The sequence below is a fragment of the Ensifer sp. genome, from assembly GCF_035999135.1.
Taxonomy (GTDB): domain Bacteria; phylum Pseudomonadota; class Alphaproteobacteria; order Rhizobiales; family Rhizobiaceae; genus Ensifer.
Genome location: NZ_DASYGZ010000114.1, coordinates 57,672 through 109,010, shown reverse-complemented (window position 1 = coordinate 109,010; position 51,339 = coordinate 57,672). Strand labels below are relative to the sequence as shown.

Annotated in this window: 50 protein-coding genes (1 of these 50 cut by a window edge); 16 read left to right on the top strand and 34 right to left on the bottom strand. The window is 63.0% G+C overall.

The genetic code is table 11. The features are described from left to right. From VGO12_RS13630 to VGO12_RS13620, 3 genes are all read right to left on the bottom strand, one after another. Window positions 1-546, bottom strand: a 546-nt coding sequence (locus tag VGO12_RS13630; protein ID WP_327495820.1) for an aldo/keto reductase, incomplete at its 3' end; no start/stop codon positions are given. Between the two features lie 59 nt (window positions 547-605). Further along, complete coding sequence (locus VGO12_RS13625) at window positions 606-2,102, bottom strand: aldehyde dehydrogenase family protein (protein WP_327513285.1); 1,497 nt, start codon at window positions 2,100-2,102, stop codon at window positions 606-608. A gap of 43 nt (window positions 2,103-2,145) precedes the next feature. Beyond that, a complete protein-coding gene (locus VGO12_RS13620) occupies window positions 2,146-3,519 on the bottom strand; it encodes a lyase family protein (protein WP_327513284.1) in 1,374 nt (457 codons plus the stop codon). A gap of 124 nt (window positions 3,520-3,643) precedes the next feature. Between VGO12_RS13620 and VGO12_RS13615 the strand changes: the two genes are divergently transcribed. Further along, window positions 3,644-3,769 carry a hypothetical protein gene (locus VGO12_RS13615; protein WP_327513283.1) on the top strand — a complete coding sequence of 42 codons (126 nt, stop codon included), beginning with the start codon at window positions 3,644-3,646 and terminating at the stop codon, window positions 3,767-3,769. A gap of 138 nt (window positions 3,770-3,907) precedes the next feature. Here VGO12_RS13615 and VGO12_RS13610 read toward each other — a convergent pair whose 3' ends face one another. The 6 genes from VGO12_RS13610 to VGO12_RS13585 form a co-directional block, all read right to left on the bottom strand. Then, window positions 3,908-4,954 carry a sn-glycerol-3-phosphate ABC transporter ATP-binding protein UgpC gene (locus VGO12_RS13610; protein ID WP_327513282.1) on the bottom strand — a complete coding sequence of 349 codons (1,047 nt, stop codon included), beginning with the start codon at window positions 4,952-4,954 and terminating at the stop codon, window positions 3,908-3,910. Window positions 4,955-4,967: 13 nt separating this feature from the next. Further along, window positions 4,968-6,674, bottom strand: coding sequence for a GH32 C-terminal domain-containing protein (locus tag VGO12_RS13605; protein ID WP_327513281.1), 1,707 nt, complete (start codon window positions 6,672-6,674; stop codon window positions 4,968-4,970). Between the two features lie 2 nt (window positions 6,675-6,676). After that, on the bottom strand, window positions 6,677-7,570 hold the full coding sequence (locus VGO12_RS13600; protein WP_327513280.1) for a carbohydrate ABC transporter permease: 894 nt from the start codon (window positions 7,568-7,570) through the stop codon (window positions 6,677-6,679). Beyond that, a complete protein-coding gene (locus VGO12_RS13595) occupies window positions 7,563-8,495 on the bottom strand; it encodes a sugar ABC transporter permease (RefSeq protein ID WP_327513279.1) in 933 nt (310 codons plus the stop codon). Before VGO12_RS13595 ends, VGO12_RS13600 begins: the two co-directional genes overlap by 8 nt. Before the next feature lie 70 nt (window positions 8,496-8,565). Continuing rightward, on the bottom strand, window positions 8,566-9,870 hold the full coding sequence (locus VGO12_RS13590; RefSeq protein ID WP_327513278.1) for a sugar ABC transporter substrate-binding protein: 1,305 nt from the start codon (window positions 9,868-9,870) through the stop codon (window positions 8,566-8,568). Between the two features lie 41 nt (window positions 9,871-9,911). Then, on the bottom strand, window positions 9,912-10,910 hold the full coding sequence (locus VGO12_RS13585; RefSeq protein WP_327513277.1) for a LacI family DNA-binding transcriptional regulator: 999 nt from the start codon (window positions 10,908-10,910) through the stop codon (window positions 9,912-9,914). Between the two features lie 434 nt (window positions 10,911-11,344). Here VGO12_RS13585 and VGO12_RS13580 point away from each other — a divergent pair, with 434 nt between their 5' ends. Together VGO12_RS13580 and VGO12_RS13575 are read left to right on the top strand one after the other, a co-directional pair. Then, window positions 11,345-12,034 carry a hydrolase gene (locus VGO12_RS13580; RefSeq protein ID WP_327513276.1) on the top strand — a complete coding sequence of 230 codons (690 nt, stop codon included), beginning with the start codon at window positions 11,345-11,347 and terminating at the stop codon, window positions 12,032-12,034. A gap of 215 nt (window positions 12,035-12,249) precedes the next feature. Further along, entirely contained in the window at window positions 12,250-12,891 is a 642-nt protein-coding gene (locus tag VGO12_RS13575; RefSeq protein WP_327513275.1) for a YoaK family protein, read from the top strand. A gap of 39 nt (window positions 12,892-12,930) precedes the next feature. Here the strand turns inward: VGO12_RS13575 and VGO12_RS13570 are convergent, their stop codons facing one another. Next, window positions 12,931-13,881, bottom strand: coding sequence for a LysR family transcriptional regulator (locus VGO12_RS13570; RefSeq protein WP_327513274.1), 951 nt, complete (start codon window positions 13,879-13,881; stop codon window positions 12,931-12,933). An 89-nt stretch (window positions 13,882-13,970) separates the two neighbouring features. Between VGO12_RS13570 and VGO12_RS13565 the strand changes: the two genes are divergently transcribed. From VGO12_RS13565 to VGO12_RS13525, 9 genes are read left to right on the top strand one after another with little or no spacing between them, the layout of a single operon-like run. Then, on the top strand, window positions 13,971-14,846 hold the full coding sequence (locus VGO12_RS13565; RefSeq protein ID WP_414650719.1) for a dioxygenase: 876 nt from the start codon (window positions 13,971-13,973) through the stop codon (window positions 14,844-14,846). After that, window positions 14,843-15,904, top strand: coding sequence for a maleylacetate reductase (locus VGO12_RS13560; protein ID WP_327513272.1), 1,062 nt, complete (start codon window positions 14,843-14,845; stop codon window positions 15,902-15,904). Before VGO12_RS13565 ends, VGO12_RS13560 begins: the two co-directional genes overlap by 4 nt. 40 nt (window positions 15,905-15,944) lie before the next feature. Next, complete coding sequence (locus tag VGO12_RS13555; RefSeq protein WP_327513271.1) at window positions 15,945-17,228, top strand: ABC transporter substrate-binding protein; 1,284 nt, start codon at window positions 15,945-15,947, stop codon at window positions 17,226-17,228. 40 nt (window positions 17,229-17,268) lie between these two features. Beyond that, the gene (locus VGO12_RS13550; RefSeq protein ID WP_327513270.1) at window positions 17,269-17,988 is read left to right on the top strand and encodes an ABC transporter ATP-binding protein; all 720 of its coding nucleotides are present in this window, start codon (window positions 17,269-17,271) and stop codon (window positions 17,986-17,988) included. Next, entirely contained in the window at window positions 17,985-18,707 is a 723-nt protein-coding gene (locus VGO12_RS13545) for an ABC transporter ATP-binding protein (protein ID WP_327513269.1), read from the top strand. The genes VGO12_RS13550 and VGO12_RS13545 overlap by 4 nt, the downstream gene beginning before the upstream one ends. Continuing rightward, window positions 18,694-19,557, top strand: a complete 864-nt coding sequence (locus tag VGO12_RS13540; protein WP_327513268.1) for a branched-chain amino acid ABC transporter permease — start codon at window positions 18,694-18,696, stop codon at window positions 19,555-19,557. The genes VGO12_RS13545 and VGO12_RS13540 overlap by 14 nt, the downstream gene beginning before the upstream one ends. A gap of 10 nt (window positions 19,558-19,567) precedes the next feature. After that, window positions 19,568-20,653, top strand: coding sequence for a branched-chain amino acid ABC transporter permease (locus VGO12_RS13535; RefSeq protein WP_327513267.1), 1,086 nt, complete (start codon window positions 19,568-19,570; stop codon window positions 20,651-20,653). Further along, window positions 20,646-22,400, top strand: coding sequence for an FAD-dependent monooxygenase (locus tag VGO12_RS13530; RefSeq protein ID WP_327513266.1), 1,755 nt, complete (start codon window positions 20,646-20,648; stop codon window positions 22,398-22,400). Before VGO12_RS13535 ends, VGO12_RS13530 begins: the two co-directional genes overlap by 8 nt. A 3-nt stretch (window positions 22,401-22,403) precedes the next feature. Further along, complete coding sequence (locus tag VGO12_RS13525) at window positions 22,404-23,297, top strand: intradiol ring-cleavage dioxygenase (protein WP_327513265.1); 894 nt, start codon at window positions 22,404-22,406, stop codon at window positions 23,295-23,297. 48 nt (window positions 23,298-23,345) lie between these two features. Here VGO12_RS13525 and VGO12_RS13520 read toward each other — a convergent pair whose 3' ends face one another. The 3 genes from VGO12_RS13520 to VGO12_RS13510 form a co-directional block, all read right to left on the bottom strand. Continuing rightward, a complete protein-coding gene (locus VGO12_RS13520; RefSeq protein WP_327513264.1) occupies window positions 23,346-23,552 on the bottom strand; it encodes a hypothetical protein in 207 nt (68 codons plus the stop codon). 79 nt (window positions 23,553-23,631) lie between these two features. Continuing rightward, a complete protein-coding gene (locus VGO12_RS13515; protein ID WP_327513263.1) occupies window positions 23,632-23,919 on the bottom strand; it encodes a XapX domain-containing protein in 288 nt (95 codons plus the stop codon). Between the two features lie 109 nt (window positions 23,920-24,028). Next, window positions 24,029-24,961, bottom strand: a complete 933-nt coding sequence (locus VGO12_RS13510) for a VOC family protein (RefSeq protein ID WP_327513262.1) — start codon at window positions 24,959-24,961, stop codon at window positions 24,029-24,031. 118 nt (window positions 24,962-25,079) lie between these two features. Between VGO12_RS13510 and VGO12_RS13505 the strand changes: the two genes are divergently transcribed. Continuing rightward, window positions 25,080-25,979 (top strand): LysR family transcriptional regulator, encoded by a 900-nt coding sequence (locus VGO12_RS13505; protein WP_327513261.1) that lies wholly within the window; start codon window positions 25,080-25,082, stop codon window positions 25,977-25,979. A gap of 350 nt (window positions 25,980-26,329) precedes the next feature. After that, window positions 26,330-28,000, top strand: coding sequence for a diguanylate cyclase (locus VGO12_RS13500; RefSeq protein WP_327513260.1), 1,671 nt, complete (start codon window positions 26,330-26,332; stop codon window positions 27,998-28,000). Window positions 28,001-28,505: 505 nt separating this feature from the next. Here the strand turns inward: VGO12_RS13500 and betA are convergent. The 5 genes from betA to speB form a co-directional block, all read right to left on the bottom strand. Continuing rightward, window positions 28,506-30,194, bottom strand: coding sequence for a choline dehydrogenase (gene betA / locus VGO12_RS13495; RefSeq protein ID WP_327513259.1), 1,689 nt, complete (start codon window positions 30,192-30,194; stop codon window positions 28,506-28,508). A 16-nt stretch (window positions 30,195-30,210) separates the two neighbouring features. After that, a complete protein-coding gene (locus VGO12_RS13490; RefSeq protein WP_327513258.1) occupies window positions 30,211-31,674 on the bottom strand; it encodes a cytosine permease in 1,464 nt (487 codons plus the stop codon). 1 nt (window position 31,675) lies between these two features. Next, a complete protein-coding gene (locus VGO12_RS13485; RefSeq protein ID WP_327513257.1) occupies window positions 31,676-31,843 on the bottom strand; it encodes a hypothetical protein in 168 nt (55 codons plus the stop codon). 131 nt (window positions 31,844-31,974) lie between these two features. Continuing rightward, on the bottom strand, window positions 31,975-33,483 hold the full coding sequence (locus VGO12_RS13480) for an aldehyde dehydrogenase family protein (protein WP_327513256.1): 1,509 nt from the start codon (window positions 33,481-33,483) through the stop codon (window positions 31,975-31,977). 56 nt (window positions 33,484-33,539) lie between these two features. Further along, window positions 33,540-34,517 carry an agmatinase gene (gene speB / locus VGO12_RS13475; RefSeq protein ID WP_327513255.1) on the bottom strand — a complete coding sequence of 326 codons (978 nt, stop codon included), beginning with the start codon at window positions 34,515-34,517 and terminating at the stop codon, window positions 33,540-33,542. A 92-nt stretch (window positions 34,518-34,609) separates the two neighbouring features. On the opposite strand from speB, the gene VGO12_RS13470 reads away from it, so the two are divergent. Beyond that, the gene (locus tag VGO12_RS13470) at window positions 34,610-35,542 is read left to right on the top strand and encodes a LysR family transcriptional regulator (RefSeq protein WP_327513254.1); all 933 of its coding nucleotides are present in this window, start codon (window positions 34,610-34,612) and stop codon (window positions 35,540-35,542) included. A gap of 64 nt (window positions 35,543-35,606) precedes the next feature. Here VGO12_RS13470 and VGO12_RS13465 read toward each other — a convergent pair whose 3' ends face one another. From VGO12_RS13465 to VGO12_RS13420, 10 genes are all read right to left on the bottom strand, one after another. Further along, window positions 35,607-36,653 carry an AbrB family transcriptional regulator gene (locus tag VGO12_RS13465; protein WP_327513253.1) on the bottom strand — a complete coding sequence of 349 codons (1,047 nt, stop codon included), beginning with the start codon at window positions 36,651-36,653 and terminating at the stop codon, window positions 35,607-35,609. Between the two features lie 11 nt (window positions 36,654-36,664). After that, window positions 36,665-36,970 (bottom strand): antibiotic biosynthesis monooxygenase family protein, encoded by a 306-nt coding sequence (locus VGO12_RS13460; protein ID WP_327513252.1) that lies wholly within the window; start codon window positions 36,968-36,970, stop codon window positions 36,665-36,667. Between the two features lie 7 nt (window positions 36,971-36,977). Continuing rightward, window positions 36,978-37,385: a cupin domain-containing protein gene (locus tag VGO12_RS13455; RefSeq protein ID WP_327513251.1), complete on the bottom strand. Its 408-nt coding sequence runs from the start codon at window positions 37,383-37,385 to the stop codon at window positions 36,978-36,980. Between the two features lie 11 nt (window positions 37,386-37,396). Next, entirely contained in the window at window positions 37,397-38,776 is a 1,380-nt protein-coding gene (locus VGO12_RS13450; RefSeq protein WP_327513250.1) for an NAD-dependent succinate-semialdehyde dehydrogenase, read from the bottom strand. After that, the gene (locus VGO12_RS13445) at window positions 38,773-39,597 is read right to left on the bottom strand and encodes a hydroxypyruvate isomerase family protein (RefSeq protein WP_327513249.1); all 825 of its coding nucleotides are present in this window, start codon (window positions 39,595-39,597) and stop codon (window positions 38,773-38,775) included. The genes VGO12_RS13450 and VGO12_RS13445 overlap by 4 nt, the downstream gene beginning before the upstream one ends. Then, complete coding sequence (locus VGO12_RS13440) at window positions 39,597-40,673, bottom strand: Ldh family oxidoreductase (protein WP_327513248.1); 1,077 nt, start codon at window positions 40,671-40,673, stop codon at window positions 39,597-39,599. The genes VGO12_RS13445 and VGO12_RS13440 overlap by 1 nt, the downstream gene beginning before the upstream one ends. Before the next feature lie 38 nt (window positions 40,674-40,711). Further along, complete coding sequence (locus tag VGO12_RS13435) at window positions 40,712-42,223, bottom strand: tripartite tricarboxylate transporter permease (RefSeq protein ID WP_327513247.1); 1,512 nt, start codon at window positions 42,221-42,223, stop codon at window positions 40,712-40,714. A 64-nt stretch (window positions 42,224-42,287) separates the two neighbouring features. Further along, window positions 42,288-42,785 (bottom strand): tripartite tricarboxylate transporter TctB family protein, encoded by a 498-nt coding sequence (locus VGO12_RS13430; RefSeq protein WP_327513246.1) that lies wholly within the window; start codon window positions 42,783-42,785, stop codon window positions 42,288-42,290. Window positions 42,786-42,811: 26 nt separating this feature from the next. After that, window positions 42,812-43,795: a Bug family tripartite tricarboxylate transporter substrate binding protein gene (locus tag VGO12_RS13425; RefSeq protein WP_327513245.1), complete on the bottom strand. Its 984-nt coding sequence runs from the start codon at window positions 43,793-43,795 to the stop codon at window positions 42,812-42,814. A gap of 128 nt (window positions 43,796-43,923) precedes the next feature. Then, window positions 43,924-45,015, bottom strand: a complete 1,092-nt coding sequence (locus tag VGO12_RS13420) for an isocitrate/isopropylmalate dehydrogenase family protein (protein ID WP_414650718.1) — start codon at window positions 45,013-45,015, stop codon at window positions 43,924-43,926. Between the two features lie 235 nt (window positions 45,016-45,250). Between VGO12_RS13420 and VGO12_RS13415 the strand changes: the two genes are divergently transcribed. Then, window positions 45,251-46,141 (top strand): GntR family transcriptional regulator, encoded by an 891-nt coding sequence (locus tag VGO12_RS13415; protein ID WP_327513244.1) that lies wholly within the window; start codon window positions 45,251-45,253, stop codon window positions 46,139-46,141. A 167-nt stretch (window positions 46,142-46,308) separates the two neighbouring features. Here VGO12_RS13415 and otnC read toward each other — a convergent pair whose 3' ends face one another. The 6 genes from otnC to VGO12_RS13385 all read right to left on the bottom strand — a co-directional run. Continuing rightward, complete coding sequence (otnC, locus tag VGO12_RS13410; protein ID WP_327513243.1) at window positions 46,309-46,947, bottom strand: 3-oxo-tetronate 4-phosphate decarboxylase; 639 nt, start codon at window positions 46,945-46,947, stop codon at window positions 46,309-46,311. Then, entirely contained in the window at window positions 46,940-48,217 is a 1,278-nt protein-coding gene (otnK, locus tag VGO12_RS13405) for a 3-oxo-tetronate kinase (protein WP_327513242.1), read from the bottom strand. Before otnK ends, otnC begins: the two co-directional genes overlap by 8 nt. Continuing rightward, window positions 48,217-48,888, bottom strand: a complete 672-nt coding sequence (locus VGO12_RS13400) for an aspartate/glutamate racemase family protein (RefSeq protein WP_327513241.1) — start codon at window positions 48,886-48,888, stop codon at window positions 48,217-48,219. Before VGO12_RS13400 ends, otnK begins: the two co-directional genes overlap by 1 nt. Next, the gene (locus VGO12_RS13395) at window positions 48,885-49,832 is read right to left on the bottom strand and encodes a sugar phosphate isomerase/epimerase family protein (protein ID WP_327513240.1); all 948 of its coding nucleotides are present in this window, start codon (window positions 49,830-49,832) and stop codon (window positions 48,885-48,887) included. The genes VGO12_RS13400 and VGO12_RS13395 overlap by 4 nt, the downstream gene beginning before the upstream one ends. A 3-nt stretch (window positions 49,833-49,835) precedes the next feature. Then, window positions 49,836-50,840, bottom strand: a complete 1,005-nt coding sequence (locus VGO12_RS13390; protein WP_327513239.1) for a PdxA family dehydrogenase — start codon at window positions 50,838-50,840, stop codon at window positions 49,836-49,838. Between the two features lie 141 nt (window positions 50,841-50,981). After that, window positions 50,982-51,339, bottom strand: partial view of a GntR family transcriptional regulator gene (locus VGO12_RS13385; protein WP_327513238.1) — the 3' portion only. 356 nt of this gene lie beyond the right edge of the window; the window shows 358 of its 714 coding nt (coding positions 357-714); the start codon falls outside the window, past its right edge — the gene reads right to left on this strand; its stop codon occupies window positions 50,982-50,984.

Below are 51,339 nucleotides of genomic sequence, written 5' to 3'. Positions count from 1 at the left end.
CATGTTGATCGGGCGGGCCCAGCCGTTCTTTTCGCAGACCTTCAGGATCTTGGCGAACTGCCAGGTGAACATGGTCGAGACGCCGATGTAGCGCGCCTTGCCCGCCCGCACGAGATCGTTCATCGCCTCCATGGTCTCTTCAACAGGCGTTTCCGTGTCGAAATAATGCAGCATGTAGATGTCGACATAGTCGCTCTTCATGCGGGTGAGCGAACCGTCCATGGCCTGGAAGACGTGCTTGCGCGAGTGGCCGCCATTGTTGACGCCCTTGCCGATCGCGTAGCCGAGCTTGGTGGTGATGATCAGCTCTTCGCGACGCGTCAGGCGACGCAGCACGTTGCACACCACTTCTTCGCCCGCGCCGGCCGAATAGAAGTCGGCGAGGTCGATGAAGTTCACGCCGTTGTCGAGCGCGTGGCCGATGATCGGCTCGCTTTCGCTCTCGTCGTAGATCCAGGGCTTCCAGTTCTTGGAGCCCATGTTCATCGTGCCAAGGCAGAGGCGCGAGACCTTGAGGCCGGATTGGCCGAGACGGGTATATTGCATCAGATCAGGCTTTCGGATTGAGCGTTGGGAGGATGTGTTTCTTGAAGGGACCGAGCAGTTCAGTCGCCGAAATAGACCCAGACACCCTTGGTGCGGGTGTAGGATGAGAGCGAATGCACGGCCATTTCCTTGCCCCAGCCGCTTTCCTTGAAGCCGCCAAAGGGGCTTGAAAGCCCATAGCAACCGTAGCGGTTGACGAAGACCATGCCGGCGTCCAGCCGCTCGGCCATGCGGTGCGCCAGCGTCACGTTGCCGGTATAGACCCCGGCGGCAAGGCCGTAGGCCGTGTCGTTGGCAAGCGCCACCGCCTCTTCCGCCGTCGAGAAGGGCGTGCAGGAGAGCACGGGCCCGAAAATCTCCTCCTGAACGATGCGGGCGGTCTGCGGCACGTTCGAGAAGATGGTGGGTCGGATGAAGAGGCCGTCAGCGTTTTCACCTGCGCGGTCATCCCGGCCGCCGGCGACCAGTTCGGCCTCGGTCTTGCCAATCTCGATGTAGTTCATGATGCGGCGGAACTGCGCTTCGTTGCACTGCGGGCCCTGCTGCGTCTCCGCCGCCAGCGGATCGCCGCAGCGCACGGCCTCCGCCTTGGCGATCAGCCGTTCCATCACGTAATCGTAGATGCCCTTCTGGATAAGAAAGCGCGTCGGCTCCGAGCATTTCTCGCCCTTGTGCGAGAACATCACGGTGAAGGCGCGGTCGATCGCTGCATCGAGGTTCTGGGTATCATCGAAGAATATGCAGGGCGACTTGCCGCCAAGTTCCAGCGTCACGGCCTTGAGGTTGGAGACGCCCGAATTCTGCACGATCTTGCGGCCGACCACGGTCGATCCGGTGAAGGAGACCTTGTGCACATTGCGGCTGAGCGTGAGTTGATTGGCCGCCTCGCCATCGGTCAGCACGAGGTTCAGGAGACCTTTCGGCAGGTCGAGATGGCGGTCGATCAGTTCAAACAGATAGAGCGTGGCGAGCGGCGTGAACTCCGACGGCTTCATCACCACGGTGTTGCCCATGGCGAGTGCGGGCGCGATCTTGAGGCTTGCCTGGTAGAGCGGAAAGTTCCACGGCGCGATCAGCCCGCAGACGCCGACCGGATCCTTCGTGGTAAAGTTCAGGAAACCGTCCTCGACGGGGGAAACCTCGCCGTAATATTTGTCCGTCCAGCCAGCGTAGTACTCGAAGATGTCGGCACAGGTCGGAATGTCGTCAACCAGCGCTTCGGCATAGGTCTTGCCATTGGCAAGCGATTCCAGCAGCGAGAGTTTTTCGACGTTTTCGCGGATCAGCCGGGCGATGGCGTTGAGCAGCTCGGCCCGCGCCTTTCGCGACGTCTTGCGGCTCCAGACCTCGCTGCGGTGGCAGCGATTGGCCGCGGCAGCGGCGGTCTCAACCTGGTCCTTGTCGGCGAACGCGATGGCGCAAAGCGACTTTCCAGTCGCCGGGTTCGTCACCGTCCATTCGGCGCCCGCGCCCCGGACCCATTGACCGTCGATATACTGTTTCTTCTCAGTGGCCAGCCAGCGCTGCGCCCAGGCGCGTTCGGTTTCCTGCAACATGTCTTGATGCCTTGCTTTGGGAGAGGGTGATTTTGAGAACGGATCAGCCGGCTTCGGCCTCGGCGACCCTGCGGCGCACGAAGGCGAGGTCGCCCGCGGCCTCCTTCGCAACGGCGGAGGCATGGCTGTAGCCCTTCAATTGCTTCAGCCGGATCAGCGAAGGCAGCAGGCTCGTGGCATTGTCGGCGTTGCGCGCCACATCGGGCCGCATGCCCTCGACGCAATTGCGCCGCAGGGTGGAAACCCCCGCTTCAAGGATCGCGATCATGTCGAGCAGGCCGGTGATGACAACGGCTTGCCACGGGTTGTAGTCCATTTCGCCATGATCTGCGGTCATGATCACGCGGGCCGCGAGGCCGCAGGCGATCATGCCGGCTTGCACCATGAATTCCGGGATCGTCGGGTTGACCTTGCCGGGTATGGCCGACGATCCGGGCTGCACCGCCGGCAGGCGGATTTCACCAAACCCGCCATGGGGGCCGGACGCCATCAACCGCAGGTCCTTGGCAAAACGGATCAGCGTACGCGCGGTCTGCTCGAGCGATCCGGCCAGCGCCAGGAGACGGTCATGCGCCTGCGAGGCGGCAAAGAGGTTGTCGGCGCGAGCGAACCCTGAGGTGAAGCCGGCTTCCGCGAGTTGCTCGTTCAAGACGGCAATGATGCGTGCGAAGAAGGCCGGATCGCAATCGGAGGAACGGCCGATGATGTTGCCGCCGAGACTGATGCGGCCCAGTCCATCGACATCCCTCGACGCCCGCGCCAGGTCGAACCGCAGGCAGGCGGCGACACCACCGAGATAGTCGTCAAAACCGATGTCGACCGCGTCCTGGAGGCAGGTGCGGGCAAGCTTGCGCAGCGGAGCCCATTCGGCACCGAGCCGGTCGAGATCGGCCGCAAGTCCTTCGATTTCCTCCGAAAAACTCTCGAAAGCGGCAAGCGCGGCGATGTGGCATCCAGTCGAAAGGCAATCGGCCGTGGAATGGTTGAGGTTGACGTGGTCGTTCGGATGGATCGGCGCGTAGCTGCCGTAAGTGGAACCGAAAGCCTCGGCATTGGCGAGGTTCGCCACGACCTCGTTGATGTTCATGTTGAACGAAATGCCGCCGCCGCCATGGCAGGCATGGACAGGAAAGGCCTCGGGCCGGGGCGCGGCGAGCAGGCCGTCGATCGCGCGGATGATCGCTTCACCCAGGACCGGCTCAATCGCGCCAGTCTCGATGTTGGTGCGTGCCGCCGCCTTCTTGACCCGGAGCATGGCGTCGAGCAGCCGGGGATAATCGGAGAATCGCCCAGCACCGCCGAGCGGATAGAGTTCGACCGCCCGTTGCGTCTGGATACCGTACAGCGCCGACGCTGGAACCGCATGTGCGCCGATGCTATCGACCTCCTGACGGGTCGCGGGGTGGTCTGGGATCATGAATGCTGTTCTCCTCTCCAGCTGCGCGCATAGATCGAGGATTCTGCACCGCCTGACAAACGACTATCGCGCAGAGGTCATTCCTAAAACTCATGGGATTTGCGCCTCCAGACGGGAGGTGCGAATGCACTGCTCCAAGCCCCTGGCCGTCTTCCAGGCCGACGCGCCGCCGTTTCGCACGGGCAGTGAATTTCGGTTTGAGAGCAATCCGACTATTGAGGTTTTAGGTGCCAAGGTGCTGACGGATTGATCCCTGGCCGGACCGCAAAGCCGCGGTCGCGCGTACCGCACGATCGGTTGAAGCCGTCTTTGCGAATGACGATCCGGCATTGACGTTCCGCATTAGCGAAGGCACGGCGATCGCCCCGGCGCACCGCCTGCCGGAACGTCAGTTGATCCGAGCGCCCCCGGCAGAGAACAGATGGATTTTTTCCGTCTTCGGCGCGAGGTGCACCACTTGGTCGGGGTGCAAGTCTACGCGCCGGTGCAGCACGATCCCCGCCGTCTGCGTGCCGACGCGGACGGAAAGATGCGTTTCGGCCCCCGTTGGCTCGACGGTCAGGACGGTCGCCGGGATACCCGTCTCGGCCAGATCCAGGTCCTCCGGGCGGATGCCATAGGTGCGTGCTTCACCGTGACCCGGCGATGCCGGCAGCGGCAAGGAAACCCCGCCGTCAATGAGAAAGCCGCCATCACCGACGCTGCCTTCAAAGAGGTTCATCGACGGCGAGCCGATGAAAGTGGCGACGAAGGTGTTGTCAGGGCGATCGTAGAGGTCGAGCGGCTTGCCGATCTGTTCGATACGCCCGGCGCGCATGACCACGATCTTGTCGGCCATGGTCATCGCCTCGATCTGGTCGTGGGTGACATAGACGATCGTGGTGCCGAGCCGCTGGTGCAGTTCCTTGATCTCGCTGCGCATGGTCACGCGCAGCTTGGCATCGAGATTGGACAGCGGCTCGTCGAACAGGAACACCTTCGGGTGGCGCACAATGGCGCGCCCCATGGCGACACGCTGGCGCTGGCCGCCGGAGAGCTGTTTCGGCAGGCGGTCGAGAAGCGGCTCAAGGGCGAGAATACCGGCCGCCTCCTTCACCAGCTTGTCGATCGTCGCCTTGTCGCGGCCCTGGAGTTTGAGGGCAAAACCCATGTTCTCGGCGACCGTCATGTGCGGATAGAGCGCATAGCTCTGGAACACCATGGCGATGTCGCGCTCCTTTGGCGCCACCTCGTTGACGACCCGGCCGTCGATCCGGATTTCGCCGCCGCTGATGTCCTCGAGCCCTGCCAGCATGCGCAGGAGCGTGGACTTGCCGCAGCCGGAGGGCCCGACGAGCGTGACGAATTCTCCGTCCTCGATATCCACGGAAACGCCGTGGATGACGGAGGCCGCGCCGTACTGTTTCAGAACGCGATCGATCGCTACCGATGCCATTTTTGTTCCTCCCTCAAAGCTTGAGTTGCCAGATTTTCGCGCCCGTAGCGGCGCCGGTCAGCCTTGCCGAACGCGCAGCGGCAAACCCCGGAATGCGCTTGGTGCCTGTCCAGCGGCCATTGTCGGCGAAGACCTCGATCGAGCCGGCATCGAGGAAGATGCGCAGTTGCGAAGGTCTGGCGCCGGCTGCCAGATATCGCGGCGGCGACTTGCCGGTACCGGCATCGAAGACGATGGCAAGGCCGTCGCCATCGAGCCTGACGCCAAGCGCGGCATCCGGGTGATCGAGGACAAGCTCGAACGCCGCGCCGGGTTCGGGCAACGAGAGCACGATCTCGACAGCGCCGTTGCCGAGCGGCACCGTCTCGCCGGCGGCGAGCGCCGTTTCGTCGAGCAGACTATGGCGCAGGCTTTCGACGGCAGCGACCGGCGGCGTCAGCACCGCATCACCGTCTAGAAGCACGCGACGCGGCAGGGTCATCGCCGTCGGGAAGTCGTCTTTCTTGGAAAAATCCGTCCAGTTGGCAAGCCAGGCAATGCCGACCGGCTCGTCGCCGTCGACGAAGGCCTGGAAGGCGTAAGCGTCCGAGCCGAAATCCAGTTCCTGTTCGAACTCGGATGTGAACGCCCGGCCGTCAAAGCGGCCGACGGTGACGGATGTGAGGTTGCGGCGGCCCGTTGCCGGATCCCGGCTCGTCAGCAGGCCAAAGATCAGAGCCCAGCGGGTCTTCGGATCATCCGCCTTGCCGCCGACGGGCACCATGCAGGGGCATTCCGCCGCAGTCATGCCGAAACGGTCCTCGCGGTGGATGATTCCAAGGAAGGTCCAGCCGGTTGAGCCGTCAGGATCGGCGCTCTCATAGAGCAGCACCACGCCACCTTCACGGTCACGACTGCCGAGCAGCATCTTCCAGCGCCCGTCGGGACCCTTGAAGACATAGGGATCACGGAAGTCGGTGGTCAGATTCAAGCCTTCGGGGCGGACCGGCAGAACCACCTCCGACGGGCCTGCGACAATGCCGTCGCGGCTGAGGGCCGAAAGCTGGATCTGTTCCTCCGGCTGCCGATCACGCACATGTTCGGTGTAGAAGACCCGGATCTCCTCGCCGTCCAGACCTGACATGGGGATGGCCGAACCGGAGAAGGCACCCCCACGGCCATCGTCATTTTCCGAAAGGTGATCCGCCGGAAACAGGAACATCGGCAGATGCGTCCAGCGGATGAGATCCCTTGAGACGGCATGACCCCAGTGCATGGTGTTCCACCGCAGGCCATGCGGATAGTGCTGATAGAAGAGATGTCCGAGGCCCTTGAACCGGCCGAAGCCGTTCGGGTCGTTCATCCAGCCGAAGGGCGGGCGGAAATGATACCCCGCCGGCACCTCGGGCGGCGCCGTGCGGGTATCGTGATGAAGCACGCGGATCCCCTCCTCCAGCACGGTCTGCGGATGGAATGCATAGGCGACGGAGAGCGCCGTTGTGTCGGCATCATAGGCAAGCACCGCGCGGCCACCCGTCCCGTGCGTCACCGCGAAGAATTCGAACTCCCCGTCGCGGCGGCTGGACGGACCGGCAATGTCCACGTCGTCCACGCTGACGAAGAGTTTCGCCGCGCTGCCGCCCGTTCGCGCCTTCAGCCAGAGATGCAGCACCGTGCCGGCTGGGAGCTCGGCCTCGATGACGTCAAGGGCGGAGCTCACGGATCTTGTTTGGACAGTCATAGTCAACCTTTCACGGCGGAGCCGACGAACGAACTTACGAACCAGCGCTGGAAGGCGAGGTAGAGAATGAGGACGGGGATCATCATCAGGACGGACGCGGCCATGGCGCGGTCCCAATAGATGCTGTCCTGTCCGAAGAAGGTGGCGATCGCGACCGAGATTGGCCGGGCATAGTCGGTCTGGGTGACGAGCGTCGGCCAGAGGTATTGGTTCCAGCTCTCGATCCCCATCAGGATCGAGACCGTTGCGAGCGCCGGCAGGCTGAGCGGCATGTAGATCGACCGGTAGATGCGAAACGCCGAGGCCCCGTCCATCTCTGCGGCTTCGTAGAGCTCCTTCGGCAGTTGCGCGAAGAACTGGTAGAACAGGAAGACATAAAGCGGGCTTGCCACCCAGGGCAGGATCTGCACGGCAAACGTATCCGTCAATCCCGCCCGCGACATCATCACGACGAGCGGCATGATGATGCTTTCCTGCGGGATGACGTAGAGCGCGACAACGACCGCAAGGAGAACGGCCTTGCCGCGCAGCGACCCCCAGGCGAGCACGAAACCGGCCATGGAATTGATGATCAGCCCGGACACGACGGTAACGACAAGGATCACCAGTGAGTTGACGAGGTAGCGACCGTAAGCAAGTTCGCCGGAGAAATTGGCGATCTCGCGGTAGTTCGACAGGGTCGGGTCGGCGACCCAGAAGGCGCGAAAACTGCCCATGTCGGCAAGGATGCGGAAGCGATCATCCTTGAGGCTGGCGATAAACAGCATGAAGAGCGGCGAAATCATCACAAGAGCGATGATGAAGATGCAGGCGGTCTGGACGATACGCAGGCCCGTCTTGCTGTTGCCCCGGGGGATGGCCAGCGGGGCCGGCTGGCTGAGCACGAGATCAGACATCGAAGCGCCTCAGGAGTTTGCGCTGGAGAAGCGCGATCAGAAGAACGATGACGAAGAGAATGACGGAGACCGCCGACGCGTATCCGAGCTTCTGTTCCTCGAAGCCTGCGCGCACCATGTAGTGCACCACGGTCTCCGTGCTTTCCTTCGGCCCGCCCTGGGTGAGGATCGCAACCTGCGTGTAGAGCTTGAAGGCCTGGATCGTGGTGATGACCAGGACAAAGACGTGGGTCGGACGCAGGCCCGGCATGGTGACGTGCCAGAAGCGACGCAGCGCGCTCGCGCCATCGATGCGGGCCGCATCGTAAAGCTCTTCCGGAATGCCCTGCAGGCCGGCAAGGTAGATGATCATCTGGAAGCCATAGGCCTGCCAGGCCGACAGCAACACGATGGAGAACATCGCCCAATTGGGATCGCCGAGCCAGTCGATCGGCTGGACCATGCCGCCGGACAGGAAACCGACGATCTGGTTGAGCGGGCCGCTCGGATACTGGAAGAGCGTGCCCCAGATCACGCAGACGACAACCATGGAGGTGATCGCCGGCAGGAAGAACATGCCGCGCAAAAGGTTCTGCATCGGCAGTTTCTGGTGCAGCAGCAGCGCCGTCAGGAACGCGAGGCCGCACTGGACCGGCAGCACCCAGGCGGTGAAGCGGGTAACATTCCAGAGCGAGGTCCAGAACAGCGGGTCGGTGAACACCCGCTGGAAATTCAAGAGGCCGACGAAACGCACCGGCGTCGGGCGCGGTACGAGCGGCTGATTGGTCATCGCCGTCCAGAAGGACAGAAGAAACGGCGTGATCAGGAAGATGGCAAGCAGCAGCACGGCCGGTGCGATCATCGCAACCTCCTGCCAGAACCGCTGCCGGTCGCGCCGCCTGGCGGGGCGCGGCAGCGCGGCCGCGGACGTTTGTTGCAAGGTCATGATCTCCTCCTCATTGCACATCCTCCCGAGACGCAGGGCCGGCCAGAGGGACGGCCCTGCCAAAATCGCCCTATTGCTGCTCGTCGAACGGCGGGTAGCCGGCGTTGTCCTCGATATCCTGGTCGATCTTCTTCGCGGCAGCCGTCAGCGCCTCCTGCGCATCACCGCCGTTGAAGATCTTGTCGACCGCCTGCATGAAGGCAGACGTGATCGTCGGATAGGCCGGGTGCGGCGGACGGGCGACGGCGGTCTTCGAGGCCTGCTCGAAGGCGACGGCGAGCGGCCCACCTTCGGCGTAGAGCGGGGATTCCGCGGCAAAGCTCTTCAGGCCCGGATAGGCCGACTGGGTCTTGGCATAGTCGCGGTAGTCCTTGTCCTTCAGAAGGAAGCTCAGGAATTTTCCGGCAGCTTCAGGGTTTTCGGAACTCGCGGAGATCCCCCAGATCCAGGTGCCGTTCGGGCTGACGCCTTTGTCGCCGATCTTCGGCAGCGGCATGACGACGATACTGTCCTTCATCGCCGCGGCGGCTTCCGCGTAGAACCAGTGCCCACCCATCGCGAGTGCTGCCGGCTGGCCCTCGGCATAGAACTGATTGGTGCCGGACGAGGTGGGAACGACCCAGCCGTTCTTCACCCAGGTCTGCATCATCGTCAGCGCCTTGACGCAGGCCTCGCTGTCGAGCGTGCCGCTCGCCTTCCACGCCTTGCGATCGATCAGGTCGCAACCGGCGCTTTCGAGCAGCGGACCGTAGGCATAGGTGATCCACTCGGTCTTGATGCCGTAGCCGCGGAACGTATCGATCGGCCATTTCACGCCCTCCAGCTTGGAGAGCTTTTCGAGGTAGCCTTCGAATTCCTCGCGCGTCCAGGCATCGTCGACGGATTTCGGAATGCGCGCGCCGATCGCTTCGAGATACTTCTTGTTGCCGTAGAGCACGACCGAGGAATCGGTCAGGCCGATCGCATAAAGGTCCTTGTCGATCGGGTAGGTGCCCTGGGCGATGTTCGAGCCGGTCATGTCGTCGAGCACATCCTTGTCGACGAGTGGCTTGATGGGCTGCAGGTAGCCCGACCAGACGTAGTTGGCGAGAAACGGCGCGTCGAGTTCCATCACGTCCGGCAACTGCTTGGCCATGACGGCGGCGCTGAACTTCTCGTTATAGGCGTCGTGCGGCGCGTAGATCATCTCGACGTCGATGTCGGGATTGGCTTCCTCGAAGCGCTTGGCGACATCACCATAGGCTTTCACCCAACCGGGATCGCCCTGGTGCATGACATGGATGACGGATTTTGCCTCGACGAAACCGGCGCTCCACAAGAGCGCAGAAGACGCGAAAAGCGCACTAAGTAAACGATTACCCAGGTAAGTTGTCATTGATCTTCTCCTCCTATTCAATTCCACAAGAATGCTGGTTGTTAAACCGATGCCCGCTCGACAAGGTGAAACGGCAGCTTTCGCAGATGCGGTGGCTGGGGTTCTCCGGCGAGCAGGATCTCCATGGCGAGGCGGCCCATCGCACGATGCGGCAGGGCCATCGTCGTCAACGGCGGATCGAGCCGCGAGGCCAGCTCGACCTGGTTGTCGAAACTGGCGACCGCGATATCGTCCGGAATTTTCAGGCCGGCGCGCGCAAGCGCTGCATAGACTTCCATCGCGACACGGTCGTTGCCGCACAGAATCGCGTCCGGACGCTGACCGGTGGCCAGCAGTGCCTCGACATGCAACGCGACGAGGCTCGGAGCGCGGTCGCTGTAAACGCTGCGGCGCACGGCCGGAAACACACCGAGCGGATCGATGCCGGCCTCTTCAAGGGCTGCACGAAAACCCTTTTCCCGCAGTGTCCCGGCAAGGATACCCGGCAGGTTGATGAAGGCGATGCGGCATCGGCCGGAGGCGAGCAGGTAACGCACGATCTCACGCGCCCCACCCTCTTCGTCGGGGACCAGTGACGTGACACGCCCGGAGGCTTCGCGGCAGTTGATCATCACGCCGACGGAGCCCGCAAGCGCCGGCGGCAGATCGACATCCTTGTGGTACATGGCGGCATAGGCGACGGCACGAGGCCGGAACTGCTGCACCTCGTCGACGACCGAGCCGATCGACTGTCCGCTGCTGTGGTTGACGGCGAAGACCGCCATCCCGGCACTGCGCGCCGCGCCATCGAGCCCGCGCACGATCTCGGTGGCAAACGGCGACGTGATCAAGCCATCGGAAACGACGCCGACCAGCGGCAGCCATCCCTGGCGCACACCGCGCGCGGCAAGGTTGGTCACGTAGCCCAGTTCCTCGGCGATCGCTTTGACCTTCTTGCGCGTATCTTCCGACATGCGCGCGGAGCCGCCATGCAACGCACCGGAGACTGTCTTCACCGAGACGCCTGCGCGTTCCGCAATGTCAGAAAGCGAAATTGCCACGATGCCTACCGAGCTCCTTGGGTTATCGATTACCCTATAATTCGAACCGCGGTCTTTTGTCAAGCGTTGCGCTCGGCCGAGCTTGCCAGCATGGTCCTGCCACAGGCCGGCCTCGTACGGCACGGCTTCGGCCTGGTCTAAGCGCGGGACATGGTTGATCGCGTTTCGCATTTCCGGTCGAACGTGCCAGCAAGTTAGTATCTCCCCCCGGCGCAGAGGAGATATCATGCGCGCCACACAGAGATGCCGTGCGACCCTAGCGCTCGAAGAGCACATCTGTTGTTGCATATTTCGCAATTCATTCGCAATTATTATTGCAATTCACCGAAGCAATCCGCTCGGCTACACCTGTTTTCACCAAACGAGTTCACCACCGACCAACGAAGACAGAGCACCGGCGCCCTGCTTCAAACCGCTCAATGAGGAGAGAGACCATGTCCAAACTCGAAGTCCTGACCCCGCAAAACAGCCAGCTCATCTTCATCGACCAGCAGCCGCAGATGGCCTTCGGCGTCCAGTCGATCGATCGCCAGGTGCTGAAGAACAACGTCGTCGGTCTCGCCAAAGCCGCCAGGATCTTCGACATCCCGACGACCATAACCACCGTCGAGACCACCTCCTTCTCCGGTCACACCTATCCCGAACTGCTGGCCGTCTTCCCGGAAAACGACATCCTTGAGCGCACCTCGATGAACTCCTGGGACGACCAGAACGTTCGCGACGCGCTGGCCAGGAACGCCGCCAACGGCCGCAAGAAGATCGTCGTCTCCGGTCTGTGGACCGAAGTCTGCAACACCACCTTTGCGCTCTCCGCCCTTCATGATGTCTCCGACTACGAGATCTACATGGTCGCCGACGCCTCCGGCGGCACCTCGCTTGACGCCCACAAATACGCCATGGACCGCATGGTTCAGGCCGGCGTCATCCCGGTCACCTGGCAGCAGGTGCTGCTCGAATGGCAGCGCGACTGGGCCCGCAAGGAAACCTATAACGCCGTCACCGCGCTGGTGAAGGAGCACTCCGGCGCCTACGGAATGGGCATCGATTACGCCTACACCATGGTCCACAACGCCGAAGAACGCGTCACCCACGGAAAGACGATCGGACCCAACCCGGCGAAATGACCCGTCCCCCGCGTCACCCCGGTTTGTCGCCCAGACAAGCCGGGGACGCACAACCTTCAACGCTCGATCCTGTCAGCGCTCGCCTCGAGTGATGCGCCAAACGTCACCCGCATCGGCGGTTCCTTTATCGCTGCAATCGAGCAAATCCTCAGAACTCAAGCGAGAAGGGGCTAGGGCAAATGATGCTGAAGATACTTCGCGGGAAAAGCAATTCATTGACGCTGGCCTTCATTTCCGGGTTCGCCGACGCGCTTTTCTTCATTCACCTGGGCGGCCTTTTCGTCGGGTTGGTCACCGGCAACGTCGTGCTCCTGGGGCTCGGTCTTGTCGGTCACGAAAAAGGTGGCTTGCGCGATCTGCAGATCATGACGTTCCCCCTGTTCATGGTGGGCGCGGGCCTCGCCGCCATCCTCGTCGCGTGGATCAAGCCTCTCGAGCGTGCAACTTTCTGGACGCTCGTCATCGCCGCGACTGCCTTCGCGATCTCCGGCCTTCTTGCGATACTCGATGTTGGACCGGTATCGGCATGCGCCCTCCTCGCCGTCGTCGCAATGGGAATGCTGACGGCTATCGAGCGCCTCGACCCGAGGCTCGGCCCACCCTTTTCGCTCATGACAGGAAACATCGCCGGTCTTGCCGTCGCCGCCGCCCGCCGCATGATCGGCTACAGCGAGAAGCCCGAAGAATGGGGGCAATCGTTGACATCGATCATCCTGGTGCTCGGCTTTGTGCTGGGGTGTGCCGCCGGCGCCTTTGCGCAAGTCACGGTGGGGGTCTCGGGAATGCTGTTCCCTGCGGCCTTGCTGGTCCTGGTCGCGCTTTTCTATTCACCGCAGAACGCGCCGAAGCCGAGCTAGCTCGATGTCACATTGTCCCGTCGTCGCCGACAGATCGAGCTACACACCCCAGACCACCGCCTGTTCGTGTCGATGGATGAGATGCTGCAGCCGGTCGAAGCTGTGACGGATGTGCTCAGAGAAGAGTTCGATAGCGGGTGTGTGGGCCGCAGAGCCGCGTCGCAAAAGACCGAGAGCACGCTCGGGGTGCGGCACGGAAACCGGGAGTGCCGTGATCGATTTTTCATTGCGGAGCGCAAAAACGACGCTGTGGGGCAGGACGGTCAGTGCGTCGATGCCTTTCAGATAATTGACGAGGCTCATCAGCGATCCGCCGGTGTAGCGGATCTTGATCTCCGTCGCCCCGAAGGAGAGCAGCAGGCTGTGAAGGTCGGCGAGTAGCGGACTTCCCGGCGGCGGCGCCACCCAGGGATATTCGAGAAGCTGCGACGGTTGCGGACGGCGCTTCATGAGCAACGGATGGGTCACCCGGCAGGCAACGACGTTTCGGCCCGGCAACACCTTCTGAAACACCAGTCCGGAGCCCTCCTCCAGAATATCGATCGGGCAGATGGCGAGATCGATCTGGTCGCCTTTCAAGGCTGCCCTGAGGTCGGCCATGTAGCCGTAGCTCTGGTCGATACGAACTTCGGGATTGTGCGCCTGGAACTCGGCGATCATTGGCGCAATCAGGGCATCCATGAAAAACGGCGTGCCGCCGACGCGCACGACACCACTCTTTCCGAGCCGAAAACTCTCGATCGTATCGGAGGCCTTGCGAGAGGCGGACAGCATGACCTGGCCGTAGTCTGCAAGCGCTCGCCCGAGCGGGGTCGGCTGAAGTGGCCGCCTTCCCTTGACGAAGAGCGGTTCGCCCAGGCGTTTTTCGAGCATGGCGATGGTGCGCGAGATCGACGGCTGCGACAACCCGAGCAGCGCAGCGCCTTCGGTGACGCCGCCGGCTTTCACCACTGCGGCAAGCTGAACGAGGTGGCGTTCATCGATCTTCATAACAGATTGTTATATTAAGCCCGAGCAAAATCATCAATCGCGCTCTGTGTCCATGTTAGCTTTCTCTTCTGCCAAGTGCCTGGAGGAGTGTGATGCGGGGCTCGATGGTTACAAATCTCGACGAGGCGGCCGTCACCGAGGCTTTCGCACGCAGGCTTGCCAAGGCTGATGATGGATCCCTGCCCTATGTTCTGCGCACCGTCGTTGCCCATCTCCACGGCGTGATCAGGGAACTGCGCCCGAGTTCGGCGGACTGGCGCAGGATGATCGATTTTCTGACGGAGGTTGGTCACACCACGGACGAGCGCCGGCAAGAATGGGGCTTGCTGTTCGACCTCATTGGCGCCTCGGCCCTTGTCGACGAGATCAATTCGCGTCGGCCGAAGCAGGCGACGCCGAACACGGTACGTGGCCCGTTCTTTCGTGCCGACACGCCGCGCCGCGCGTCCGGCAGCGACATCTCACTCGATCATGTTGGCCAGCGACTGGCGGTTTTCGGACAGCTGGTCGACCTCGATGGCCATCCGATCGCCGGCGCCGAGGTCATGACCTGGCAGGCAAACGCCGCCGGCTTCTACGAAAACCAGCAACCGGACCTGCAGCCGGAGTTCAATCTGCGCGGCCTCTTCAAAACGGATGAAGAGGGGCGGTTCGACTATCTGACGGTTCGCCCCGCTGGCTACAGCGTCCCGGAAGACGGGCCGGTGGGCAAGCTCCTTGGCCAGGCGGGGTGCTCGCTCCGGCGCCCGGCCCACCTGCATTTCATCGTCACGGCTCCCGGCTTTCAGACGATCACGACGCATATCTACGACGGCAGCGATCCGCATATCGACGAGGACGCGATCTTCGGCGTCAAGCCGGACCTGGTGCACGAATTCAAATGCTCCGACATCGGCGGCAGGCCCGGCTGGCGGCTGGACTTCAAGCTCGTGATGGCAAGAGCAAGGGAAGGATCGGCGTCGTGAGCAACACGTTCACCTATCAGGGCAATGCGGCGCACATCGTCTTTGGCGAAGGCAAGAGCAACGAGGCCGGCGCCTGGATCGAAAAGCTCGGATGCAGCCGAGCGCTGGTACTTTCGACACCGCACCAGCAGGCAGACGCAGAAGCATTGGCGCAGCGCCTCGGGTCACTGGCCGCCGGCGTCTTTGCCGGCGCGGTGATGCATACGCCGGTGGATGTCACGGCAAAGGCGATGGAAGCCGTCACTCAAAGTGGCGCCGACTGCGTCGTCTCGCTTGGCGGCGGCTCCACCACCGGGCTCGGCAAGGCGATCGCCTATCGCAATGATCTGCCTCAGGTCGTCATTCCGACCACCTATGCCGGTTCGGAAGTGACGCCGATCCTCGGACAGACCGAAGGCGGCCGGAAGACGACTGTTCGACACCCGTCGATCCTGCCGGAGGTGGTGATCTACGATCCGGATCTGACGCTTGGCTTGCCGGTCGGCATGAGCGTGACGAGTGCGCTGAACGCCATGGCGCACGCGGTCGAAGCGCTTTATGCCCGGGATCGCAACCCCATCTCTTCGTTGATGGCGAAAGAGGCTTTGTCAGCCTTCGAGACGAGCCTGCCGAGAATCATCGAGGCGCCACGCGATCGCGGAGCGCGGGCCGAGGCGCTCTATGGCGCCTGGCTTTCCGGCACCGTGCTCGGCGCAGTCGGCATGGCGCTGCATCACAAGATCTGCCACACGCTCGGCGGCACCTTCGATACGCCGCACGCAGAAACCCACGCGATCATGCTGCCGCATACGGCCGGCTACAACGCCGCGGCCGTGCCCGACCTGCTGGAACCCGTGGCCCGGACCTTCGGCGGGTCGGTTGGCGGCGGCCTGTGGGATTTCGCGAGTTCGCTCGGCGCGCCACGCGCCCTGAAAGACCTGGGCCTTTCCGAGGCGAATCTTGATCGCGCCGCAGCCATTGCGACCGAAAACCCCTATTGGAACCCGCGCCCGATCGATCATCAGTCCATTCGGGCGCTGCTGCAGGATGCCTGGGAGGGCAACCGGCCGACGAACTGACGAGACCCTTCGGGAGGAAGGGCACTGGGAGGAGGAACCCATGCTGACGAGACGCGATTTTCTGAAGACGACAGCCGCGGGTGGCGCCGTCGCCGCCATATCACCCGGACTTTCAATGCCGGCGATTGCCAAGGACACGGCGATCAAGCTTGGTTATGTCAGCCCGCAGACAGGGCCGCTCGCCGCCTTCGGCGAGGCCGACAAGTTCGTGATCGACGCTTTCCTTGCGGCGACCAGAGCCAAGGGCCAGAACTTCGAGGTTGTGGTCAAGGACTGCCAGTCGAACCCGAACCGGGCGGCGGAGGTCGCCAAAGAACTCATCGTCGACGACGAGGTCAATCTGGTCCTGGTCGCCTCGACGCCGGAGACGACGAACCCGGTCGCGACCACCTGCGAAGCCGAGCAGATGCCGTGCATTTCGACGGTCGCACCGTGGCAGCCCTGGTTCATCGGTCAGCAGGGCAATCCCGGCGATCCCGCCTCGTGGAAACCGTTCGACTATGCCTATCACTTCTTCTGGGGGCTCGAGGACGTGATTGCCGTCTTCACCAACATGTGGGCCCAGGTCGAGACGAACCACAAGGTCGGCGGCCTTTTCCCCAATGACGGCGACGGCAATGCCTGGGGCGATGGTACCGTGGGCTTCCCGCCGGTGCTGGAAAAGCTCGGCTACGGGCTGACCGATCCCGGCCGCTACCAGAACATGACCGACGATTTCTCCGCGCAGATCAATGCGTTCAAAGCGGGCGGATGTGAGATCGTCACCGGCGTCGTCATCCCGCCCGACTTCACGACCTTCTGGAACCAGGCCAAGCAGCAGGGTTTCGTTCCAAAGGTCGCCTCGATCGGCAAGGCCCTGCTCTTCCCGCAATCGGTCGAAGCCTTGGGAAAGGCGGGACACAATCTCTCGTCGGAAGTCTGGTGGTCGCCGAGCCACCCCTTCGCCTCTTCGCTGACCGGCGAGACGTCCGCTCAGGTGGCCGACGCTTTCACCAAGGCAACGGGCCGCCCGTGGACACAGCCGATCGGCTTTGCCCACGCCCTCTTCGAACTGGCCGTCGACGCCGTCGGACGGGCCGACGACCCGACGGATGGCGATGCGCTGGCCCAGGCGATTGCCGCCACCAAGCTTGACACGCTCGTCGGCCCGGTTGCCTGGGATGGCAAGGGACTGCCGCCGTTTGCCGCCCGCAACGTCGCCAAGACGCCGCTCGTCGGCGGCCAATGGCGGCTGAAGGACAGCGGCGGTTACGACCTCGTCATCACCGACAACAAGACTGCGCCGAACATTCCCGCCGGCGGGAAAATGGAAGCGATCGTTTGAGCGCCTGTCGGCGTGGGGCTGTGACCGAGGAGGGTCAGGCATGTCTCTGTTAGAGCTCGAGCGGGTCTCGAAACGCTTCGGCGCGCTGACCGTCGCCGACGAGATCAGCTTCTCGGTCGGTGAAGGCGAGGCTTTGGGCATTATCGGGCCGAACGGCGCCGGCAAGTCGACGCTGTTCAACCTGATCACCGGCAACATCGCCGCCGACCATGGAACGGTCCGCTTCGGTGGCGCCGATGTCACCCGGACGCCGCCGATGGCACGCTGCCTGTCCGGCATGGGGCGGACCTTCCAGATCCCGCAGCCCTTCGAAAAGCTGACCGTCTTTGAAAACCTGCTCGTCGCGGGCAGCTTCGGCGCACGACGGCGGGAGGCGGAAGCCTCTGATCGCTGCGCCGAGATCCTGGTGGAAACCGGCCTCTTCGACAAGGCAAACGTGCTGGCGGGCGGCCTCACGCTTCTGCAGCGCAAGCGGCTGGAACTGGCGCGGGCGCTTGCCACCGAACCAAAGCTGTTGCTGCTGGACGAGATCGCCGGCGGTCTGACGGAAGCGGAATGCCACCAGCTGGTCGCAACCATCGGCGCCGTCCAGAAGAAGGGCGTTGCGGTCATCTGGATCGAACACGTGCTGCATGCGCTGACGTCGGTGGTCGACCGCCTCCTGGTTCTCAACTTCGGCAAGGTGATCGGCATCGGAAAGCCCGACGAGCTGATGGCCTCGCGCGCCGTCCAGGAAATCTATCTGGGGATCGAGCTATGACGGCGATGCTCGAAACCCGGGGACTCAAGGCTTTTTACGGCGACTTCCAGGCGCTTTTCGGCGTCGACATCGCGGTTGCCAAGGGAGAAACGGTCGCGATCATCGGCGCCAACGGCGCGGGCAAGACCAGCCTGATGCGCGCAATCTCCGGCGTGCTTTCGAGCAAGCCCGAGATGGTCGTCTATCGCGATGAACCGATCGGCGCGCTGGCGGCACCGGACGTGCTTGCCCGCGGGATCGCCATGGTGCCCGAGGGACGTCGGCTGTTCCCGTCGCTGAGCGTCGAGGAAAACCTGCTGATCGGCGCCTATGGTCGCAAGGGACAGGGCCCGTGGACGCTCGAAACTGTCTATGCGCTCTTCCCGATCCTGCGCGAGCGCCGCAACAACCCGGCGACCGCCCTTTCCGGCGGCCAGCAGCAGATGGTGGCAATCGGCCGCGCGCTGATGTCCAACCCGGACGTGCTGCTCTGCGACGAGATCAGCCTCGGCCTGGCGCCCGTCGTCGTTCGTGACATCTATGCCGCCTTCCCGCGCATTCGCGAAACCGGCGCATCGATCGTCATCGTCGAACAGGACATCGCCCAGGCGCTGAAGGTCGCAACCCGGGTCTATTGCCTGATGGAAGGGCGGGTGACGCTTTCGGGGCGTCCCGACGCACTGACCCGCGAGCAGATTCATCAGGCTTACTTTGGAGCACCGTGCCATGCGCTTCATTGATACGATCGTGCAGGGCGTCCTGCTTGGCGGGCTCTACGCGCTTTTTGCGGCCGGCCTCAGCCTCGTCTTCGGCATCATGCGGCTCGTCAATCTCGCCCATGGCGATCTGATCGTGCTTGCCGCCTTCCTGATCCTTCTTCTAACCTCTGCGCTCGGCCTCAATCCGTTCCTGGCAGCGCTCATCGCAGCGCCGCTGATGTTTACCGCCGGCTGGGCGCTGCAATATCTCGTGCTCAATCGCACGCTCGGCAAGGATGTGCTGCCGCCGCTGCTCGTGACCTTCGGCATCTCCATCGTGCTGCAGAATGGTTTGCTCGAAGCCTTCTCCGCCGACAGCCGCCGTGTCTCCATCGGCACGCTGGAGAGCGCGTCGATTGCGGTCGGCCAGCTCAATGTCGGACTGATGCCGCTGATGACGTTCCTGTCGGCGCTCGCGGTGATCTTCAGCCTCAACCAGTTGATCTATCGAACGGCGCTCGGTCGGGCCTTCCGCGCGACCTCCGACGACATCGTGACGGCCGGGCTGATGGGGATCCGCCCGCAACGCGTTTTCGCGGTGGCGACGGGGCTTGCCATGGTCGTGGTGACGATCGCCGCCCTCTATCTCGGCACGCGCGCCAACTTCGATCCGACATCGGGACCGTCCCGCCTGATCTACGCCTTCGAGGCCGTGATCATCGGCGGCCTCGGGTCGCTCTGGGGAACGCTTGCCGGCGGCGTGATCCTCGGCGTTGCCCAGACGGTCGGCGCGGCCATCAATCCGGAATGGCAGATCCTTGCCGGACATCTCGCCTTTCTCGCCGTTCTCGTCATCAGGCCGCGCGGGCTTTTCCCCCGCGCCGTCGATTGAGGTCAAGCCGATGTCCATCGCCCTTCCGTCCTTCAAGGTCGAAACCCGCAGTGGAACCTCATCGCTTGCGGCTTTGACCACCGTTGCCGGGCTCGCCCTTGCGCTTGCGGCTCCCCTTATCGTCTCCCGCGGCGTCGTGCAGGACCTCTTCTTCATCCTGACCATGCTGGTGCTCGCCCAGAACTGGAACCTGCTTGCCGGCTATGCCGGGCTGATCTCGGTTGGCCAGCAGGTCTTCGTCGGCTTCGGCGCCTATGCGATGTTCGGAGCCGTCACTCTGGCAGGCGTCGATCCGATCGCTGCGATCCTGATTGCCGGCGTTCTTTCCGCACTTCTCGCCATTCCGACGGCCTTTTTCACTTTCCGGCTGCAGGGCCCCTATTTCGCCATCGGCACCTGGGTCGTGGCCGAGGTGGTGCGGCTTCTGCTTGCCCAGTGGAAAGCGCTTGGCGGAGGCACTGGCACTTCGCTGCCGCGCGACGCGACGAGGGACATGGCCGGCGTCGACATCGTGCGCGACCTCTTCGGCATGAAGGTGGCGGCAGCCAACGACGCTCTTGCCTACTGGATCGCATTGCTGCTGGCGCTTGCGACCATCGGCTTCATCTACCGGCTTCTGAAAAGCAAGCAGGGGCTCGGCCTCGCCGCCGTGCGCGACAACGAGCAGGCCGCCCGGGCCGTAGGCGTCGACGCGCGTCGAATGAAGGCTCTGGTCTACGTGACAACAGCTTTTGTCACCGGACTGGCCGGAGCGCTCATTTACCTGCAGAAGGCGCGGATCTCACCGGACGCGGCTTTTTCCGTCACCGACTGGACGGCCTATGTCATCTTCATCGTGGTGATCGGCGGCATCGGCACCATCGAAGGGCCGATCATCGGCGTCATCCTGTTCTTCCTGCTGCAAAAGCTCTTCGCCGATTTTGGCTCCTGGTACCTTCTGGTCCTTGGCCTCATCGGCATCCTCGTCATGCTCTTTTCGCCGCGCGGCCTCTGGGGCCTGTTCTCCGACCGCACCGGCATCCAGCTTTTCCCGGTTCGCCGCAAATTGATCGGCGGACCACTCGAACACATGCCCAAGGGAGGACCCAATGGCTGACATCACAACCGACGTACTCATCATCGGCACGGGCCCGGCCGGGTCCGCCACGGCGGCGCTGCTTTCGAGCTATGGCATCGAAAACATGGTGATCAACCGCTATCGCTGGTTGGCGAACACGCCGCGCGCCCACATCACCAACCAGCGTACCATGGAGGTGCTGCGCGATCTCGGCCGCGACGTGGAGGACGAGGCCTACATGTTCGCCGCCGAGCAGGACCTGATGGGCGAGAACGTCTTTTGCACCTCGCTTGCGGGCGAGGAAATCGGACGCATGAAGAGCTGGGGCAAACACCCGGTCTCGCGCGCCGAGCACCAGCTGTCGTCGCCGAGCCAGATGAACGATCTGCCGCAGACCTTCATGGAGCCGCTGCTGTTCAAGACGGCCTGCTCGCGCGGCACCCAGGCGCGGATGTCGACGGAGTATGTCAGCCACGTGCAGGACGGCGAAGGCGTGACCACCACCTGTCTCGACCGCTTGACCGGCAAGGAATTCACCGTTCGCTCCAAATATCTGATCGGCGCCGACGGCGGCAATTCGAAGGTCGCGGAGCATACCGGCCTCACCTTCGAGGGCCGGATGGGCGTTGCCGGGTCGATGAACATCCTGTTTGAGGCCGACCTGTCGCGTTACGTCGCTCACCGTCCCTCCGTGCTCTACTGGGTGCTGCAACCGGGGGCCGATGTCGGCGGCATCGGCATGGGCCTCGTGCGCATGGTTCGGCCCTGGAACGAGTGGCTGATCGTCTGGGGCTACGACATCAACCAGCCTGCACCCGCCGTCGACGAAGCCCACGCGAAGAAGGTGGTGCGCGATCTCGTCGGTGTGCAGGATCTGGAGGTCACGATCAAGCAGGTCTCGACCTGGACCGTCAACAACATGTACGCGACGACGATGTCGAACGGACGCGTCTTCTGCATGGGCGATGCCACGCACCGCCATCCGCCGTCGAACGGGCTCGGTTCCAACACCTCGATCCAGGATGCCTTCAACCTTGCCTGGAAAATCGCCTTCGTCCTGAAGGGGCAGGCGAGCGAAAAGCTGCTCGATACCTACACGACGGAGCGGTCGCCGGTCGCCAAGCAGATCGTCACCCGCGCCAACAAGTCGATCGAGGAGTTCGGCCCGATCTTCAAGGCGCTCGGCCTGCTCGACTCCATAGACCCGGTGAAGATGCAGCAGAACATGGACGCACGCTGCCGCGATACGCCGGCGGCGGAAGAACAACGCGCCGCCATTCGCAAGGCGATCGCCGCCAAGGTCTACGAGTTCGACGCGCACGGCGTCGAGATGAACCACCGCTACCGTTCGGATGCGATCGTCACCGACGGCCAACCCGAGCCGCCCTTTGCCAAGGACCCGGAGCTGCATTTCCAGCAGACCACCTGGCCGGGGGCCCGACTGCCGCATGCGTGGGTTTTCGCGAGCGATGGAAAGAAGGCATCGACGCTCGATCTTACCGGGCGCGGTCGGTTTTCAGTGCTCACCGGGATCGGTGGACAGGGATGGATCGAAGCGGCGAAGGTCGTCGGCCGTGAGCTGGGCCTCGATTTCGCGACCCACTGTATCGGCGCGCGCCAGTATTGGGATGATTTCACGGGCGATTGGGCAGGCTTGAGCGAAGTGCGCGACAGCGGCATCGTGCTTGTGCGTCCTGACCATCACGTCTGCTGGCGCGCGGAGGAATTGTCGGCAAATCCCGTCGCAGACCTTCGCCGCGTCATGACATCCGTGCTCGGGAGGTAATCGATGGAAGCGCATGAAAGAGGTTTCTTCACCGAAGAGAATTCGATCGAGGTCGTTACGGGTCGCAACAAAAATGCCCGGGACGAACGGCTGAAGCAGATCATGGAAGTCGTGACGCGCAAGCTGCACGAGGCGGTGCGGGAGATCGAGCCGACGCAGGAGGAGTGGATGGACGCCATTCTCTTCCTCACACGCACCGGGCAGATGTGCAACGAATGGCGGCAGGAGTTCATCCTCCTGTCCGATACACTCGGCGTGTCGATGCTCGTCGACGCAATCAACAATCGCAAGCCGTCGGGTGCCTCCGAAAGCACCGTGCTCGGCCCGTTCCACGTCCAGGACGCGCCTGAGCTGAAGATGGGCGCCAACATCTGCCTCGACCAGAAGGGCGAGGACATGGTGGTCGGCGGCCGTATCCTCGACACCGAGGGCCGGCCCATTGTCGACGCCGTCATCGATGTCTGGCAGGCGAACGACGAAGGGTTTTACGACGTCCAGCAGAAGGGCATCCAGCCGGAGTTCAATTTGCGTGGCGTCTTTCGCACCGGGGCGGACGGCCGATACTGGTTCCGGGCGGTCAAGCCGAAATACTACCCGATCCCGAATGACGGCCCGGTCGGCCAGATGCTGGAGCATCTCGGGCGTCACCCCAACCGCCCGGCCCATCTCCACTACATCATCAAGGCCGATGGCTACGAAACGCTGATCACCCACATCTTCGATCCGGACGATCCGTATATTCATTCAGACGCGGTGTTCGGCGTGAAGCAGAGCCTGCTCGCGACGTTCCGGCGCGTCGAGGACCCGTCGAGGGCCGCGGACTACGGATTTTCGGATCGCTTCTGGGAGGTGAACCACGACTTCGTGCTGGCGCGGTCAAAGCGTGGTGCAGGCTGACCTGACCGGTACGTCAATCCAGAAATGTCTGCGAACTGGGAGCACCCGTTATCGCGTCTGCGGCCATTTGAGATTGCTGAAGGCTGTGCGAGATACGCCCTTGTAATAGGCGCCCGCCTTCGGCGGCATTTGGTTGGCGACCACCTTGGCGCCGGAGGGGCGGACCTTGGCTTTTGCTGCGCCACGATCGTCGCCAAGCGCGGCCGATGAAGCGATGAGGATTGAGAGTGCCGCTATTACGGCAGTTCCGGCCATGCTCTTCATTTCCGTGTTCCTTTGACAGGGTTTACGATCGACAGCCGCCATCCCGCAAGTTGCGTCACGCATCGCAGTCTCAGCTATCGGATTTGATCCGAACCGGGTGAGTTGCAGCGACGTCGCTGCGACCTTCGCCTTTCGGCAAATGGCCGAACATGTGCGGCTTGATCTGGCTGACCCAGGAAACCACCGCCGGCTCCTTGCTCCAAAGGGTTTTGGCGAAAGGAACAAGCTGTTCACCAACGAGAATTCCAAGAAGGCCGACGAGCGCGATCACCGGCGGCGCTGGCGAGCGAACGTTGAGGAGACTGTAGATGATGCCGACCAAAAGTCCGGCGCCCAGTGACATGAGGTAGAGTTTCATCACGGTACTCCCTGATTGCATTGGCTGCGTTCCTGTCGCATCGGCCGGTACCGGCCGATGCGTTTTGCGTGGTCGATGGCTCCTTGCGGGAGCCAATCAGCCGCGAATGTCATGCGGCAAGGGGAACGAGACTCGCCTCGATCTGATTGCGGAACGGTTCGTATCGGTTCGGCAGTTTCAGGGCCTCGCCCAGATGCGCCGTATCCTCGTCGCGGTTGAAACCGGGCTCGTTGGTCGCAATCTCGAACAGGATTCCGCCAGGGGTGCGGAAGTAGATCGCCCAGAAGTAATCGCGATCGATGACGGGGGTCACCTGGTAGCCGGTATCCATCAGCGCCTTGCGCACTTCGAGCTGCTTTTCCCGGTTCTCGACCGCAAAGGCGATATGATGGACCGAACCGGCGCCCTGGCGCGCAAACGGCGTCTTGGGAAGAGCGGCAAGGTCGATGGTGTCAGCGCCGTTGCCGCCGGGAATGATGAACCGCGTGACGTCGCCTTCTGTTTCCGAGCGCTCATACCCCATGAAACGGAGGAGTTCTTCCGTCGCCGCAGTGTCATGAAGGTTGAAGCGCGCGCCGCTGAAGCCGCGGATGGCGTTGTCTTCGGAGATACCCTCGGCAAGCCATGGAGCGCGAACGTCGTTCGTCGCTTCGATCAGCGCAAGTCCGTCGCCGTCGGGCCCGGTGAAACGCAGGCGATCGGCGCCAAAGACGGTGTCGGCCTCAATGCCACCCACGCCCTGAGCGACGAGGCGGTCCTTCCAGAAAGCCAGCGCCCCCTTTGGAATGGAGAACTGTGTCTCGCCGACTTCGCCGACGCCCGGTCGCCCGCTCATCATGTGTGAGAACGGAAAATACGTCATGACCGTGCCAGGCGTGCCGTTCTCGTCGCCATAATAGAGGTGGTACACGCTTGGCTCGTCGAAATTCACCGTCTTCTTCACGCGGCGAAGACCGAGTGTTTCGGTGAAAAACCTGTTGTTCTGCTGTGCGTCCGACGCCATAGAGGTGACGTGATGCAGTCCCTTGATATCCTTGATCATGGTTCGAACCTTCCTTCGTTGGCGTTGCCCGTCGATGGGAAGACATGTACCTGGGTTGATTACATCTTAGAATTACAATATTTCTGTCGACTGAATTGCGATTTTTGAAACAATAGGCATGAACGACCACAAAGCCCTGAAGATCTTCCTGATGGCTGCCGAGAGGCGCAACTTCGCCCAGGTCGCACGCGAGCTGGACATGACCCCGGCCGCCGTCACGCGGGCCATCGCGGCGCTTGAAGATGACCTCGGTGTCCAGCTGTTTGTCCGCACCACCCGCCAGGTGTCGCTGACGACGGACGGCGCCGTTTTCGCGGCCCAGATCCAGCCGGCCGTCGACGCGCTCGAAAGCGCGCGGCGCGATGTCAGGAACGCCCACAAGGCAGATCAGGGGCGTCTGCGCATCAGCGCGCCGACGTGGCTAGGCAAGACCGTGTTGCCGCCGATCCTTTCCGGCTTCCGCGAGCTCTATCCGAAAATCAGCTTTGAAATCTCGCTCTCGGACGGCCTGATCGACATCGTCGATGACGACTACGATCTTGCGATCCGCATCTCGTCGGCCCCATCCGACAAGTTCACGATCTGGCGCAAGATCAAAGCCGTGCCGAGGATTTTGGTGGCCGCGCCCGGCAGCAGGTTCGCGGAGATGCAGCACCCGAGCGAACTCAGCCCGGACGATTGCCTGGCATACAGCGGCGAAAGCCGACGGGAGAACTGGTTGCTTTCGGACGGCGGCTCGAGCATCCCCATCGTCGCCGGAAGGGCATTCAGCGCGAACAATGGCGAGGTCCTTGCCGACATGGCCGCCGACGGCGCCGGCGTGGCGATGCTGCCGGGCTTCCATATCGCCGAGCATCTTCGCAGCGGCCGGCTCGTCCATGTCCTGCCCGGCTGGTCGCCGCCGGACCTCTGGTTGACGCTCTATTATCCGCCCTACCAGGCACTCCCGCCCCGCATCGCGACCTTCTCGCAGTTCTTCGAGCAGCAGCTCCCCGTTCATATGGTCATGCTCGACTAGAAGCCTGCCAGCGACCCCGTCGCAGGCCCCAAGCCGCGGCAGGTCGCTCAGCCGTAAAACTGCTGAAGCGGCTGATCAATGCCGTCGAGGACGACCCTATACCGCTTGAGACCGTTCTGCCCGTAGAGCTCGTCGCAAGGGCGGGTACGGCGGCCCGTGGCAGCCGGCGATCCACCGATCTGACATCAACCGTCGAGCGGGTCCCGGCGGATCCATTCTTCAATCCATAGCGAAGGATGGGGCTCCGTTCCCGTTCAGTAACCGCATCTCAATGTTTGAGCGTGTAGCGTTGTCCGATGTCCTGGTATGACCTTCGAAAAGCGCTCGCGACGACTTTGCTGAGCTTGGTGATGCTTGCCTCCATGGGCGCCGCAGCACTTGGCGCGGCCGGAACGACCGACATTCGCAGTTCCTGCTGGGCATCAGGCAGTCTGTCGGACGACCTGGTCACGGTCGTCAACTCACCCAGGCGCTGGACATGCGCAGAGCGAGCCTATTCGCTCGAAGGCGAGCGGGCGCTGCTGCGTTTTGAGATCGGCGCGAACGATGTCCTTCCCCGATATCTCTTTTCAAGGCGAAGTGCGCTCGCGGCTGTGCATCTGATGGCGATCGACGCAGACGGTGCGATACGCCAGACGTCGCTGCCGGCCGGCGACCTGCCGAGCGCGCTGTCTGGCGGATATTTCAAGGCGCCTCTGCCCGGCGTGACCGACGACACCCGACAGGTCGTTGTCGCTTTCGATTTGCCCAGCCACCGGATGACGCTGGAAAGAGCCTATCTGTCAGCGTCGGACCTTTCCATGGGCCCGGAATTCCTGACGTCCTTGCTGCTCCTGGCCACTCTTGCCGGAATGCTGTCCATGCCGGTCATTTTCAACGCGGCCTTCTACCGGATCCTGCGCGAGCCATTCCTGCTTTGGCATTCGATGCTCACGATCTCCTTGCTGCTGACCATCCTGGTCTCGTCGGGACTTGCGGTCGTGCTCTTCGATCCGCCGGCGATGACGTTGAGCTGGATGACGACGGTGATCTTCGGCGTAACGGTCGCTTCAGGGGCGATGTTTACCCACAGCTTCATCGAACCCGGCCGCATGCATCCCCTCTTGCGCAGGTCGCTGCTGTATTGCGCAGCCTGGGCGATGTTTCTGAGCCTCTCTCACGCCGCATTTCCGTTTGTGGCACGCCCTGTTCAGTCAACCATCTATACTGCGGCTTTTGCTCCGGTCGTCATCATCTTCATCCTGTCGGTTGCCGACGCGTTGCTGCGCGGAAGCCGAGCCGCCAAGTTCCAGGCGGTCGGTTACACCCCTGTGATCATGGCCGGGCTGGTGCGCCTGGCAACGGGTGTGGTTCCCTGGCTGGAGAGCAACGACGCCATGCTGCTCTTCTATGTGGGTTGCGCATGCGAAGTCTTGTTTACCGCGCTCGGCGTGGCGGACCGCTTCATGGCGATCAAACGCCAGCGAGACAGCGCACGCTTCGAAGCTGACACGCTCGAGCGCCTGTCCGAACGCGACGCATTGACCGGATTGCTCAACCGACGCGCACTCGAGCAGAATTTCGAGACCTTTCGCGCCGAGGGCTACGACACACTTGCCGTGCTTGACCTCGACCACTTCAAGGCGATCAATGATGCTCACGGCCACGTGGTCGGCGATGCCGTGCTGAAGGCCGTGGCCGAAGCGCTGCACGCAGACAAGCAGGTCCATGCGTTTCGCCTCGGCGGCGAGGAGTTCGTGCTTCTTGTGCGCGGCGACGATGCCCAGGCTCGGGCGGAGCGCCGGCGCCAGGCTATTCCCCTTGTCGTCGCCAACGCGGTTCCACGCCTTGGGCGACCCGTGACCGCCAGCATGGGCGTGGCGGATGCATCGAACGCGGATGTCGAATTCGCAGAACTCTACGAACAGGCGGACGACCTGCTTTACGAAGCCAAACTCTCCGGCCGCAATCGAACCAAGGTCGCCTTGGCGCGAGGATCGAAGAGCCATGTGGACCCCGCCTTTGGTACTTTGGGCAAGTAGCCCGACACCGACGAGCAACCATCGCGCTTCGTTTGACACCGCGAGCGGCCAAGAATCTCAGCGGCCTTATGGAGTTCGCTGTTCGCAGCCATCAGCACGGTGTCATAGTGCGATCTGTCAGGGGCCGCCCCTCCCCATCGATCACGACACGACGAAGCTGGTCAGCAATGTCGCCGATGCGGCACTTGCGCCCAAGGAGGCCGCGAAGGAAACCCTGACCATCATCCGCGAGATCATCGGCAAGGATGTGAACGGCAGCCGGCGATACGGATAGGCAGGTAACCGGAAGATGAGGACCTGTCGACGACGTCGGTACTCATCTCCGGCGCTGCCGGAGTGCACGCCGAACGCATATCCGGCACCAACCGGTAAAGCCCTCGCCGAAACGGTCCGTCAGCCGACCAAAGAATGCCTCTATGACAAGCGCCCAGTTATGCCCCTCCTCGGGTTCCTCTGGGCCCGGCGGCACGACGACGTAGCCTATGCCTCGCAGCATCCCGGCGCCTCACTGCCGGACGGCGCGCAGCGGTTTTCCACTGCGCTGCGTCACGCCGACACCGGGGGCTACGCCAACTGCGGCGTTGGAAGCCGCGAGCAGCGGCTTGCCGCGCACCATGTCGGACGCGCGTTCCGCCAGCATGATGGTCGGCGCGTTGAGATTGGCATTGGGCTCCGACGGAAAGACCGAACTGTCGATCACCCTCAAACCGTCGATACCGCGCACCCTGAGCTCGCTGTCGACGACGGCCATGGCATCCTCGCCCATGCGACAGGATCCGCAGGGGTGATAGGTGCTTTCCATCGTCTCGCGCACCCAGGCATCGATCTCGTCGTTGCTTCGAACATCCTTGCCTGGCGCCATTTCCTCGCCGCGAAAGCGGTCGAAGGCCGGCTGGGCGATGATCTCGCGCGTCAGCCGCAGGCAGCGGCGGAAGCCCTCACGATCCTCCTCCCGGTCGAGATAGTTGAACAGGATATCGGGCTGCTCGTGCGCCTCGGGAGAGCGAAGGCGAACATGACCGCGGCTCTTCGGCTTGTTGGGCCCGGTCAAGACCATGAAGCCATGGCCGTCGACCGGCTTCTTGCCATCGTAGCGCATGGCGGCCGGCAGGAAATGGAACTGGATATCGGGCCATTGGAGCGAGGCGTCGGAGCGGATGAAGCCGCCGCTTTCAAAATGGTTGGAGACCGAAAGTCCCTTCTTGAACAACAGCCATTCCGCGCCGATCAGAGCTTTGCTCAACAGCCCCATCTTGCCGTTGAGCGTGATCGGCTCCCTGCAGGCATACTGGATATAGACCTCGGAGTGGTCCTGCAGGTTCTCGCCGACTCCAGGCAGATCGTGCAGCACCTCGACGCCAGCCTTTTGCAGCACGGCGGCCGGGCCTATGCCGGACCGTTGCAGGAGGTGCGGCGAGCCGATCGGCCCGGAGGAGATCAGCACCTCGCGGCTGGCCTTCGCTACGATGCGTTCGCCGCCGGCTTTCTCGTATTCGACGCCGACGACCCGCTTGCCTTGCAAGAGCACGCGCCGCGTCATGGCGTGGGTGACGACGTCCAGGTTCGGCCGGTTCATCGCCGGCTTCAGATAGGCATTGGCCGTCGACCATCGCACGCCGTCCTTGACGGTCATGTGCATCGGGCCGAAGCCTTCCTGCATATGGCCGTTCGGGTCGTCCGTCGCGATGTAACCCGCCTCGCTACCGGCATCGACAAACGCCTTGTAGAGCGGGTTCTTCATCCTGTTGCCGGCGTTGGTGGCAAGCGGGCCGGCGGCGCCGCGGTAGGCGTCGCCACCGTCCTGCCAGCTTTCCGCGCGCTGGAAATAGGGCAGGCAATTGGCATAGCGCCAGCCGCGTGCCCCCAGCTCCTCCCATTCGTCGAAATCACGGGCATGGCCGCGCATGTAGACGAGCCCGTTGATCGAGGACGAGCCGCCGATCACCTTGCCGCGCGGGCAGTGGACCCTGCGGCCATCGAGGCCGGGTTCCGGCAGGGTCATGTATTTCCAGTTATACTTGGTGCCGTTCATCGGGATGGACAGCGCCGTCGGCATCTGGATGAAGATCGACTTGTCGCTGCCGCCATATTCGAGCACCAGGACCCTGGTGGCCGGATCTTCCGAAAGACGGTTGGCGAGCACGCAGCCGGCCGACCCGGCGCCGATGATGATGTAGTCGTAGGTATCGCTCATTGCGGATATCCCGAAGTTACGGATAGAGGCCCCAGCCGCGCCCGCGGGCGAAAAGCCGGGTCAGGACATAGTGCACCGCACCGGCTGCAAGGCAGGAAGGCACGGAGGCGGTGAGGTATTTGAAGGCTGGCAAGCTCGCGAGCGTCTGTGGATTGAAGACGAGAACGTAGACCCCGAAACCGACGGCGAGCGCAAAGAGGCCGATGGGATTGAATCCGCCCCAGAAACGATAGGGACCGTTTTCCTGCGGGCCGTGCAGGCTGCGCATGTCGAGCTTCTGGCCGCGCAGGAAGAAGTAGTCGGCAATGCCAATGCCGGCGAGCGCGGAGTTGAGCGCGGACGTCCAGACAAGGAAGATGAAGAAGCCGTCATACATCTGCGGATAGAGGACCACGAGGCCGAGCGGGATGACGCAGAACAAAAAGAGGATCGCCCCCCAGGAGATGGCCCGCACCGACGCCGTGCCCACCTGCCGCAGACCGACGATCGAGGTGTAAAGGATGTTGGCCATGGAGGTCATGTTGGCAAAGGCGACGAAGAGCAGCGCGATGATGCCGATGATCGGGCCGGCGATCTTGGTCATCCAGATCGTCGGGTCGCTGTCGCCAAGAGCGACGGCGGCGAGAAGGCCCACGATTTCGCCGAGGGCGGCGGCACCGAAGATCCCGACGACGTTCGGCCAGAAGGCCGTCCGCTCGTTCTTGGTCAGCCGCGCCAGATTGCCGATATAGGGCCACCAGGAGAAGCCGGCGGCAAGGTTCACCTCGACGGCGATGATGAAGTTGAGCGTGTTGTCTTCGAAGGGCGGAGCAAGCGCCGGCATGGCCAAGAGCTCGGTCAAGGAGCGGTGCTGGAGGATGAGGTAGAGCATCACGATCATCAGGATCACCAGCGCGGGTGAGACGACCATGTTGAAGAACTTGATCGAGGTCGGCCCCTTGGCGACGATGAACCAGGTCACGAGGATGGCGCCGACGGCGGCGATGATCATCTTGATGCCGGTGGGATTGGCCGCCTCTCCTGAACTCAGCGCCGTCAGGCCGTCGATCGAACGGCCGAACATCATCGCCAGAACAGCAAGCCAGCCCATTGTGAGCACGACGACGGCCAGCACATAGACGACGCGGCTGCCGTTGTAGCCGAACTGGCTGCGCAGAGCGACGAACTGCTCGATGCCGTAGCGACCGGCAAGCGGGGTCGTGGACAGCGCCGTCAGCACGACGCCGACGATATTGCCGATGATGATGGCGGCAATACCTTCCTTCGGGCCGACGAACAGACCGACGGCACCGCCGATCAGGAAGGCCCAGGTGGCGATCGCCAGCGCCGAATTGGCGTAGGTGAATTCCCAGAAGCCCCAGAGCCGCTCCGAGGGCAGGAGCGGTGCATCGCCGCGTTCCGCGGCGGCACGGTTGGCGGAGGCTTCTTCCCGCTGGATTTCTGCGGCGGCAAGCCCGCCGTGGACTGCGTGATCGGTCATCTCATGCCCCCCAGAACCAGAAGCCAAGGACCAGCACGAGTGTCAGCGCGGTCATGGCGACATAGTCGATGACCGTCATCGTGCCTTCGAAACGGCGGCCCGCTTCGATATCTTCATAGATGCGGGCGCGGCGTCCCAGTTCGTCCTGCCAGGCGACATCGTTTTCCATGGTTCGTTCCCCTGTCGCGTCGCGCCTTCGGCGTCTCTCCGCGAACGAATTGCGGCTCCATCAGCCGCCGGTCTCGTGAACGGGCCGCCCATGGGCGACGGCCCGAAGAATATCGGAGCCGCCCCGGGCGCTTACGGCAGCGTGATCCACACCGCCTTGGTCTCCATCAGGTAATCGAGCTGCTCGGGGCCCAGGTCCTTGCCGAAGCCCGAGGCCTTGAAGCCGCCGAAGGGCATGGACGGGTCGATCGTGCTGTGCGCATTGACGTAGACCGAGCCCGCATGCAGGCGCGGGATGAGCGTGTGCACCCGCGCGAGGTCGTTCGAATAGATCGCGGCGGCGAGGCCGAAGGGCGTGTCGTTGGCCAGCAAAACCGCCTCGTCCAGCGTCTCGAACGGGCTGGTGACGAGCACCGGCCCGAAGATCTCCTCGCGCACGATGCTCATCTCCGGCCGGCAATAGGCAAAGATCGCCGGTTCGACGAAATGGCCCGGCCGGTCCGGCCTGCCTCCGCCATGGATCAGTTCCGCGCCTTCGCGGCGGCCGGCGTCGATGTAATCCGATACGACCTTCTTCTGCTGCGCCGAGACCATGGGACCGATGTAACAATCCCGGTCGAGACCCGGCGCGAGCTTGAGGGTGCGGGTCACCTTGACCAGCTCCTCGAGGAACGCGTCATGGACCGACCGCTGGATGTAGACGCGGGTGCCTGCATCGCAGACCTGGCCCGAGTTGAAGAACACGCCGTTTGCCACCGCGCGGGCAGCGCTCTCAAGATCGGCATCGTCGAGCACCAGCACCGGCGATTTGCCGCCGAGTTCGAGCGTGACGTGCTTAAGGTTGCCGACCGCCGTGCGGCCGACCTCCTGCCCGACCGGCGTCGAGCCGGTGAAGGTGACCTTGTCGATCCCCGGATGGGTCGACATGGCCGCGCCGATGACGCTGCCCTTGCCCGTCACGATGTTGACCACGCCATCGGGAATTCCGGCCTCCTGCACCAGTTCGGCAAAGCGCAGGGTCGAGAGCGAGGTGAGTTCCGCCGGTTTGACGATGACGGTGCAGCCGACCGCGAGGGCAGCCGCGAGCTTCCACGCCATGGTCTGCAGCGGAAAGTTCCACGGCACGATGGCAGCGACGACGCCGAGCGGCTCCTTGCGGGTATAGGCCAGGTAATTGCCGGGGATGGACGGCTCGACCGTGCGGCCGTGCAGCTTTGTCGGCCAGCCGGCAAAATAGCGGAAGGTATCGACCGTACCCTGGATATCAATCTCCCGGGCGAACGTCACCGACTTGCCCATGTCGATGGCTTCGATCTCGGCGAGTTCGTCCGCATGAATTTCGATGAGATCGGCGAGGCGGTGCAGCAGCCGCTCGCGCTCGAGCGGCTTCAGCAGACGCCAGGCTCCGCCGTCGAACTGGGCACGGGCAGCGCGGACCGCCCGGTCGAGATCGTCTGCCGTGCCGGATGGGCCTCGTGTGATCAGCCCGCCGGTCGAGGGTTCGAAGATGTCGAAGGTCGCGCCATTGCCGCTGTCGACCCAGGCGCCACCGATGAACATCTTCTGGGGCTTGGCCAGAAACCGCCGCGTCGCATCGCTGACGCCGTATTGATTGAGATAGTTGCGGACGCTTTCGTCCATGCCATTTCCTCCTCGTCGGCCGCCGCGGGCAAGCCGCCCCTCCCGGGGGTCTTCGATCAGCGCTTTTCGGCTCTTGCGTGGATGACCCGGCCAATGAGGTTCATGAGAACCTGCGCGGCCAGGATGGATGTGCCCCCGGTGTGATCGTAATCGGGGGCAACCTCCACCAGGTCGATGCCGACGATGGTGCCGCGCTTGGCGAGCGCCGCCAGGATCTCCAGCACCTCGTAGTAGATGAAGCCGCCATGCGACGGCGTGCCCGTGCCCGGGGCGATCGACGGATCGAAGCCGTCGATGTCGATGGTGACGTAATAGCGTGAGCCTGCGGGGATGCGGTCGACCACGCCCTGCGTGCCGAGTGCCCGGATCTGACGGACCGAAAGGATGTCGGAGCCCATCTTTCGGGCATCCTCATACCCTTCCTTGGCGGTGGAAGAGACATTGCGAATGCCAAGCTGGGACAGGCCCGAGACATAGGACTTTTCCGCCGCGCGGCGCATCGGGTTGCCGTGGCCGTAGCGCACGCCATGGCGCTCGTCGACGAAATCAAGATGAGCATCGATCTGCACGATGTGGATCGGGCCGTTCTTTTCGCAGTCCTCGGCAAAGGCGTTGATGCAGGGAATGTTGACGGAGTGGTCGCCGCCGAGAACGACCGGCAGGGCGCCCGCGGCAAGGATCTTGCGCACGCCGAACTCGATGTTGGCATGGCTCTTCATCGTATCGGTGTGAACAATGTCGGCATCGCCGATATCGACGATCGAGACCTTGTCGCTCGGCAGATAGGTGACGTCGTCCTCATGGTCGTAGGCGCCGCCATGGCCGAAGGAGAAGAGGGTCGAGGCCTCACGGATGGAGCGCGGTCCGAAGCGGGTTCCGGCCCGCCACTGGGTGCCGCAGTCGAACGGCGCGCCGAGGATCGCCACATCGGCGTCGATCGCATCCCAGTCCGGCTGGTAGGGATATTTGCCGAAGGTGCAGATGCCGACAAACGGCAGGTTCAGGCGGCCGGTCTCATAGGAATTGCTGGTCATGTACCCTCCTCCAAAGGTGGGAGAAGTGTGCCAAAGACAGATACGTTTAAAAGTATCTATGATTGCATGTTCACTTGTGCATTAATCAATGCATGATCAACAAGGTTCGCCACCGCGTCCTCAATCTCTCGCTCGGCGATGCCGAGCTCAGACTGCTGCGCGTCTTTGCCTCCGTGGTGCAGCACAGCGGCTTTTCCGCCGCGCAGTCGGCGCTGGGCATGACGCAGGCGACCATCTCCACCCACATGCGCCATCTGGAACAGCGTCTCGGCCTGCGCCTGTGCACTCGCGGTCGCAGCGGTTTCCAGCTCACCGAGGAAGGCAGGTCGGTCTATGACGCAGCACTTGAGCTCTTCGGCTCGCTGGAGAAATTCCAGAGCCGTATCGGCGAGGCGCAGGGCGAGCTTTCGGGCAATCTCAGCTTCGGCACCGTAGATGCGATGATCACCAATCGCGAACTCGACCTTCAGGGCGCGCTTGCCAGCTTCCATGCGAAAGCGCCACGTGTGCATCTGGAAATCGATGTCGCAGCACCGCAGGTGCTCAATCAGGGGCTACTCAATGGCTCCTATCAGGTCGTGCTCATGCCATCTGTTGGCAGCGTCACGCCGCATGTCCGCAGCCAGCCGGTTTTTTCCGAGGTGCAGAAGCTCTACTGCGCCGAGCGGCACCCCCTGTTTGCCTGCCCCGACGAAGACCTCACCGACGCGGTGCTGGCATCCCAGTCCTTTGCTGGCCGCACCTACATGCTCAACGAGACGATCTGCGGCGTAAATTTCACCTGGGCCGCGGCAACGCCGCATATGGAGGGCACACTGCTGCTCCTGCTTTCCGGTGCGTATATCGGTTTCCTGCCCGATCACTATGCCGAGGAATGGGTGCGCACCGGTCGACTCAGGGTTCTTGCCCCCGAGCGCATGACTTTCGAGGACATGTTTCATATCGCCTATCCCCGCAACAAGCCGTCACGCGCAGCCGAAACCCTGGCAGACGCGATCACCGAGAGTGCACGGAAGCCGCGCTGACGCCATTTCCCACCCGCCAAAGTACATTCATTGGTTTTCCGAACGCCACAGCGCCGAACGGCGATTATCTGGTGTTGAACGGATCGATACGAAGGCGGAAAGCGGCGGCCGAACCCGCCACCACCAATAACACCCGGACAATGTGGTGGAACACCACGAAGGGGACCTCTATCCCGAGCGAAAGAGCGATCAGGCTCATCTCGGCCACCCCTCCGGGCGAATATGCGAGGACCGTGCCGACCAAACGATCACCGGTCATGGCTGAGATGAGCAGCGCGAACCCAAGCGAGACGAAAAGCAACAATCCCGTCGAACCGACGGACAGCCCGATCACCCTGAGGATCAACTTGGGCGCGGTGTTGACGAACCGGCAGCCGACGGTGGCCCCGATCACCACCTGCGCTGCCGCCAGAAAGACGCTGGGGAGCTGGAAATCGGAAACGCCCGACAGGTGCAGTCCCGCGCTGGCAATCATCGGGCCAAGCAGATAGCGCGCGGGAAGGCGCAGGATCGACCCGGCCGCCACGCCCATCCCTATGGCGGCCGCAAACCAGGCAAGGTCCTTCGCCTCGACAGCTGAGAACGGGACGTAGCTTGAGCCGTTCCGGCCCATCTCTTCGCCCGTGATCAGTTGGATGACAAACGGCATGCAGAGAACCACGAGGAAGATGCGCGCCGCGTGGATGAGAGAGATCATCCTCTCATCGCCACCCCGTTCCGCACCCAACGTGACCATTTCGACAAGACCACCGGGCATGGCCGAAAAGAACGCCGTCGGATGGTCGAATTTCCCGACCTTGCGGAAGTAGACGTAGGTGACCGACGCTGCGACGACGATGAAGAAGACGAGCCCGGCAAGCGACACCAGCCATACGCTCGCATGTTCGAAAACCGCCGGCGAGAACGACGTTCCCAACATTGCCCCGATCGTCGCTGTCATCGGAGGACGCGCGAACTTTGGCATGGCAAGGGGAAGTCCCGCCAACGCCGCAAGCCCGCAGAAGATCATCGCGCCGAGAAGCCAGGCGAGCGGCAGGTGAAAATGCCACATCACCCATCCACCGCCCCCACCGATTGAAAGCGTCAGCAGAAACGTCGCAATGGCATGCATCTTCATTCTCCTCACTCGGCGCTATATCGCGCAGTTGACGAAGAATGCGTCACCACCGGCGGGCCGTCGAAGAACGCTCCGACGAGGCGCCGCCACTCCTGGAAGTCCTCGGAGCTGCGAAAGTCGACGAGATGGTTTTCGACGGTCTCCCATTTCACAAGCAGGCGATACACCGACGGGTTTTCCACGAGCCTGTGGAGGGAAACGCCGTGGCAACCCTTTGCCCGAAGGAAAAGCGGTGCCGCCTGCTCGACCCCCTTTTCGAAGTTCGCTTCCTGGCCGGCCTTCACCGTGATTTCCGCAACCTCAAGGATCATTGGCACCTCACGCGGGCTTGTGGCCGTGTTCGGCATCGATCGACCGTTCCTCGCCGGTTGCGATCATCGTGCGGGTCGCATCGACGGAGGCATAGACCCAGAAAATGCGCATGGGCTTGTCGGTCCGGTTGATGAAGCGATGCGGCACGTTTGCGGGAATCCACGTCGTGTCGTTCGTGTCGAGGTGATGCTGGACACCGTCGATCTCCGCGATCGCCTGGCCCTCGATCACCATTACGCTTTCCTCGCAATTGTGCTTGTGAAGCCCGATGGCGGCGCCGGGATCAAAGGCCGTGATGCCATTGATCATGCTGGTCGAGCCGCATTTGCGCGTGACCAGCGGCGTGGTGCGCGCGCCGCCGCCGCGGTCGTTGGTCGGCAGTTCATGCGGGCGAAGTATCGCTGGTTTCGTCATCAAAGCCATCCTCACTTTGCGGCCGCGGCTGGACCGATCCAGACGGTCTTGATGTTGACGAACTCGCGAATGCCATAGACCCCGAGCTCGCGGCCATACCCGGAACGTTTGATACCTCCGAAGGGATAACGTGGGTCCGATGCCACCATCCCGTTGATGAAGACAGCACCTGCATCGAGATCGCGGGCAAGCTTGCGCGCCCGCTCGACATCTCTGCTCCAGATCGCCGAGCCGAGACCGAATTCCGTCTGGTTCGCCAGGCGGATCGCGTCTTCGGCATCTCTTGCCCGAACGATCGCTGCAACGGGTCCGAAGGTTTCCTCGCGAAACGCCGTCATCTCCTCGGTCACGTGGTCAAGAACGGTGGGGGGATAATAGAAGCCGTGACCATCGATCGGCTTGCCGCCCATCTTGAGCGTCGCGCCGGCAGCAACGGTCTTTTCTACCTGCACATGAAGACCGCTCAGAAGATTGGCGCGCGCCATCGGCCCGATATTGGTATCGCGCTCCAGGGGATCACCGATCTTCAGCTTCGCGACCTCGGCGCAGAAGAGTTCGACGAAGCGCTCGGCAACGGCCGTCTCGACGATGAACCGTTTCGCATTGACGCAGGACTGACCGACATTGATGTAGCGCGCCTTGACCGCAACGGCGGCGGCCTGCTCGAGATCGGCGTCTGCAAGCACGATGAACGGATCGGAGCCGCCCAGTTCCAGCACCTGCTTCTTCAGCGCCTTTCCGGCCTGCGCGGCAACAATCGCGCCGACCTCGGTGGAACCTGTCAGCGTAACCGCAGCGATGCGATCATCGGCAATGATGCCGGCGACCTTCTGAGGCTCGATCAGCAGCGTGCGGAACAGCCCCTTGGGGCAGCCCGCCTCGTTCATGATCTCTTCGATGGCCAGCGCGCATTGCGGCACGTTGTTGGCATGCTTGAGGATAGCGCCGTTGCCGGCCGCGAAAGCCGGTGCAGCGAACCGAAAGAACTGCCAGAACGGATAGTTCCACGGCATGATGGCGAGAACGACGCCGAGCGGATCGAAGGCGACGACGCTCTCGGACGCATTGGATCTGACCGGCTCGTCAGCGAGATACCGCGGCGCATGTTCGGCGTAGAAATCGCAGTTATAGGCGCATTTCTCGATCTCGGCTTCGGCCTCGACGATCGGCTTGCCCATTTCGAGCGTGATCATTTCGGCGTAACGGGCCTTGCCGACGCGGAGCGCTTTCGCCATGCCGGAAAGCAGCCCAACGCGCTCCTCCACTTTAACCTTGCGCCATGCCTTCTGCGCCGCGGCGGCCGCGCAAAGGGCCGCATCGACAGAGGCATCGTCATGCGCTTCGAAGGTTGCCAACGCCTTGCCGGTTGCCGGATTGATTGCCGTGATCATGCGAGCCTCCTGTCTTGCCGCATCTGCTGCACCTTGGCGCCGATCACCTGCTTCCATCGGGGCAGGAAGGCGGCGCTGTCGATTGTGGTTCTGGAAGGGATGTATTCGAAACCGATCGCGCCCTCGTAGGCCTGCTCGACGAGGACATCGAGAAACGCTTCGAAGTCTATCGACCCGGTCCCGGGCTCACGCCGGCCGGGATGATCGGCGACATGGACATGGCCGATCCGGTGCCCGTTCATCGAAATCCAGCGCCGCAGGTCGGCGCCGGTTGCCTTGGCATGGAAGGTGTCCACCAGCAGCGAGACGTGGCCGGGGCCAAAGATATCCTGAATTCGGCTGGCATGGTCGAGCGTGGACAGGAAGTAGCCCGGCACCGCGGTCTCGCTGATCGCCTCGATAAGGACCTTGACGCTGGTGCCGACGGCCCGTTCCACGGCGTAGCTCAGATTGCGATGATAGGTTTCTGCTGCTGCAGCCACGTCGGCGTTGCCGGGCACGCCTGCCATCGGATGCACAAAAGGGCAACCGATGGCGACCGCATAATCGAGCGCCCGGTTGAAGCCCTCGAGAAAGTCCCCTTCCCGTCCTGGCAGTGCGGCGAGACCTTTTTCGCCTTTGCCGGCGTCACCGGCAGCCGCTGAGAGTTGCGCGAACGAAAGGCCGTGCGCTGCAAGGCGCGTTCGCATCTCGCTTGCGGAAACATCCCATGGGCTGGGGTGCTCGATGGCCGTGAAACCGGCGCGGGCAGCCGCTTCGATCCGTTCGACAAGCGGGAGTTCGGTGAACAGGTAGCCGATATGGGCGGAGAGGCGGTTCATCAGGCGGCCTCCTCGGATGTCCGGCCGGCCGGAAAGAGGACGCCGATGCGATCGCCTTCCTTCGTCAGGTCCGTGACCACGTTGTCGGTGATCGGAATTCCGGTTCTCAGCCGCTCGTCCTCGCGGCGCTGCTCCGGCTCGCCGGGCATCATGATTTCCTCGACGCCGGCGGCTTTCGGCAGCGTCTTGATCCGCTCGTAGAATTCGTCCATGCGCGCGTCGAAGCTCTCGAGCGACATGAAGAGGTCGGGCTTGATCGCGAAGAACAGGTGGCCGACGTTCTGCGGCTCGCTGTGGTCGAAGTAGAGGCTCTTTACGTCACCGCCGAAGTTTGCGCCGGTGAGTACGCCGGACATCAGGTCCATGAGTGTTGCAAGCACGGAGCCCTTGACGCCGCCGAACGGCAGGCAAACCCCTTCGAAAGCCTTGGCCGCATCCGTCGTCGGATTGCCGTCGACGTCGAGCGCAAGCCCCTCCGCGATCGCCTCGCCCTTCATCGCGGCAAGACGGATCTTGCCGCGCGCGATCACGGTCATCGCCATGTCCATCACATAGGGGGGGTACTTGCCGCCCGGGATGCCGGCTGCAATCGGGCTTGCACCAAGGAAGGTCGTGCGCCCGCCCCACATGGGGATCGCCGGCGATGAGTTGGTGAAGATCATTGAGATGTAACCGGCCTTGATCGCCTGCAGCGCGTAAAGCGCACCCATGCCAAAGTGGGTGCTGCGATGAACCCCGACCAAGCCGATGCCGTTTGCTGCCGCGAGTTCAACGGCTTCGTCGGTTGCCTTGTGGGCGGCAAGGAACCCCATGCCGTTGTCGCCGTCGACAAGAGAGACAGCGCCCGCGACTTTCTGGACGCGGATATCGGGCCGTGGGTTCACAAGCCCTCGCTGCAGCCGCTCGACATACATCGGGATCCGCGAGACCCCGTGGGAGTCGATACCGCGCAGGTTGGCCTTCACCAGATCGCTGGCGATGGTGGTTGCATGGGGCTCCGACATTCCGGTGCCGGCGAAGATCTTCGTCGCAAAGGCAGTCAGTTCGTCGACGGAGAAGTATGTGACTTTCGACATGGCGATATTCCTGGTTGATCGGTGACCGACGACGAGGCTCAGGCTTGGTTTGCGGCTTCGCTTGCCTGGCGTGCAGCACGCCAGCGCAAAAGGGAGGGCACGAGAACAAGCGTCAGAGCGATGACAATCAGCGCGAGCGAGATCGGATGGGTGAAGAAGATGCTCGCATCCCCCTGGCTGATCGTCAGGGCACGGCGGAACTGCTGTTCGGCGAGCGGCCCGAGGATCAATCCGACGATGCATGGGGCGACCGGGACGTTGAGCACCCGCATGCCGAAACCGATAAGGCCGATGATCCAGAGCAGCGCCACATCGACGATGTTGTTGTTGAGGGTATAGGCGCCCATCGTCGCAAACAGCAGGATCCCCGAATAAAGCCACGGACGCGGGATGGCGAGAAGCTTCACCCAGACACCGGCAAGCGGCAGGTTGAGCAGAAGCAGCATGACATTGCCGATGTAGAGGCTGGCAATCAGCCCCCAGACGAGCTCGGGATTGTTGTCGAAGAGCAGCGGGCCCGGCTGGATGCCGTATTGCTGGAAGGCGGCGAGCATGATCGCCGCGGTCGCAGACGTCGGCAGACCGAGCGCCAGCAGAGGCGCAAGCACACCGGCGGCAGAGGCATTGTTGGCGGCCTCCGGTCCGGCGACCGCCTCGATCGCACCGTGACCGAACTCTTCCGGGTTCTTGGAAAGACGCTTCTCCGTCAGATAGGACAGGAAGGTCGGGATCTCGCTGCCGCCGGCGGGCAGCGCGCCGATCGGAAAGCCGAGCGCAGTTCCACGCAGCCATGGCTTCCAGGAACGGCGCCAGTCCTCGCGGCTCATCCACTTTGAGCCCTTCAGCTGGTAGAGTTCTTCGGTCTCGAAACAGTGGCGTGCAACGGTGAAGAGCGTTTCGCCGACGGCGAAGAGGCCGACCGCAACGACGACCACGTCGATGCCGTCGAGCAGTTCCGAGATACCGAGCGTAAAGCGCGCCTGGCCGGTCTGCAGGTCGATGCCGACAAGACCGAGCGCGAGCCCGAAAAGCAGGCTCGCAAGACCCCGCGAGAGTGAATCGCCGAGCACCGCAGTGACCGTGGTGAGCGCAAGCACCATCAGCGCGAAATACTCCGTCGGGCCAAAAAGCAGGGCCATTTTCACCATCAGCGGCGCGACGAAGGTGAGCGCAACCGTTGCGATGGTGCCGGCGACGAAGGAGCCGATGACGGCCGTCGCAAGGGCCTGCGCGCCGCGGCCCTTGCGCGCCATGGCGTGGCCGTCGAGCGCCGTGACGATGGACGCGGATTCACCGGGTGTATTGAGCAGGATCGAGGTCGTCGATCCGCCGTACATGGCGCCGTAGTAGATGCCGGCGAACATGATGAAGGCGCTCGTCGGCTCCATGCCGTAGGTAACCGGCAGGAGCAGGGCAACCGTCAGGGCCGGTCCGATGCCCGGCAAGACGCCGATCGCCGTTCCGAGCGTCACGCCGACCAGAGACCAGAACAGGTTGTACGGCGTGGCGGCGACGGCAAAGCCGTGGAAGAGTGCTGCTAGGGTGTCCATGATGATTCCGCCCCTTGGGCTATGGGAGTTCGACCAGGTCTTAGGGTTCAGACTGGAACCGGGATCAGACGGAGCCGCCGGCAAGAACGATCAGGTCTTCGATGTAGCTGCCGATCGGGAGATCGAGATCGAGCCCGTAGTCGAAGACGAAATAGGTGATCGCCGTCAGCGCCAGTCCGATCAGGAGATCGCGCAGATATGCGCGGCTGCCGAAGGCCTTGGCCGAAACGACGAAGAGGAAGGTGCCGGAAACGATCCAGCCGAACCTCTCCAACAGGACGAGCTGCGACGCGAAGGCCGATGCTGCGAGGATGACAGCCTTCCAGTCGAGCTCGGGAAACTCCTCCCGCTGCAGGCGGTAAAGGATAGCTTCGTAGAGGAACTGCAGACCGACGAGGATCAGTCCCGTGGCGATCAGGGCGGGAAACAATCCCGGCCCGATCACGGTCTGCGCCGCAATGGGAGGCGCCAGCCAGGTCTCGGCACCGATGAACAGGCCAAGACCCAGTGAAGCAAGACCGAGGATTGTCTCCCCGATACGCAGATTGGCCGACTTCAACATGATGACACCTCCCAATTGGACACCGGTCAGAGAAGCCCGACTTCCTTCAGCGCGCCTTCGACGCGCTTCTGTTCGTCGGCCAGAAACGCGCCGAAGGCGTCGGCCGGCAGGTAGGTATCGATCCAGCCGCGCTTTTCGAGCGCGGCCTTCCATTCCGGCGTCTTGACGAGTTCTGCGATGGCCTTTTCCAGCCCTGCACGGTCCTTGTCGGCGAGCTTGGGGTGCGCCATGATTCCGCGCCAGTTCATCACGGCGAGATCGACGCCTGCTTCCTTCAGCGTCGGGACGTCGACGCCCGGAATACGGGTATCGCCGGTTACGGCAAGAGCACGGAGCTGGCCGGCCTCGACCTGCGCACGGAACTCCTCGTAGCCACTGATGCCAACCGTTGCATGGCCGCCGAGCGTCGAGGCCAGCACCTCGCCGCCACCGGCATGCACGACATAATTGATCGTCTTCGGATCGACGCCGACGGTCTTGGCGATCAAGCCGGCAGCGACATGGTCGATGCCGCCGATCGAACCGCCTGCCCACGAGACCTTCGCAGGATCCGCTTTCAGACGCGCAACCAGATCGTCCATCGTCTTGATGTCGGAACTTGCCGGCACGACGATCGCATCGGCTTCACCCATCAGGCGGGCGACAGGCACGGTCTGTTCCAATGTCACCGGGGACTTCGTGGTCAGAACGCCGCCGACCAGCGCAAAACCGATGACCATGGCCGACGGATGCCGCGGCCTGGTGGTGACGAACTGCGAAAGACCGACCGTTCCGCCACCGCCGGCGACGTTTTGAACCTCGACCGGTCCCGTCAGCTGGTCTTCCTGCAGGATCGTCTGAATGGTTCTGGCCAGTTGGTCATAGCCGCTGCCCGGGCTGCTCGGCGCCATGATGTGCAGCGATTCGAGCTGGTCTTGCGCAAAGGCGGGAACCGCCGTTTGATGAACCAGGATGACTGTGGCCGCAGCGGCCAGCAGTGTCGAAAAGGCGCGTCGTGTGATCTTCTTCATGGAAACTCCTCCATCCATGTGCCGTTGTTGTTGCGTCTGTGTTGTTTGATCCCTGGGGCCGCCACTCGGCCCCCTCCTCCAGGATCGCCGGAACACATCTCCGGCTTGCCCTTGCGGGAACTGCGAGCTCAGGCGGCCGATGTCGAAGCGCCGGCGGCGTGGATCGCATCCGCCACCCTCAAGGCGAATGCGTCGGTATCGAGAACTCCACCGATGTCGCGTGTGCGCAACTGCGGTTGCCCCAGCACCGTTTCGACTGCCGCGTCGACAAGGGCCGCTGCGCGCGTGAGCCGCATGTCGCTGCGTCGGCGACCCAGCCAGTCGAGCAGCATTCCGGCGGAAAGGATGAGTGACGTCGGGTTCGCCACGTTGCGGCCGGCGATGTCGGGTGCCGAACCGTGCTGGGCCTGGGCGACACAGATATCGTCGCCGGCGTTGATGGAGCCCCCCAGACCAAGGCTGCCCGACAGTTCCGATGCCTCGTCCGAGAGAATGTCGCCGAACATGTTGGTGGTCACAATGACGTCGAACCGATCCGGCGAGCGGATGAGATGAGCGGCAGCCGCATCGACGATCAGCTCTTCCAATTGAACGTCGGGATACGCTTGCGCGACCTTGCGCACCTCGCGCAGGAACAGGCCGTCGGACAGCTTGACGACATTGGCCTTGTGCACGGCCGTCACCTTCTTGCGGCGCTGACGTGCCAGTTCGAAGGCCGTTTTCGCCACGCGAGCGGATGCCCTCGCTGTCACCTTGCGGATCGAGAACGCCATATCCGGGTCCGGCATGAATTCGCCGGCGCCGGCGTACATGTTGCGGTCGGAGTAAAAGCCTTCCGTATTTTCGCGAACCAGTACGAGGTCCATGGGCCTGCGCAGGATGGTCAAGCCCTCGCGCGAGCGGCATGGGCGAATATTGGCGTAAAGCTCGAACCTGGTCCTCAGTTCACCAGACGGGTTGATGCCACCCTTGTCGCGTGACGGATAGTCGTAGTGCGAGACCGGTCCGAGGATCACGCCATCCACCTCCGGCACGCGCGTCATCACCGCGTCCGCCAGCGTCGTTCCCTGTTCGGCAAGGGACTTCAGACCGATATCCCTGAACTCGAATTCCAGGCCGACACCGGTTTCGGCGTCAACGGCCTTGAGCACCTCCAGGGTTGCGGCGGTAATTTCCGGCCCGATCCCATCTCCCGGCAGTACGAGCAGTTTTATCGTCATGTCTTCCTCACCGTTTCACGGAGACTGCGGAGGCCAAGCAAGGTCGTTCGCCGGCTTCCAGCCGACGTCAAACAAGCCAGGAACGAATTGGAGTCCTCCAGACCAAGGTTGGTCTTTTTCTCCTCTAAAATACCAAATACGCCTAGGTTTGGTATTTTGCAATAGAGAAAAACCAAAATCTCTTGGCGTTTGCCGCGGCCCTGTGGCATAGATGAGCAAAATCGGGAGCTTAGCCGTGCAGACCACCCCCCTGATCGCCAGTCTTGCCGACCAGATCGTCGCCCACATCCGTACCGACAAGCTCGCCGCGGGCGATCGCCTCGTCGAGCGAAAGCTCGCGGAACAATTCCGGGTCTCACGCTCGCCGGTGCGCAACGCCATGAAGTTGCTGCATGAAGCGGGTGTGCTGAAGCAGGGAGAAGGCGGCGGCTACATGATCGCCGACGTCGAGGCGGCCGAGAAATTGTCGCTCGAGCCCGCCGCCACGGAAGATGACGAACAGATTTACCTGACGATCGCGGACGACCGGTTGCACGGCCGCCTGCCGGAAAGGATCACGGAAAGCGAGTTCCTTCGCCGATACGATCTGACCAAGGGCCGGTTGTCGAAAATCCTGTTGCGCATGGCCAATGAGGGCTGGATCGAACGACTGCCGGGCCATGGCTGGGCGTTTCTCCCGGTCCTCACCTCGCTCCAGGCCTATGAGGACAGCTATCGTTTCCGCCTGCTGATCGAGCCGGCGGCACTACTGGAGCCGACCTTCAAGCTCAACCGCCCGGCCTTGCTGCGTTGCCGCGAGGAACAGGAGTGGCTGGTCAACGGCGGCATCTGGACGGTGTCGGACGCAAAACTGTTTGGATTGAACAGTGGCATGCACGAGGCGATCATAGCATGCTGCCAGAACAGCTTCTTCATCGACGCTCTCAACCGGCTCGACCGCTTGCGCCGTCTCATCGACTACCGCCAAATGCTGGATCGCAGCAGCGCCCGTGAGCGCTGCCGCGAGCATATCGAACTGCTCGATCTCATCCTCGCTGGAAAGAACGAAGACGCCTCGCGCTTCTTGGCGCGCCATCTTGCAGACCTCGGCCGGCTGAAGACCGTCGCGCGGGAGATGCGAGGCTGAAGTCGCGATACCCGGCATTTGTGTCGCTCGAGCAGACACACTATCTCGCCCCTGGGGAGACGCGGCCGGCAGCTCGGCCCTCTCCCAGCACGTTCGCCACGCACATCACATCACGACGATCGACGAGACGGAGACGATCGCGCCCGCTTCTTCAGATTGCCAAGCGCCTAGCTTCCGAAAACATCGTTGATTTCTGCGACGGCGTCCAAACCCAGAGGAGCGATTTTCCTGTCACCGAGGATGAAAAACAGCTTGGCCGTCTCTTCCAGCTCCTCGTAGGCGTTGACGGCCTCGTCCAGCGTCCGCCCGGAGACGATCGGGCCGTGATTGGCAAGCATCATGGATCTGTGGTCACGCGCAGCCCCGCGCACCGCTTCAGCAAGTGCGCGATCGCCGGGGCGGAAATACTTCAGAAGCGGCAGCTTGCCGACCCGCATCACATGATAGGCGGTCAGCGGCGGCAGGATATCGTCTGTCTGTTCATGGCAAAGGCAGGACACGGCCACCGAGTAGGTCGAGTGCAGGTGCACGACCGCGCGCGCTTGCGGACGTTCCTCGTAGACGGCCAGGTGAAAAAATGCCTCCTTCGAGGGCGGGTCGCCGGACAGCAGTTCGCCTGTGGGAGACACCTTCGAGATGCGGGTCGCCTCAAGAAAGCCGAGGCTTGAATTGGTCGGCGTCACCAGGATCGCGCCATCGGACAGGCGAACCGAGAGATTGCCGGCACTTCCATGCGCAAGACGGCGGTCATAGAGCAGCCTGCCATAGCGCACGAGGTCGTTGCGAAGCGTGGTTTCCTCAGTCATGCGGCGGACCTTTCAATGCATCCAATGCCGCGGCAAAAAAGCTTGCGCGACCGAAGTTTCCGGATTTCAGAGCGAGCGAGATGCCCCGCCGCTCGCTGACGAGGATTGGCACACCGGGATCGATTTCCGGGCCGATCCGCAATGCGCCGAGATCCAGCGCCTGGGCAACGGCGCCGGATGTTTCTCCACCGGCAATGACGAGCCGCTTCACCCCGCCATCGACGAGGCGGCGCGCCGTGTCGGCAAACAGGGTGTCCAGTCTATGGGCGACCGCATCCCTCCCATAGCGCGATTGGGCTGCCTGCACGTCCTGTGGGGTACCTGACGAATAGGCGAGAGGCTTCCGCCCGGCATGGCCCTGGATGAAGGCGACGAGGTCGCCGGGCACCGTCGCGCCGGCCATGACGCTATCGACCGAGATCGGCAGCACGGGATGCGCGCGGGCATGCAGCTCCACCTGCCCGCGCGTCGCACCGGAGCAACTGCCGGCAAGGATCGCCTCCGGGCCGTCGCAGCCCTCGTAGCTGGCCTCGTTGCCCTTCGCCAATCCGGCCGTGATGAAGTTTCCTGGAAGGCCGAGGGCGATGCCGGAACCGCCGGTCAGAAGCGGTGCATCGGCCGCAGCGCGGCCGAGCACGACAAGATCGTCATCCGTCGCCGCATCGACGATAACCAACGTTTCGCCCATCTTGCCCGACGCGTCGAGGGCGGTCCGCACCGCATCAGGCCCCAGCCGCACGGTCGCCGCCGACACCAGCCCGACCGGCCCTTTCACCTGAAGCGAAAGCCAGCGACGGATGTTCGCGTCCGGCATCGGCGTCAGTGGATGATTTTCCATTCCGGATTCGTTCAGCAGACGGTCATGCACGAAAAGGTGCCCCTGGTGCACGGTGCGCCCGACCGTCGGAAAGGCCGGGCAGACGATCACGCCGCGAACGCCGAGCGCGGCCGCAAGCGCCTCTCCGACCGGACCGATATTGCCTTCGCGGGTGGAATCGAACGTCGAGCAGTACTTGAAGATGATCTGACGGCATCCCTGGTCCTTCAACCAGGCGAGCGCTGCAAGCGACTGGGCGACGGCATCGGCAGCGGGCACCGAACGCGACTTCAGCGAAATGACGCCCGCTTCGACGGAAGGTTTCGCAGGCCCGGCGGGGATGCCCATGTATTGGACGACCGCCAGCCCACCCTCACTCGGGCGGCCCTTCGCAAGGGTGTTGGCGATGTCGCCAGCGCCGGTAAAATCGTCTGCGATGACACCAAGCAGCATTAGGCTTCTCCTGTGACAAGCGCGCGCATGCGCAAGACCGCGGCCTCGGGCGCCGAAAGCACGGGAATGTCGACAATGGCGCGGACGGCGTCTGCCGCCCGCGAGGTGGAAAAATGCGCAAGCATGATCACGTCATGATCCCTGAAATCCGCCGCCCGCCCGGCCACCAACCGATTGTGGCCCTCGACGTCGCCCTTGCGCAGCAGGTCGATGGCATCCGGAACGACGATCGTGTCGAGCCAGGCATCGGTTCCCGTATGTTCGCGTGCATCCTCGAATTCGTCCTCCATCGTCACGACGGCCGGTGCGAACGTCGCAAGCATGCCGATGCGGGTGCCCGCAGAAAGGGCTGCCCGGAACATCGCTTCGTTCGGCTTCAGAACGGGCACCGGCAGCTCGGCCGCCATGCGCTCGATCGCCGGCCCGAAGGCCGAGCAGGTGACGAGGATACCGTCGGCTCCCATCCTGTAGGCATAGCGCCCGAGATCGACGAACCGTTCCGTGAGGCCCACCGAGAGCTTCGCTCCTTCCCTCGCCCGGTCGATCGTGAGGCCGTCGTCGAGCAGATTGACCATCTCCGCTTCCGCCCACGATCTCGTCATCGCGCTTTGGATGGGCTCCATCGCAACGGGTGTTGCGTGAAGGAGGACGATGCGCGGTTTGGCATTCATGCAATTGACCTTTCGGCGATATCTGCGAACGCTGCGGCCCGTTCAAGGATGCGCAGACCGCTTGCGAGCGCGAGCTCCGGCGTTTCGCCTTCCGGCGTTTTCATCTCGACACTGATGATGGGCACGCTCGTCGCCACCTTGCGTTCGCCGTAGCCATGGCGGACCAGGGCGCGCAGAAACCGCACCACGTCATCAAGGGTAACAGCGCCGCCCTCGGCACCGAACCGGCAATGGGAATCCCCGAAGGTTTCCGCGACGCTCCGGTCGAGGCCGCAATTGGCGACATGGGCGTGGATCAGGAGATCGCCGGCAGCGGCCACGGCCTCGTCGATATCCTCGCCGAGCTGGACCAGGTGACTGAGGTCAAGCGTCATGCCGACGTTGTCGTGCCGCCTGCGGATATCGGCAACGAGCGCTGCGGTTTCCGCTGTCGGGCCGAGGAGGCGCTTCTGGTCGAACTCACGGTCGAAATGCTCGACCGTGATCCACATCGGCCGTTCCGGCCGAAGGCAGCGGGCGTGCTCGCAGAGCGTCTCCACCGTTTCCCCGAAATGCCGGATCGCCTCACCGCGTCGCTCGGCCAGCGTGTCGGGCCCGGTGCACAAAAGCAGCATCGCGGCGCCGTAGCCGCTTGCAGTCTTGGTCAGGCGCTTGAGCTTTTCCAGCGCGTCCCCGCGTGCTTCGACAGTTGACGCGCTCGGATCGATTTGCTGGCGGCGCATGAAACCGCCGACAGCATAGACCACGTCGCATCCCGACCACAGGAAACGTCGACGGAGATCGTCCGCGGCGTCCGCAGGCAGGTCCCAACCTCCTTCAACCGCCTGAATACGCGGATCCAGAAGAAACCGCTCCGTCGTTGCGACCGGGTCGTGATCATGGCCGACATAGGCCGCGCCATGAACCACACCTGCCCCAAAGATGGCCTTGCCGATCCGAAGCATAGCTCAGTGCGCCCTGACGCTCTTGGCAGCGGCAATGATCGACAGTTCCATGTTGGTCGAACCGGCAATGCCCTTTCCGGCAATGTCGAAGGCGGTGCCATGAGAAACGGTGAAGACGGGAATCGGCAGCCCGCCGATGAAATTTACGAGATGGCCGAACTCCAGGATCTTGATGCCGGAATTGCCGTGGTCGTGGTACATCGACAGCACGATGTCGAGGCCGAGCTTGTCGATGTCGACGAAGACGGTATCGGCCGGAATGGGGCCGACGACGCGGATGCCGGCAGCGCGCGCATCATCGCAGGCCGGGCCGATGTCGGTCATTTCCTCCGTGCCCATCAGTCCATGCTCGCCATTGTGTGGATTGAGACCGGAAACACCAATGACCGGATCGGTGAAACCGACCATGGCGAGGCTCTCCTTCAGAACCCTGATCTGGCCAAAGACCCGCTCGCGGGTGCAGATGTCGGCCACCTGGCGCAAAGGCACATGGTTGGTCACCCGCGCGAGATTGTACTTGCGCCCCATGAGGATCTGGATCGAGCGGCTGGCGCCTGTGTAGTGGCGTGAGATCTCTTCAAAGCCCGTGTGCTCGTGGCCGCCATTCTTCATCGCGCGCTTGTTGTTGGGCGAAACGACGATGGAATGCACGGCGCCCGCCATGCCGAGTTCGATCGCCTTGGCGATGCTGTGGCCGCTGTAGCGGCCGGCTTCGGCCGAGACTTCGCCGCGCGGGCAAAGCGAAAGGTCGAGCCTGTCGAAGGGCAGGATTTCGACGGTGCCGGCCTCGCCCGTTGCGTCGGCGGCCTTCTCCAGCACACGGATTTCAAGCGGCGCGCCCGCAAGCGCCAGGTCACGTTCAAAGACTTCAGGGCTTCCGACGATGATCGGGGCTGCGACGGCACGGACGTCGGGTCGCGTCAACGCCTTCAGTGTGATTTCCGGGCCGATCCCGCTCGGATCGCCGTTCGAGATCGCGACAATAGGTTTACCGGTCAGGGTATGCATCTAACTACCTCTCCAATGTCAGGGATATTTTTGGCCAGCGGCCAGAGCCGCGCATTCCTGTGAATGCGCGAAGACGCTCTAAACCTATGATTTCTTGGCGCTTCTGCGTTCGCGGGCATGGTCGCCCGGGAGCAGAACGCTCTAGTCGTCTTGCCAGTCCATCTGCAGCTTTGCGACCTGCTCCGGCATGGTGCGCAGCAGCCGATTGCGGCCGGCGAGACTGTGATCGCGCAGCATCTGGGCGATGCGGGTCGGGTTGCCGTTCCTCAAGACCTCGAGGATGAGGCCATGCTCGGATGACGACGCCCGAACATTGCCGTCGAGGATGAGCGCACGCTTGCGCCAGATATGGAGCTCGCGGTCGAGCCCTTCATAGATGTCCGCCAGATAACGATTTCCGGTAAACGCCATGATCTCAGAGTGGAAACGCCGGTTCAGCGTGTAGAAGAGATCCGCGTTTCCCGCTGCCACGGCCGCCTCCATCTCATCATGCAATCCG

What these genes read in the sequence shown, in the direction of transcription:
- VGO12_RS13625 (WP_327513285.1), bottom strand. Translation starts at nt 2,102, where the DNA reads ATGTTGCAGGAAACCGAACGCGCCTGGGCGCAGCGCTGGCTGGCCACT.
- VGO12_RS13620 (WP_327513284.1), bottom strand. Translation starts at nt 3,519, where the DNA reads ATGATCCCAGACCACCCCGCGACCCGTCAGGAGGTCGATAGCATCGGC.
- VGO12_RS13615 (WP_327513283.1), top strand. Translation starts at nt 3,644, where the DNA reads ATGCACTGCTCCAAGCCCCTGGCCGTCTTCCAGGCCGACGCGCCGCCG.
- VGO12_RS13610 (WP_327513282.1), bottom strand. Translation starts at nt 4,954, where the DNA reads ATGGCATCGGTAGCGATCGATCGCGTTCTGAAACAGTACGGCGCGGCC.
- VGO12_RS13605 (WP_327513281.1), bottom strand. Translation starts at nt 6,674, where the DNA reads ATGACTGTCCAAACAAGATCCGTGAGCTCCGCCCTTGACGTCATCGAG.
- VGO12_RS13600 (WP_327513280.1), bottom strand. Translation starts at nt 7,570, where the DNA reads ATGTCTGATCTCGTGCTCAGCCAGCCGGCCCCGCTGGCCATCCCCCGG.
- VGO12_RS13595 (WP_327513279.1), bottom strand. Translation starts at nt 8,495, where the DNA reads ATGACCTTGCAACAAACGTCCGCGGCCGCGCTGCCGCGCCCCGCCAGG.
- VGO12_RS13590 (WP_327513278.1), bottom strand. Translation starts at nt 9,870, where the DNA reads ATGACAACTTACCTGGGTAATCGTTTACTTAGTGCGCTTTTCGCGTCT.
- VGO12_RS13580 (WP_327513276.1), top strand. Translation starts at nt 11,345, where the DNA reads ATGTCCAAACTCGAAGTCCTGACCCCGCAAAACAGCCAGCTCATCTTC.
- VGO12_RS13570 (WP_327513274.1), bottom strand. Translation starts at nt 13,881, where the DNA reads ATGAAGATCGATGAACGCCACCTCGTTCAGCTTGCCGCAGTGGTGAAA.
- VGO12_RS13555 (WP_327513271.1), top strand. Translation starts at nt 15,945, where the DNA reads ATGCTGACGAGACGCGATTTTCTGAAGACGACAGCCGCGGGTGGCGCC.
- VGO12_RS13550 (WP_327513270.1), top strand. Translation starts at nt 17,269, where the DNA reads ATGTCTCTGTTAGAGCTCGAGCGGGTCTCGAAACGCTTCGGCGCGCTG.
- VGO12_RS13545 (WP_327513269.1), top strand. Translation starts at nt 17,985, where the DNA reads ATGACGGCGATGCTCGAAACCCGGGGACTCAAGGCTTTTTACGGCGAC.
- VGO12_RS13540 (WP_327513268.1), top strand. Translation starts at nt 18,694, where the DNA reads ATGCGCTTCATTGATACGATCGTGCAGGGCGTCCTGCTTGGCGGGCTC.
- VGO12_RS13535 (WP_327513267.1), top strand. Translation starts at nt 19,568, where the DNA reads ATGTCCATCGCCCTTCCGTCCTTCAAGGTCGAAACCCGCAGTGGAACC.
- VGO12_RS13530 (WP_327513266.1), top strand. Translation starts at nt 20,646, where the DNA reads ATGGCTGACATCACAACCGACGTACTCATCATCGGCACGGGCCCGGCC.
- VGO12_RS13525 (WP_327513265.1), top strand. Translation starts at nt 22,404, where the DNA reads ATGGAAGCGCATGAAAGAGGTTTCTTCACCGAAGAGAATTCGATCGAG.
- VGO12_RS13520 (WP_327513264.1), bottom strand. Translation starts at nt 23,552, where the DNA reads ATGGCCGGAACTGCCGTAATAGCGGCACTCTCAATCCTCATCGCTTCA.
- VGO12_RS13515 (WP_327513263.1), bottom strand. Translation starts at nt 23,919, where the DNA reads ATGAAACTCTACCTCATGTCACTGGGCGCCGGACTTTTGGTCGGCATC.
- VGO12_RS13510 (WP_327513262.1), bottom strand. Translation starts at nt 24,961, where the DNA reads ATGATCAAGGATATCAAGGGACTGCATCACGTCACCTCTATGGCGTCG.
- VGO12_RS13505 (WP_327513261.1), top strand. Translation starts at nt 25,080, where the DNA reads ATGAACGACCACAAAGCCCTGAAGATCTTCCTGATGGCTGCCGAGAGG.
- VGO12_RS13500 (WP_327513260.1), top strand. Translation starts at nt 26,330, where the DNA reads ATGCTTGCCTCCATGGGCGCCGCAGCACTTGGCGCGGCCGGAACGACC.
- betA (WP_327513259.1), bottom strand. Translation starts at nt 30,194, where the DNA reads ATGAGCGATACCTACGACTACATCATCATCGGCGCCGGGTCGGCCGGC.
- VGO12_RS13490 (WP_327513258.1), bottom strand. Translation starts at nt 31,674, where the DNA reads ATGACCGATCACGCAGTCCACGGCGGGCTTGCCGCCGCAGAAATCCAG.
- VGO12_RS13485 (WP_327513257.1), bottom strand. Translation starts at nt 31,843, where the DNA reads ATGGAAAACGATGTCGCCTGGCAGGACGAACTGGGACGCCGCGCCCGC.
- VGO12_RS13480 (WP_327513256.1), bottom strand. Translation starts at nt 33,483, where the DNA reads ATGGACGAAAGCGTCCGCAACTATCTCAATCAATACGGCGTCAGCGAT.
- speB (WP_327513255.1), bottom strand. Translation starts at nt 34,517, where the DNA reads ATGACCAGCAATTCCTATGAGACCGGCCGCCTGAACCTGCCGTTTGTC.
- VGO12_RS13470 (WP_327513254.1), top strand. Translation starts at nt 34,610, where the DNA reads ATGATCAACAAGGTTCGCCACCGCGTCCTCAATCTCTCGCTCGGCGAT.
- VGO12_RS13465 (WP_327513253.1), bottom strand. Translation starts at nt 36,653, where the DNA reads ATGCATGCCATTGCGACGTTTCTGCTGACGCTTTCAATCGGTGGGGGC.
- VGO12_RS13460 (WP_327513252.1), bottom strand. Translation starts at nt 36,970, where the DNA reads ATGATCCTTGAGGTTGCGGAAATCACGGTGAAGGCCGGCCAGGAAGCG.
- VGO12_RS13455 (WP_327513251.1), bottom strand. Translation starts at nt 37,385, where the DNA reads ATGACGAAACCAGCGATACTTCGCCCGCATGAACTGCCGACCAACGAC.
- VGO12_RS13450 (WP_327513250.1), bottom strand. Translation starts at nt 38,776, where the DNA reads ATGATCACGGCAATCAATCCGGCAACCGGCAAGGCGTTGGCAACCTTC.
- VGO12_RS13445 (WP_327513249.1), bottom strand. Translation starts at nt 39,597, where the DNA reads ATGAACCGCCTCTCCGCCCATATCGGCTACCTGTTCACCGAACTCCCG.
- VGO12_RS13440 (WP_327513248.1), bottom strand. Translation starts at nt 40,673, where the DNA reads ATGTCGAAAGTCACATACTTCTCCGTCGACGAACTGACTGCCTTTGCG.
- VGO12_RS13435 (WP_327513247.1), bottom strand. Translation starts at nt 42,223, where the DNA reads ATGGACACCCTAGCAGCACTCTTCCACGGCTTTGCCGTCGCCGCCACG.
- VGO12_RS13430 (WP_327513246.1), bottom strand. Translation starts at nt 42,785, where the DNA reads ATGTTGAAGTCGGCCAATCTGCGTATCGGGGAGACAATCCTCGGTCTT.
- VGO12_RS13425 (WP_327513245.1), bottom strand. Translation starts at nt 43,795, where the DNA reads ATGAAGAAGATCACACGACGCGCCTTTTCGACACTGCTGGCCGCTGCG.
- VGO12_RS13420 (WP_414650718.1), bottom strand. Translation starts at nt 45,015, where the DNA reads ATGACGATAAAACTGCTCGTACTGCCGGGAGATGGGATCGGGCCGGAA.
- otnC (WP_327513243.1), bottom strand. Translation starts at nt 46,947, where the DNA reads ATGACTGAGGAAACCACGCTTCGCAACGACCTCGTGCGCTATGGCAGG.
- otnK (WP_327513242.1), bottom strand. Translation starts at nt 48,217, where the DNA reads ATGCTGCTTGGTGTCATCGCAGACGATTTTACCGGCGCTGGCGACATC.
- VGO12_RS13400 (WP_327513241.1), bottom strand. Translation starts at nt 48,888, where the DNA reads ATGAATGCCAAACCGCGCATCGTCCTCCTTCACGCAACACCCGTTGCG.
- VGO12_RS13395 (WP_327513240.1), bottom strand. Translation starts at nt 49,832, where the DNA reads ATGCTTCGGATCGGCAAGGCCATCTTTGGGGCAGGTGTGGTTCATGGC.
- VGO12_RS13390 (WP_327513239.1), bottom strand. Translation starts at nt 50,840, where the DNA reads ATGCATACCCTGACCGGTAAACCTATTGTCGCGATCTCGAACGGCGAT.